At 71.7% G+C, this 55,753-nt stretch carries 50 protein-coding genes and 1 other RNA gene (1 of these 51 running past the window's edge); 20 read left to right on the forward strand and 31 right to left on the reverse strand.

The window, feature by feature from the left end:
• Positions 1–205: 205 nt before the first annotated feature.
• A complete protein-coding gene (locus ACQEU8_RS31580; protein ID WP_433107138.1) occupies positions 206–1,633 on the reverse strand; it encodes an NAD-dependent malic enzyme in 1,428 nt (475 codons plus the stop codon).
• A gap of 295 nt (positions 1,634–1,928) precedes the next feature.
• On the opposite strand from ACQEU8_RS31580, the gene ACQEU8_RS31585 reads away from it, so the two are divergent.
• Complete coding sequence (locus ACQEU8_RS31585; RefSeq protein ID WP_019354305.1) at positions 1,929–2,135, forward strand: cold-shock protein; 207 nt, start codon at positions 1,929–1,931, stop codon at positions 2,133–2,135.
• A 260-nt stretch (positions 2,136–2,395) separates the two neighbouring features.
• On the opposite strand, the gene ACQEU8_RS31590 is transcribed toward ACQEU8_RS31585, so the two are convergent.
• From ACQEU8_RS31590 to ACQEU8_RS31600, 3 genes are all read right to left on the reverse strand, one after another.
• A complete protein-coding gene (locus ACQEU8_RS31590) occupies positions 2,396–4,732 on the reverse strand; it encodes a HelD family protein (RefSeq protein ID WP_433107141.1) in 2,337 nt (778 codons plus the stop codon).
• A gap of 100 nt (positions 4,733–4,832) precedes the next feature.
• The gene (locus ACQEU8_RS31595) at positions 4,833–5,597 is read right to left on the reverse strand and encodes a hypothetical protein (RefSeq protein WP_433107143.1); all 765 of its coding nucleotides are present in this window, start codon (positions 5,595–5,597) and stop codon (positions 4,833–4,835) included.
• A gap of 71 nt (positions 5,598–5,668) precedes the next feature.
• Complete coding sequence (locus ACQEU8_RS31600) at positions 5,669–6,862, reverse strand: macrolide family glycosyltransferase (RefSeq protein WP_433107146.1); 1,194 nt, start codon at positions 6,860–6,862, stop codon at positions 5,669–5,671.
• A gap of 52 nt (positions 6,863–6,914) precedes the next feature.
• Here ACQEU8_RS31600 and ACQEU8_RS31605 point away from each other — a divergent pair, with 52 nt between their 5' ends.
• Positions 6,915–7,355 carry a hypothetical protein gene (locus tag ACQEU8_RS31605; RefSeq protein WP_433107148.1) on the forward strand — a complete coding sequence of 147 codons (441 nt, stop codon included), beginning with the start codon at positions 6,915–6,917 and terminating at the stop codon, positions 7,353–7,355.
• A gap of 21 nt (positions 7,356–7,376) precedes the next feature.
• Here the strand turns inward: ACQEU8_RS31605 and ACQEU8_RS31610 are convergent, their stop codons facing one another.
• Entirely contained in the window at positions 7,377–8,276 is a 900-nt protein-coding gene (locus ACQEU8_RS31610) for a sulfotransferase domain-containing protein (protein ID WP_433107150.1), read from the reverse strand.
• Positions 8,277–8,440: 164 nt separating this feature from the next.
• Here ACQEU8_RS31610 and ACQEU8_RS31615 point away from each other — a divergent pair, with 164 nt between their 5' ends.
• Positions 8,441–8,950, forward strand: a complete 510-nt coding sequence (locus ACQEU8_RS31615; RefSeq protein WP_433107152.1) for an SMI1/KNR4 family protein — start codon at positions 8,441–8,443, stop codon at positions 8,948–8,950.
• Between the two features lie 11 nt (positions 8,951–8,961).
• Here the strand turns inward: ACQEU8_RS31615 and ACQEU8_RS31620 are convergent, their stop codons facing one another.
• Together ACQEU8_RS31620 and ACQEU8_RS31625 are read right to left on the reverse strand one after the other, a co-directional pair.
• A complete protein-coding gene (locus ACQEU8_RS31620) occupies positions 8,962–9,588 on the reverse strand; it encodes a hypothetical protein (protein ID WP_433107154.1) in 627 nt (208 codons plus the stop codon).
• Positions 9,585–10,046: an ATP-binding protein gene (locus ACQEU8_RS31625; protein WP_433107156.1), complete on the reverse strand. Its 462-nt coding sequence runs from the start codon at positions 10,044–10,046 to the stop codon at positions 9,585–9,587. The genes ACQEU8_RS31620 and ACQEU8_RS31625 overlap by 4 nt, the downstream gene beginning before the upstream one ends.
• Positions 10,047–10,158: 112 nt before the next feature.
• On the opposite strand from ACQEU8_RS31625, the gene ACQEU8_RS31630 reads away from it, so the two are divergent.
• The 3 genes from ACQEU8_RS31630 to ACQEU8_RS31640 all read left to right on the forward strand — a co-directional run bounded on the left by ACQEU8_RS31630 (position 10,159) and on the right by ACQEU8_RS31640 (position 11,659).
• On the forward strand, positions 10,159–10,980 hold the full coding sequence (locus tag ACQEU8_RS31630) for a helix-turn-helix domain-containing protein (RefSeq protein ID WP_433107158.1): 822 nt from the start codon (positions 10,159–10,161) through the stop codon (positions 10,978–10,980).
• Entirely contained in the window at positions 10,977–11,189 is a 213-nt protein-coding gene (locus tag ACQEU8_RS31635) for a DUF397 domain-containing protein (RefSeq protein ID WP_433107160.1), read from the forward strand. The genes ACQEU8_RS31630 and ACQEU8_RS31635 overlap by 4 nt, the downstream gene beginning before the upstream one ends.
• A 257-nt stretch (positions 11,190–11,446) precedes the next feature.
• The gene (locus ACQEU8_RS31640) at positions 11,447–11,659 is read left to right on the forward strand and encodes a hypothetical protein (RefSeq protein WP_433107162.1); all 213 of its coding nucleotides are present in this window, start codon (positions 11,447–11,449) and stop codon (positions 11,657–11,659) included.
• 22 nt (positions 11,660–11,681) lie between these two features.
• Here the strand turns inward: ACQEU8_RS31640 and ACQEU8_RS31645 are convergent, their stop codons facing one another.
• Complete coding sequence (locus tag ACQEU8_RS31645) at positions 11,682–12,236, reverse strand: hypothetical protein (RefSeq protein WP_433107164.1); 555 nt, start codon at positions 12,234–12,236, stop codon at positions 11,682–11,684.
• 70 nt (positions 12,237–12,306) lie between these two features.
• Positions 12,307–12,639 carry an ArsR/SmtB family transcription factor gene (locus ACQEU8_RS31650; protein WP_433107166.1) on the reverse strand — a complete coding sequence of 111 codons (333 nt, stop codon included), beginning with the start codon at positions 12,637–12,639 and terminating at the stop codon, positions 12,307–12,309.
• Positions 12,640–12,763: 124 nt separating this feature from the next.
• Here ACQEU8_RS31650 and ACQEU8_RS31655 point away from each other — a divergent pair, with 124 nt between their 5' ends.
• Positions 12,764–13,981 (forward strand): MFS transporter, encoded by a 1,218-nt coding sequence (locus tag ACQEU8_RS31655; protein WP_433107168.1) that lies wholly within the window; start codon positions 12,764–12,766, stop codon positions 13,979–13,981.
• A 4-nt stretch (positions 13,982–13,985) separates the two neighbouring features.
• Here ACQEU8_RS31655 and ACQEU8_RS31660 read toward each other — a convergent pair whose 3' ends face one another.
• Positions 13,986–14,972 carry a hypothetical protein gene (locus ACQEU8_RS31660; protein WP_433107170.1) on the reverse strand — a complete coding sequence of 329 codons (987 nt, stop codon included), beginning with the start codon at positions 14,970–14,972 and terminating at the stop codon, positions 13,986–13,988.
• A 182-nt stretch (positions 14,973–15,154) separates the two neighbouring features.
• Here ACQEU8_RS31660 and ACQEU8_RS31665 point away from each other — a divergent pair, with 182 nt between their 5' ends.
• Together ACQEU8_RS31665 and ACQEU8_RS31670 are read left to right on the forward strand one after the other, a co-directional pair.
• Positions 15,155–15,703, forward strand: coding sequence for an RNA 2'-phosphotransferase (locus tag ACQEU8_RS31665; RefSeq protein WP_433108866.1), 549 nt, complete (start codon positions 15,155–15,157; stop codon positions 15,701–15,703).
• A gap of 114 nt (positions 15,704–15,817) precedes the next feature.
• The gene (locus ACQEU8_RS31670) at positions 15,818–17,020 is read left to right on the forward strand and encodes an MFS transporter (RefSeq protein ID WP_433107172.1); all 1,203 of its coding nucleotides are present in this window, start codon (positions 15,818–15,820) and stop codon (positions 17,018–17,020) included.
• 22 nt (positions 17,021–17,042) lie between these two features.
• On the opposite strand, the gene ACQEU8_RS31675 is transcribed toward ACQEU8_RS31670, so the two are convergent.
• A complete protein-coding gene (locus ACQEU8_RS31675) occupies positions 17,043–17,228 on the reverse strand; it encodes a hypothetical protein (protein ID WP_433107174.1) in 186 nt (61 codons plus the stop codon).
• A 237-nt stretch (positions 17,229–17,465) separates the two neighbouring features.
• On the opposite strand from ACQEU8_RS31675, the gene ACQEU8_RS31680 reads away from it, so the two are divergent.
• Positions 17,466–17,918, forward strand: coding sequence for a YbhB/YbcL family Raf kinase inhibitor-like protein (locus tag ACQEU8_RS31680; RefSeq protein ID WP_433107176.1), 453 nt, complete (start codon positions 17,466–17,468; stop codon positions 17,916–17,918).
• A 219-nt stretch (positions 17,919–18,137) separates the two neighbouring features.
• Here the strand turns inward: ACQEU8_RS31680 and ACQEU8_RS31685 are convergent, their stop codons facing one another.
• Positions 18,138–18,749, reverse strand: a complete 612-nt coding sequence (locus ACQEU8_RS31685; protein WP_433107178.1) for a TetR/AcrR family transcriptional regulator — start codon at positions 18,747–18,749, stop codon at positions 18,138–18,140.
• Between the two features lie 151 nt (positions 18,750–18,900).
• On the opposite strand from ACQEU8_RS31685, the gene ACQEU8_RS31690 reads away from it, so the two are divergent.
• Positions 18,901–19,659 carry an SDR family oxidoreductase gene (locus tag ACQEU8_RS31690; protein ID WP_433107180.1) on the forward strand — a complete coding sequence of 253 codons (759 nt, stop codon included), beginning with the start codon at positions 18,901–18,903 and terminating at the stop codon, positions 19,657–19,659.
• A 164-nt stretch (positions 19,660–19,823) separates the two neighbouring features.
• Here the strand turns inward: ACQEU8_RS31690 and ACQEU8_RS31695 are convergent, their stop codons facing one another.
• Together ACQEU8_RS31695 and ACQEU8_RS31700 are read right to left on the reverse strand one after the other, a co-directional pair.
• Positions 19,824–20,120 (reverse strand): hypothetical protein, encoded by a 297-nt coding sequence (locus ACQEU8_RS31695; protein ID WP_433107182.1) that lies wholly within the window; start codon positions 20,118–20,120, stop codon positions 19,824–19,826.
• 317 nt (positions 20,121–20,437) lie between these two features.
• Positions 20,438–21,460: a LysR family transcriptional regulator gene (locus ACQEU8_RS31700; protein WP_433107184.1), complete on the reverse strand. Its 1,023-nt coding sequence runs from the start codon at positions 21,458–21,460 to the stop codon at positions 20,438–20,440.
• Positions 21,461–21,588: 128 nt separating this feature from the next.
• Between ACQEU8_RS31700 and ACQEU8_RS31705 the strand changes: the two genes are divergently transcribed.
• Complete coding sequence (locus ACQEU8_RS31705; protein ID WP_433107186.1) at positions 21,589–22,902, forward strand: MFS transporter; 1,314 nt, start codon at positions 21,589–21,591, stop codon at positions 22,900–22,902.
• 27 nt (positions 22,903–22,929) lie between these two features.
• Here the strand turns inward: ACQEU8_RS31705 and ACQEU8_RS31710 are convergent, their stop codons facing one another.
• The 7 genes from ACQEU8_RS31710 to ftsE form a co-directional block, all read right to left on the reverse strand.
• Positions 22,930–23,889: an oxygenase MpaB family protein gene (locus tag ACQEU8_RS31710; protein WP_433107188.1), complete on the reverse strand. Its 960-nt coding sequence runs from the start codon at positions 23,887–23,889 to the stop codon at positions 22,930–22,932.
• An 81-nt stretch (positions 23,890–23,970) separates the two neighbouring features.
• Positions 23,971–24,579 (reverse strand): GOLPH3/VPS74 family protein, encoded by a 609-nt coding sequence (locus ACQEU8_RS31715; protein ID WP_433107190.1) that lies wholly within the window; start codon positions 24,577–24,579, stop codon positions 23,971–23,973.
• A gap of 290 nt (positions 24,580–24,869) precedes the next feature.
• Positions 24,870–25,241: a transfer-messenger RNA gene (gene ssrA / locus ACQEU8_RS31720) on the reverse strand.
• Positions 25,242–25,400: 159 nt separating this feature from the next.
• Positions 25,401–25,922 (reverse strand): SsrA-binding protein SmpB, encoded by a 522-nt coding sequence (gene smpB, locus ACQEU8_RS31725; protein WP_433107192.1) that lies wholly within the window; start codon positions 25,920–25,922, stop codon positions 25,401–25,403.
• 27 nt (positions 25,923–25,949) lie between these two features.
• Positions 25,950–27,284, reverse strand: coding sequence for a S41 family peptidase (locus ACQEU8_RS31730; RefSeq protein ID WP_433107194.1), 1,335 nt, complete (start codon positions 27,282–27,284; stop codon positions 25,950–25,952).
• A gap of 68 nt (positions 27,285–27,352) precedes the next feature.
• A complete protein-coding gene (ftsX, locus tag ACQEU8_RS31735; protein WP_433107196.1) occupies positions 27,353–28,264 on the reverse strand; it encodes a permease-like cell division protein FtsX in 912 nt (303 codons plus the stop codon).
• A 43-nt stretch (positions 28,265–28,307) separates the two neighbouring features.
• Positions 28,308–28,997 (reverse strand): cell division ATP-binding protein FtsE, encoded by a 690-nt coding sequence (ftsE, locus tag ACQEU8_RS31740; RefSeq protein ID WP_433107198.1) that lies wholly within the window; start codon positions 28,995–28,997, stop codon positions 28,308–28,310.
• Between the two features lie 297 nt (positions 28,998–29,294).
• Between ftsE and ACQEU8_RS31745 the strand changes: the two genes are divergently transcribed.
• A complete protein-coding gene (locus tag ACQEU8_RS31745) occupies positions 29,295–29,489 on the forward strand; it encodes a hypothetical protein (protein WP_433107200.1) in 195 nt (64 codons plus the stop codon).
• Between the two features lie 100 nt (positions 29,490–29,589).
• On the opposite strand, the gene ACQEU8_RS31750 is transcribed toward ACQEU8_RS31745, so the two are convergent.
• From ACQEU8_RS31750 to ACQEU8_RS31775, 6 genes are all read right to left on the reverse strand, one after another.
• Entirely contained in the window at positions 29,590–30,402 is an 813-nt protein-coding gene (locus ACQEU8_RS31750) for a collagen-like protein (protein WP_433107202.1), read from the reverse strand.
• 248 nt (positions 30,403–30,650) lie between these two features.
• Positions 30,651–31,766, reverse strand: coding sequence for a peptide chain release factor 2 (gene prfB / locus ACQEU8_RS31755; RefSeq protein ID WP_433107204.1), 1,116 nt, complete (start codon positions 31,764–31,766; stop codon positions 30,651–30,653).
• A 35-nt stretch (positions 31,767–31,801) separates the two neighbouring features.
• A complete protein-coding gene (locus ACQEU8_RS31760; RefSeq protein WP_433107206.1) occupies positions 31,802–32,575 on the reverse strand; it encodes a 2OG-Fe dioxygenase family protein in 774 nt (257 codons plus the stop codon).
• A 12-nt stretch (positions 32,576–32,587) separates the two neighbouring features.
• On the reverse strand, positions 32,588–33,703 hold the full coding sequence (locus ACQEU8_RS31765) for an iron-containing redox enzyme family protein (protein ID WP_433107208.1): 1,116 nt from the start codon (positions 33,701–33,703) through the stop codon (positions 32,588–32,590).
• A gap of 73 nt (positions 33,704–33,776) precedes the next feature.
• Complete coding sequence (locus ACQEU8_RS31770) at positions 33,777–35,063, reverse strand: serine/threonine-protein kinase (protein ID WP_433107210.1); 1,287 nt, start codon at positions 35,061–35,063, stop codon at positions 33,777–33,779.
• 177 nt (positions 35,064–35,240) lie between these two features.
• Positions 35,241–36,965: a serine/threonine-protein kinase gene (locus ACQEU8_RS31775; RefSeq protein WP_433107212.1), complete on the reverse strand. Its 1,725-nt coding sequence runs from the start codon at positions 36,963–36,965 to the stop codon at positions 35,241–35,243.
• A 498-nt stretch (positions 36,966–37,463) separates the two neighbouring features.
• On the opposite strand from ACQEU8_RS31775, the gene ACQEU8_RS31780 reads away from it, so the two are divergent.
• The 4 genes from ACQEU8_RS31780 (at position 37,464) to ACQEU8_RS31795 (ending at position 46,030) form a co-directional block, all read left to right on the forward strand.
• The gene (locus tag ACQEU8_RS31780; protein WP_433107214.1) at positions 37,464–41,444 is read left to right on the forward strand and encodes an FHA domain-containing protein; all 3,981 of its coding nucleotides are present in this window, start codon (positions 37,464–37,466) and stop codon (positions 41,442–41,444) included.
• A 638-nt stretch (positions 41,445–42,082) separates the two neighbouring features.
• Positions 42,083–43,432 (forward strand): ABC transporter substrate-binding protein, encoded by a 1,350-nt coding sequence (locus ACQEU8_RS31785; protein ID WP_433107216.1) that lies wholly within the window; start codon positions 42,083–42,085, stop codon positions 43,430–43,432.
• 124 nt (positions 43,433–43,556) lie between these two features.
• Entirely contained in the window at positions 43,557–45,086 is a 1,530-nt protein-coding gene (locus tag ACQEU8_RS31790; RefSeq protein ID WP_433107218.1) for a carbohydrate ABC transporter permease, read from the forward strand.
• Complete coding sequence (locus tag ACQEU8_RS31795; RefSeq protein WP_433107220.1) at positions 45,083–46,030, forward strand: carbohydrate ABC transporter permease; 948 nt, start codon at positions 45,083–45,085, stop codon at positions 46,028–46,030. Before ACQEU8_RS31790 ends, ACQEU8_RS31795 begins: the two co-directional genes overlap by 4 nt.
• Positions 46,031–46,033: 3 nt before the next feature.
• Here the strand turns inward: ACQEU8_RS31795 and ACQEU8_RS31800 are convergent, their stop codons facing one another.
• The 3 genes from ACQEU8_RS31800 to ACQEU8_RS31810 form a co-directional block, all read right to left on the reverse strand.
• On the reverse strand, positions 46,034–46,507 hold the full coding sequence (locus ACQEU8_RS31800; RefSeq protein ID WP_433107223.1) for a GtrA family protein: 474 nt from the start codon (positions 46,505–46,507) through the stop codon (positions 46,034–46,036).
• Between the two features lie 200 nt (positions 46,508–46,707).
• Positions 46,708–47,709 carry a decaprenyl-phosphate phosphoribosyltransferase gene (locus ACQEU8_RS31805; protein ID WP_433107225.1) on the reverse strand — a complete coding sequence of 334 codons (1,002 nt, stop codon included), beginning with the start codon at positions 47,707–47,709 and terminating at the stop codon, positions 46,708–46,710.
• On the reverse strand, positions 47,702–48,289 hold the full coding sequence (locus tag ACQEU8_RS31810) for a phosphatase PAP2 family protein (RefSeq protein ID WP_433107227.1): 588 nt from the start codon (positions 48,287–48,289) through the stop codon (positions 47,702–47,704). The genes ACQEU8_RS31805 and ACQEU8_RS31810 overlap by 8 nt, the downstream gene beginning before the upstream one ends.
• A 131-nt stretch (positions 48,290–48,420) precedes the next feature.
• On the opposite strand from ACQEU8_RS31810, the gene ACQEU8_RS31815 reads away from it, so the two are divergent.
• The 3 genes from ACQEU8_RS31815 to ACQEU8_RS31825 all read left to right on the forward strand — a co-directional run bounded on the left by ACQEU8_RS31815 (position 48,421) and on the right by ACQEU8_RS31825 (position 55,332).
• The gene (locus ACQEU8_RS31815; RefSeq protein ID WP_433107229.1) at positions 48,421–49,839 is read left to right on the forward strand and encodes an FAD-binding protein; all 1,419 of its coding nucleotides are present in this window, start codon (positions 48,421–48,423) and stop codon (positions 49,837–49,839) included.
• A gap of 28 nt (positions 49,840–49,867) precedes the next feature.
• Positions 49,868–50,641 (forward strand): decaprenylphospho-beta-D-erythro-pentofuranosid-2-ulose 2-reductase, encoded by a 774-nt coding sequence (locus tag ACQEU8_RS31820; protein WP_433107231.1) that lies wholly within the window; start codon positions 49,868–49,870, stop codon positions 50,639–50,641.
• Between the two features lie 122 nt (positions 50,642–50,763).
• Positions 50,764–55,332 carry a CDP-glycerol glycerophosphotransferase family protein gene (locus ACQEU8_RS31825; protein ID WP_433107233.1) on the forward strand — a complete coding sequence of 1,523 codons (4,569 nt, stop codon included), beginning with the start codon at positions 50,764–50,766 and terminating at the stop codon, positions 55,330–55,332.
• 130 nt (positions 55,333–55,462) lie between these two features.
• On the opposite strand, the gene ACQEU8_RS31830 is transcribed toward ACQEU8_RS31825, so the two are convergent.
• Positions 55,463–55,753 carry the 3' portion of a glycosyltransferase family 2 protein gene (locus ACQEU8_RS31830; RefSeq protein WP_433107235.1) on the reverse strand. 825 nt of this gene lie beyond the right edge of the window, so 291 of the gene's 1,116 nt are visible here — the last part of the coding sequence; its start codon lies off the right edge, out of view; its stop codon occupies positions 55,463–55,465.

Consider the following 55,753-nt stretch of genomic DNA (forward strand, 5'->3'; position numbering starts at 1 on the left):
TCTGTTCCGCCAAGGGCGGAACGGGTGGGCACAAGCGGCCGCACCCGCGCGACGGTCGCACCCCGCACCTGCAGTGGGCGCCCTTCGGGTGCGGCCCGGTGGCCGGTGCTGCGCTTGCCCACCCTGCGCCCCTGGCGCAGACTGCCCAAGCGCAGCAGCATCGGCGCCGCCCACAAGCGGGCATGCAGGGCACAGGGCGCAGCCCTCACGTGCGGGAGGGCTCGCGGGTGGTTTCGCCCTCGGCGACGGCGGCGTTGCGGACGGCCCCGGCAACCGCGCCGGAAACCCTCTCGTTGAAGACGCTGGGAACGATGTAGTTCGGATTCAACTCGTCCTCGCCGACCACATCGGCCAGCGCCCGCGCAGCGGCCAGCATCATCGTGTCGTCCACGGTCCGCGACTGGGCGTCGAGCAGTCCGCGGAAGACACCCGGGAAGACCAGCACGTTGTTGATCTGGTTCGGGAAGTCGGACCGCCCGGTGGCGACGACGGCCGCCGTCTCGCGGGCAGCCGCCGGGTCGACCTCGGGGTCGGGATTGGCGAGCGCGAACACAATCGCACCGTCCGCCATCTTCGCGATGTCGGACCCGTCCAGCACATTGGGCGCGGAGACGCCGATGAAGACGTCGGCGCCGACCACGACCTCCTTGAGGGTGCCGGTGTGCCCCTCGGGGTTGGTGTTGTCGGCGACCCACCGCATCGGCGAGCCCTCCTCCGCGTCCGCGAGGTCCTTGCGGCCCGCGTGCACGACGCCGTGGATGTCGGCGACGACGGCGTGCTTGACGCCCGCCTCCAGCAGCAGCTTCAGAATGGCCGTACCGGCGGCGCCGGCCCCGGACATCACGACCCGGACGTCCTCGATCCGCTTGTCCACCACCCGCAGCGCGTTGTAGAGCGCGGAGAGCACGACGATGGCGGTTCCGTGCTGGTCGTCGTGGAAGACGGGGATGTCGACGGCCTCCCGCAGCCGCGCCTCGATCTCGAAGCAGCGGGGGGCGGAGATGTCCTCCAGGTTGATGCCGGCGAAGCCGGGCGCCAGCGCCTTGACGACCTCCACGATCGTGTCGGTGTCCTGGGTGTCCAGGCAGATCGGCCAGGCGTCGATCCCGGCGAAGCGCTTGAAGAGAGCCGCCTTGCCCTCCATGACCGGCAGCGCCGCCTGCGGGCCGATGTTGCCCAGGCCCAGCACGGCGGAGCCGTCGGTGACGACGGCGACGCTGTTCCGCTTGATCGTCAGGCGCCGCGCGTCCTCGGGGTGTTCGGCGATCTGCGTACAGACCCGGGCCACGCCGGGGGTGTAGATCATCGACAGATCGTCGCGGTTGCGAATGGGGTGTTTGGCGGACATCTCGATCTTGCCGCCGAGGTGCATCAGGAAGGTACGGTCCGAGACCTTGCCGATGGTGACGCCCTCGATGGCGCGCAGCTCGGCGACGATCTCGTCGGCGTGCGCGGTGGAGCTGGCCGCGATCGTCACGTCGATCCGCAGCCGTTCGTGGCCCGACGCCGTCACGTCGAGGCCCGTGACCGAGCCGCCAGACGACTCCACGACCGTGGTGAGCTGACTGACCGCCGTCCCGCCCGCGGGGACCTCCAGACGGACCGTCATCGAGTAGGAGACGCTTGGCGCCATTGCCGACTTCCCTCTGCTTTCCCTTGTCACGTTGTGCACGTACGCACGCGTGGCCGCAGTTCTTCCGGCCCGCAACGTGCCACGTCAACAGATCGTCCCACCTACCCCCCGGTACGTGGTAACGCGTCCGTGGTTTCGGAAATCGTATTCCACTATCCGAGAGAATGTCACCCGCGAGAGCCTCGCTTCTCCCTCACTCGCCTGTAAGAAAAACGGCTCCAATTACCCTGAAACGGAACGAAAGCGACTTAAGATCGGCCCGCACACTGCCTCTGCATCACAGGAGACCAGCAACATGGCTCAGGGCACGGTCAAGTGGTTCAACGCCGAGAAGGGCTACGGCTTCATCGCACAGGAAGGCGGCGGGCCGGACGTCTTCGTGCACTACAGCTCGATCGACAGTGAGGGATACCGCAGCCTGGAGGACGCGCAGCGCGTCGAGTTCGAGATCACCCAGGGCCGCAAGGGCCCGCAGGCCGACGGGGTCCGGGTGGTCGGCTGACCACCCGGAACCGCACGAGTAAGGGCTCCCGCCGACGCCGGCGGGAGCCCTCTCGTATCCGTATTGGTGACACCGACCCGCCAGCTCGCCTCGCGGCAAGTGGGCGCTCGAAGCGCCAATGGTTGGGCCCGGGGGCATGGATCGGGCCGGTGCCACACCCAGGCTAACAAACCACCCCTGCTTGCGATTCCCGCTCACAGAACCGCTGGTGAGCGCTCACGGAACCGCCGCCCGGCGCACACGGAACCACCCGTCGGCGCTCAGTCCCGCAGCAGATCGGGCACCCCCTCCGGGTCCGGCAGGTCCGCCGGGGCACTCAGCACCTCCAGGCGCTGCGTCGCCCTGGTGAGGGCGACGTACAGCACGCGCAGCCCAGCCGGGGACTCGTCCGCGATCTCCGCGGGCGAGACGACGAGCGCGGCGTCGTACTCCAGCCCCTTGGCCTCCAGGCTGCCGAGCGCGACCACCCGCTCCCCCAGCCCCGCGAGCCACTCCCGCACCTCGTCCCGGCGCCGCATGGCGACCACCACCCCCACGGTGCCCTCGACCTCGGCCAGCAGCCGCTCGGCCGTCTCCCGCACCGAGGCCCCCAGATCGCCGCCCGCGACGGTGAAGCCCGGGTCGATGCCGGTGGAGCGTACGGCGCGGGGCGGCGCGACGCCGGGCATGGCCAGCGCCAGCACCCGGTCGGCGAGGACGGCGAGCTCGGCGGGGTTGCGGTAGTTGACGGTCAGTTCGAAGCGGCGCCTGGGGCGTTTGCCCAGTGCCTCGTCGCGCGCCGCCGCGGCCTCGTCAGGGTCGGTCCAGGAGGACTGGGCCGGGTCGCCGACGACGGTCCAGGTGGCGTGCCGGCCGCGCCGGCCGACCATGCGCCACTGCATGGGCGTGAGGTCCTGCGCCTCGTCGACGATGACGTGCGCGTACTCGGTACGCTCTCGCGCCTGCCGCTCGGCGGCCCGCTCCCGCCGGCCCCAGCCCTCCCGGTCGGCGGCGGTGGTCAGCTCCTCCAGCCCGGTGAGCTGGTCCAGTGGATCGACCTCCCGCGTCTTGGGGCGGGCCGGTGCGCCCAGCAGGGTGCGCAGCTCGTCCAGCAGCGCGATGTCGTGCACCGACAGCGGGCCCTCGCCCTGCGGGGTGAGGCGCGCGGCGAGGGATCGCGCCAGCGTGCGCGCTTCGCCGGGCCGCAGGACGCGCCGCGACCAGCGGGCCAGCTTCCCCTCGTCCGTCATGGCGCCCAGCACCTGGCGCGGGCTGAGCTCGGGCAACCAGGCGTCGAGGAAGGCGACGAACTCGTCCTCGCCCGCGATGTCCTCGTCGAAGCCCTGCCGTGCCTCGGCGGCCAACTCCGGGTCCTCGTACCGGCGCCGCGCCCCGGACTTCTCCCACAGCGCGTCCAGCAGCAGTTTCCGGGCGCGGGGGCGCATCAGGTTGACCGGCGCCGTCCCGCCGAGGACCTGCTGGCGTACGGCGGCCAGCTCGTCGGCCGCCAGCTCGACACGGCCGCCGAAGGCGACGACCCGCAGCAGTTGCGGTACCGGCGTACGCAGCCCCAGGTCCAGGGCCCCGCGGGCGGCCTTGCGCAGCACCTTCACCATGCGCGCCGAGCCCTTGACGCGGGCGACGCTCTGCTCGTCGTACGTCGTCGCCTCGGCACCCGTCGTCTCCTCTGCCAGCGAGCCGAGCGCCCGGATGGCGACCTGGCCCTCCTCGCCGAGGGACGGCAGCACGCCTTCCGTGTACGAGACGAGCAGCGGGGTCGGCGAGACGATCAGGATGCCGCCCGCGTAGCGGCGCCGGTCCTGGTAGAGAAGATAGGCGGCGCGGTGCAGGGCCACGGCCGTCTTGCCGGTGCCCGGGCCGCCCTCGACCTCGGTGACGGAGGCGGCGGGAGCACGGATGACCTCGTCCTGCTCGGCCTGGATGGAGGCGACGATGTCCCGCATGGTGTGGCTGCGGGCCTGACCGAGCGCGGCCATCAGCGCGCCGTCGCCGACCACGGCCAGCTCTTCCCCGTCCAGCCGGGCCTTCAGCTCGGGGCGCAGCAGATCGTCCTCGACGCTGGTCACCCTGCGGCCCTTGCTGCGGATGACCCGGCGGCGTACGACACGGCCGGGGGCCACGGGGGTGGAGCGGTAGAAGGGCGCGGCGGCGGGGGCCCGCCAGTCGATGACCAGCGGCGAGTAGTCGGCGTCCAGCACGCCGAGCCGCCCGATGTGCAGCGTCTCGGCGACATCGGCACGCTGCTCGCCGTCCTCTTCACGGACGGCCCCGTCGGCGGGCTCCACGGAGGTGTAGGCGCCGTCGGGACCGCGCTCGCCGGTCTTGCCCTCCAGCAGATCGATCCGGCCGAAGAGGAAGTCCTCGAACTCGCTGTTGAGCCGATTGAGATGGATCCCGGCCCGGAACACCTGCGCGTCACGCTCGGCGAGGGCACCCGGGGTGCCGACCTGGGCCCGCTTGGAGGCGTCGTCCATGAGGAACTCGGCCTCGTGGATCTTCTCCTCCAGCCTCCGGTACACCCGTTCGAGGTGCTGTTGCTCCGCGTCGATCTCGCGGTCACGGATGGTCTCTGGCTCCGCTCTGTGCTGCGCGTTCAACGCGGCGGCCCCCTTCTGCGTTCCTTAGGGCAGCCGTCAACCGTACGCGATTCCGCTTCGCGGAGGTCCCCCGACGGGCGCTGCGCGCATGGGTCGGGTCTCAGCGAGCGAGAGCCAGCGGGTGGGCGCGCAGGGTGACGCCGTGGTGCCGGCGCAGTCGGTGGGTCTCCAGGACGCTCAGTGCGGTCACCGTCAGTGGCGCGCCGAGGATGAAGACGACCCCCATCGTCAGCCCCAGTCCGTGCAGGTCGCCGGTGACCAGGTCGGGGATGGCAGTGAGCCAGGAGGTCACCGACGCCAGCACCGGCGGCAGGCACCGGTGTACCGCCGCCGTCCCGAAGAAGTTGGCGTTCAGCCGTACCGCCGCGCACCCGACGAACGCCAGGAGCCAGCACGCGACCGGCCCCAGCACCAGCAGGAACAGCCCCGTCTGCGGCGCCAGTGTCATCAGCGAGAACGTACCGACGACGCTCGCCACGAAGAGCAGCAGCAGTCCCGACGATCGCAGCAGCGGGCGCCGCAGCGGCCGGATCGGCCCCCGGCGACGCCACACCAGCAGCAGCACCCCGACGGTCAGCGGCGTGATGACCAGCAGCACGAGGGACGCCGTCACCACATTCTCCAGCGCCTCCGTCAGCGAGAATCCGCCCGCCACGAACGTGTACACGCCGACCGCCGTCACCATGCCGGCAACGACCCGTATCCGCTTGAGTCCCTCGGCCAACGGATCGACCGGCTCCGGTATCCACGACGGGTGGAAGACCAACTGCGCCGCCTGATTCGGCCGCGACGGTCTGAGCCTGCGCTGACCGCCACCGTAGCCGTCCCGGTAACCGCCGCCGCCTGCCATGGAATCCGCCCCCACCAGTCGCTTCTCGCTGATCAACTGCTCGTGATCGACGGGTGATTCTACGGATGGTCAGTTCTACGGAAGCGTCAGACCAGGTGGCTCTCGATCAGGGTGGCGGCGCGTGGGGCTCCACCTGCGGTACGGAGGGTGTCGCGCATGGTGCGCAAACCGGCGCGCGTCTCGGGGTCCACAGCCACGTGGTCGACCGCCTCCAGCAGAGCGGAGGGGGTGACCGTCTCGCGGTCCAGGCGGGTGCCCAGGCGCAGGTCTACGACGCGGTCGGCGTTGAGGGACTGTTCCGGGGTGTGGGGCAGGGTGACCAGGCCGACGCCGAAGTGGAGGGATTCCAGTACGGAGTTCATGCCCGCGTGGGAGACGAACGCGGAGGCCTGCCGCAGTACGGCGAGCTGCGGGAAGGACCGCCGGGCTTCGACGGTGGGCGGCAGCGGGCCCAGCGCGGCGGGATCCGTGTCGCCCACCGTCATCGCCACCTGCCACGGGCTGTCGGCGAAGGCGTCGACGCAGCGGCGGTAGAAGTCGGGGCTGCCCGTCGCGACGGACCCCAGCGAGATGTAGACCAGCGGGGCCTCCGGGTCCCGCGGCTGCCACTGCTCGGTCCGCTCCCGGGCGCCCATCGAGGGGCCGACGAAGTGGTGGCGGGCGTCGAAGGTGTCGCCGTACGGCTGGAACGCGCGCGGTACGAAGACCAGGTTGAGCTCGGTGGCCGGTTCGGTCAGCGGGTCGGCGCGGTCGGCGGACACGCCGTACGTACGGGAGAACCGCTCGCGGTCGGCCGTGAGGGCTTCCATCGCCGGGTGATCCGCCCCCAGGGCGCCCGCCAAGTGATCGTCCAGCGAGAACTTCTCGTTCGAGGCGAAGTGCGGGACGAGCCGTACCGCCGGGATGCCCAGATCCTCGGCCACCACGCGCGCGGGCCAGTTGGTGGTGTCGAAGCAGACCGCGTCCGGCGGCTCGGCGGCCGTGCATCGGTCCCGCAGCACGGGATACGTCTTCGTCATCGCCGCGAAGTAGTGGCGCAGCCAGGCGCCCATGACCTCCGGACCGATGTACGACGGCGGCGTGAACGGCTCAAGCGCGGGCAGTTCCAGCCAGCGCGCTCCCGCTCCGGTGACCGCGGCGGCGTGCTCGGCCCCGGTCGCGTACTCCACCCGGTGCCCACGCCGCACCAGCTCCTCCACCAGCGGCAACGTCGGATTGACGTGACCGCTCCCGGCCAGCGCGACGAACAGCAGACACTTCGGCTTCGACATGTTCGGCATGGCCGGTGACCGTACGGCAGAACGCGGAGCGGCTTCCAACGAGAATTGCCGCATGTTCGAGGTACTGCCCGGCGTCGGCCTGCGGCTGCCCGGCCGCGCGGGCACGCTGCGGTTCGGCATGGACGAGCGTGCCGCCCAGTGGGCCGTCGCCACGCTCGCCGACGTACGGGAGGGCTGGGCCTGCGGGGCGGGGTGGGCCTTCAGCGCCCGGTACGAGGGGGTGCTTCTGGAGGCGCACGGCGACACCCGGGACCGCTACGGCGGGTACGCGGACGCGGCCGGCCTTGCGGCCCTCGCCCTGACCGCCGAGTGGCGCCCCGCCGCGCAGCCCGTCGTACTCGGCGACCTCGACCTGTTCGGCCACCCCGCCGACGAGATCCGGGCCGCGCTGCCCGACCCTCTCCCGCCCGGCCTCCGGCTCCAAGCCGCTCCCGACGGCGCATACATCGCCGCCGTGCACCTGGACGCCGGACCTCCGCCCCGCCCGGCGTAGGCCACGCTACATACCGACCGGTCAGTCAAGCGGACCAGCATGCTCCAGCCAGTGGCGCAGATCGGAGGGAAGGGCCCCGGCCACTGCGCGGTCGTACAGCTCCAGGTCCTCCCCACCCACCGTCTCCCGCCACTGCCCGCTGGTGCCGCGATGGAAGAACCACGCCTCCTGCGGGCCCGGCCCGAGAGTGGGTGAGACGAGCTCGCTTTCGGCCCGCATGGTTTCGAAGCGGCAGGCCGCGACGAGTTCGGGCCAGAGCTGCTCCGGGATGTCCGTGCCCAGATGGGCGGCCACCCGACGCATCTCGCCCGGCAAGTCGTCCAACAGGTTCTGGTAGTGGAGCAGCAGCACACCGGGGTCGTGCCGCAGCGGCCACCAGGACCTCAGATGCCCGGTGAACCGCTCCAGACCGAGACCGCCGTCCCGGCCCATCGGCTCCCCGGAGAAGAACGCCCGCCAGAAGACGCGCGGATCCTCCGGCAGCGGCCCGTGCACCCCCGTCGTGGCCATGTGGTGGTAGAAGGACAGCGCGACATCCCGCAGATCCCGGAAGACCACCAGATACGACACCGTGCACGGCAACGGCGGCAGCCCGTCCGCGGGCAGATGAGTCTTGAGAAACCGCCGGTGCTCCTGCGCCTCCAACTCCACCAGAACGGTGTCCACATCGACGTGCCGGGCCTCCAGCCACGGCGACACCTTCCGCAACGGCCCGGGCAGCGCCGCACTCCCGAACACCAGGCACCCCGTAATGCGTTGCACCCACGTCGTACCGCTCTTCGGCGGCGTACTGATGACGATGTCATCCGACCGCGGCCCAAACCGGTCCCACCGAGTGCTGTCGTAAACCGAGGTCCGATACGTCCGCCGGGGCAGCGAGTACTCCATGTCCCAACAGTGCCCCACCCCACAGTTCCCCATCGCATTCCCACCGGCACTGCGAATGCCGGCCACCCGGGCGCCGCCGAGCGCCCGCCCCTGCCAACGGCTCTACGCGGAGGCGGCAGGCTCCGGTTCCACACGGCGCCGAAAGCGGATTCCGCACGCCGAGGCGGCAAAGCCAGGGCCCGTGTCAGGATCACCTGGTGAGCATTGAGAAGTTGACTTCCCTGGTGCCTCCCCCCACCGCACCCGTACGCGCGGACGTCGACTGGACGGAAACCGAAGCCGCCCTCGGCCTTTCACTGCCCGCCGAATTCAAGGAGTTGGTGCGGCTCTACGGCGAAGGTCAGTTCTGCGACGAGTTCGACACCTGCTCCCCGGGGCGGCTCCGTATACACAACCAGGAACTGACGGCGCAGTGGAGGTCCTTTCGGGAGGAGCACCCGGGAAGGTTCCGGCTCCCCCTGTACCCCGAACCCTCGGGGCTGCTGGTCTGGGGATTCGACAACAACGGCGGTGCTCTGTGCTGGCGTACGGAGGGCGAGCCGGACGCCTGGCAGGTGGTGAGGTGGCTGCGGCGGGACATCGCCTTCCACGAATGGGACGGTGGTGCCGTCGAGTACCTCACGGCACAGATCGGAAGCCTCCTCGAAGAATTCGAAGAAGAGGGAGAACCCGTCGAGGCCCCCTGGTTCACGCCCGCGTGCCCCTGAACGTGTCCGGGTCAGCATCCGACGGAGAGCGTGGCATCGGGCCTGCCAGTGCGAGCATCCAGCTGCATCACGTGCTGATGGCCGCCCGCGTCCGTGAGGAGCAGACGCGACGGGGTGGCCCAGGTGATCCGCTTCAATTCGCGCCTCGGGTCGTCGCCGTTGAAGCAGGCCGCCTCCCACTCCCGGGCGCCGAGTCCTGTGCCGTGGATGACTGTGACCTGGAAGACCGGGTCGATTGCTGACGATCCTCGCCACGACACAGCCCGACGGTCGGCTCCGCCCGGCGCCTCGACCGTCTCCCCTTCCGCCCAGCCGTCGCTGTCCCAGCCCAGAACGAGAGCACTGAGCGCGAGACAGCCCAGCAGGGCGAGCACACCGAAGATCACAACAGGTATTCGCAGGAGAGGCCGGAGCGGGCGCAGCGTCGCCCCGGCAATGAGCAGTGCGGCTGCTGCGGCGACGTGCGGAACGGGGCCGTCGAAAACCCTGCGCAGGACAACCAGATGGGTGGTCTCCGCGTAATGGCTGCCCAGCGGGTGGCCGAGCAGCAGAAGCAGCCCGGCTACCAGCATCGCCGACGCCACCCCACGCCGGTTCCGCTGCCACCAGTGCCTGTCGGTGTTCGCCGTCACCGTCACGCTGCCCCCGTTCCCGTCGGACCGTGCAGCGTACCGGCCTGCCTCAACCGGGCACAGCACCCCGCGAATTCCGCCCACACCACCTTTCCGGGGCTCCGTTCCCCCACCCCCCATTTGTCCGCCAGCATTTCGATGAGCAGTAGCCCCCGGCCGCATTCCGCGTCGTCGTCGGCGCACGACATACGTGGCGTTCCCTCTCCGCTGTCGTGCACCTCAATTCGCAACACTCCGTCATGCTCCAGCCAAAGCATCACCCGGAATCCACGCCCCGGCGGCACCCCGTGCAGCAGTGCGTTCGTCGTCATCTCGCTGACGCAGAGCAGTACGTCGTCGCAGCGTGCCGCCGCACCCCAGTCGCCGAGCGCTGCCCGGACGAACGCCCGCGCGCGGGGAATTGAACGCCGCTCGCGACGGTAGAAGTGCTCCCGGAAATGAGGCAGCTGAGTTTCGCGGTTCATATGAGAACCGTCGCGCCCTCTGGTTACGCTCAACACCGTTCCGGGCCGTACGGATGAGTTGTACGGCCTCAATGCCGGTCAGCCACATGCCGGTTGGGGGAGAGACATGGCTATGCCTCCGAAGAAGCGTAAGAAGAACGCGTCCGCGATGAGGATGGTCGGCCAAATGTTGGCCAACTATCGCCGCAGCGCGGGCCTCACTCAGCAAGCCCTCGCCGAACGTATGTGCCTCGACGAGGAAACCATCGCCTCCATCGAACAGGGCCGCCGCCCCTTGAAGAGCGATCTCGCTGCGCGGTTGGACGAAGTACTCGACACCAAGGGCACGTTGGCCGTCGCCGTCGAACACCTCCCGGAGATGGACAAGTACCCGCTCTGGGCTGAGGAATTCATCGACCGCGAGCAGGAGGCCGTCGCCATCGACTGGTTCGAGAACCAGGTACTGCCCGGCCTGTTGCAGACCGAGGAGTACGCCCGCGCGGTCTTCCGCAGCAAGGAGCCGCCGCTGGACGTAGACGAACTGGAAGTCCAGGTCGCCGGTCGCCTCGATCGACAGGACATCCTCCAGCGCAGGTGCCCGCCGTCCGCGAGCTTCGTCATCTCCGAGGCCGTACTGCTGGACCGCCTCGGTGGCGACCTGGTGCGGCGGGAGCAACTGAGGCGCCTTCGGCAGGATGCCGATCTACCCGGGCTGTCGATCCAAATCATGCCGCTCGGACGCGAAACCCATGCAGGGCTCAACGGACCCTTCATTGTTCTGGAGACCCCGGACAACGAGAGCCTGGGCTACATGGAGACACAGCGCGGCAGCATGCTCGTCTCCGAGGCGCATGAGGTCAGCATTCTCTCACGGCAGTATGCAATGCTGCGGACCCAGGCTCTCAACATCGAAGAGTCGCGGAGCCTGCTGGATCGACTGCTAGGAGAGGCATGACGAACGTACAGCCCACCCCCGGCACAGAAGACCTGGCGTGGTTCAAGTCCAGCTACAGCGGCGACCAGGGAGGCGCCTGCCTCGAAGTGGCCACCTGCACCGACGCCCAAATCCACGTCCGGGACTCGAAGGTGCCCACCGGCCCCACCCTCACCCTCTCCCCCGCCGCCTGGGCGTCGTTCACGGCGTACGCCGCAGCGCGGTCCTGACCCGCTCGCCGGGTCCCTGCGCAGGCGCGCCATGGATCTGGAGACGTACACGGCCCGCGCCCGCAGCGGGCCGTGCTTCGTGTGTGCCTTTCTGGCCGGGGCCCCGGACTACCGGCACGAGACGGTCTACGAGAACGACGACCACGTAGCGTTCCTCGACAGGGCACACGTGGAGCATGTGGTGCGGGATCTGGGCGAGGCGGCGTACTTCCGGCTGATGCGCGTCGTACGCGACGTGGCGCTGGCGGGGCGAGCGGGTGTGCGGGGCCGAGCGGACGTACCTGTACTCGCTCGGCAGCCAGCAGGGCAACGCCCACCTGCACTGGCACATCGCGGCGCTGCCGCCAGGTGTGCCGTACGAACGGCAGCAGTTCCACGCCCTTATGACCGAGAACGGGGTGCTGGACGTCCGGCCGGAGGAAGCCGCGGACATGGCGCGGCGCGTCCGGGATGCTTTGGCTTCCGGCTGAGGCGTTGTCGTGGTTGGCCGCTCTACGGGTCCTGGTCGGTGACGCCGAGGTCGACGCGCATGAGGTGGCGCATTCTCCACAGGGGGTCCCACAGCTTGTCCATGCTCTCCCGGGCGGCTGCCAGGTTCTCTCCCTGCTGGGCGGTGCCACCGTCTAGACGCATCAACAGGCCATAAAGGCCGCCGAGATGGCGGTTCGCCGTGCTGGCCGCCTCCGCCACGCTGTCGGGCAGCACCATCTGGGCTTCGGCGTGACGCATGCGGTGCTCACGGCGTGCTCGGTCCAGATCTGATCGCAGTTCGTCGGTCACCTCGCGCCTCTCCAGGGCGTGGAGGAACTTGCTCATCACGTTGGCCAAGTCCCGGGTACCGGCGCTGAGAGTGGCGTAGCACGTGCGCCGTGCCTCGAGCTGGGCCTGGCGGGTGGCGTATTCGCGTTCGTCTTGCTGGAGTTGCCTGGCGTGCTCCAGCTCGCGGGCTCTGGCGCGGTCGGCGCCGCGCTGGGTGATCACGGCGGCTGCGAGCGTGCCGCCGATACCCAGGACCGCGATCACGATTTGGCTGATTGCGCTGTTCAAGCTGCCCCCCGGCTCAAGCTGCCCCGGCTCCGATCGGCTCGCCGGGACCTTACCCGGCGAGCCGCGGACGTCAGCTGTCGGCGGGTGGGTGCGGGTGGCGGGCTCCGTTCAGTACGGAGTCGAGCAGGCCGGGGAAGAGTGCGTCCAGGTCGTCGCGGCGCAGCCGGACCAGCCGGGAGCGGCCCTGGATGGTGGTCCAGGTGACGCCTGCCTCGCGGAGGACCCGGTAGTGGTGGGAGAGCGTCGTCTGGTGAACGTCCAGGTCGCCGCCGATGGCGTTGCAGCTCTCCTCACCGGTTACGGCGAGCCGTTGGACGATTTCCAGCCGTACCGGATCGGCCAGCGCACGCAGCACCTCCACCATCCGGATCGCCTCGGTCGCCGGCTGGGACACCTCGCGCATCGCTTCCTCCGTCCGTACCGAGGCCGAAGTCTACTCACCCATTGATACATGGACAAGCATCCATGCATCGCTCTACAGTGCCGATCACCCACCTCCGCGGTGCTCCGGAAAGGCGGCACGATCCATGCTGAAACGCCTACTCCCGCTGGCTTTGGCGACGTTCGCCGTCGGCACCGACAGCTATGTCATCGCGGGGCTGCTCCCCTCCATCGCCGCCGATCTGGAGGTGTCCACGCCGGCAGCCGGCCAGTTGGTGACGGTCTTCGCCTTGACGATGGCGTTGTCGGCGCCGGTGATGGGGGCGGTCACCAGCGGCCTGGACCGGCGGTCGGCGCTGCTGATCGCGTTGGGGGTGTTCGTGATCGGCAACGCCGTCACCGCGTTGGGCACCAGCTACGAGGTGGTGATGGCCGCCCGCATCGCTACCGCCGTGGGAGCGGGCACCATCAACTCCGCTGCCTCCAGTACGGCGGCGGCCATCGCTCCGCCGGAACGCCGTGGCCGGGCCCTGGCGTTCGTGCTGGGTGGCCTGACGTTGGCGACCGCGCTGGGGCTGCCGCTCGGTACGCTGATCGGCCGCGCCGACTGGCACCTCACCCTGTGGGCTGTCGCCGGGATCGGCCTGTTGGCGGCCATAGGCATCGCCGTCGGGCTCACGAAGGTGACGCTCCCCGCCGCCTCGCTGCCCGACCGGCTGCGTCCACTCACGCAGGGCCACATAGGGGCTCTGCTGGCGGTCACTTCACTGGCCTTTCTGGGTGCCTACACCCTCTACACGTACATCGCCCCGGCTCTACGGGATGCCACTGGCGGCAACGAGTCGCTGCTGATCCTGATCCTGCTGGCCTGGGGGGTCGGCACCCTGGCGGGGAACATCGCCGCCGGCCGCCTGGTCGACCGTCACGACTCCGCCCGCGTCCTCACCGGCACCCTCGCCTGCGCCGCGCTCGCCCTGGCACTGACTCCACTGGCAACCCGCGCCCTCGCTCCCGCCCTGGTCTGGGCGGTGGTCTGGGGTGTGACCGTCGGCGTCATCGTCGTCCCCCAGCAGCACCGGCTCATCGCCCTCAACCCCGCCGCAGCACCGGTCCTGCTCGGGCTCAACTCCTCCGCGCTCTACGTCGGGATCGCCCTGGGCGGCGGCCTCGGCGGACTGGCGCAGGAGTGGTTCGGGCTTGCCCCGGCCGAACTGGGACCGGTGGCCGCCGGCGTCACCGCCCTCACCCTCCTGTGGCACCTGGGCACCACACGTCACCCCGCGCCCCGAAAGGGGCGCGGGGAACTGCGCGCCCAGCCACAGCTCACCCGCAGCCGACGGACATCGCGCAGGGGCACCCCCTGAGACGTCAGGAAACAGGTGTCCGGCCCGGGTACGCCCGCTCCGCCGCCCGGATGACGGCGGCGGCGTCCCGCGCCGGGGCGAGTCCGAAGTGCTCGTCCAGCCAGTCGAGGTACTCGGCGTGGGCGGGATTCGGCTCGCAGTCGCGGAGGGCGACACCGTCGTCGGTCACATGGATCTCGAGGCCGTCGAGGGCGCCGAGGAACTCGCGTATGTTCCGGGCGACCACATGGTGTTCGTCGTCGTCACCGACCACCACGACTGGTTGGCCGGCGCTGTCGGCCCGCTCGTCGTGCGGCATCAGGGCGTAGGTGTCGTAGTCCTCGTTGGCGTCCGCGAAGGGCAGCAGGCCGGGGTCGCCGTCCCAGTCCTCGCGGTCCTCGGCGGAGAGCAGCGAGAAGCCGCCCGCGTAGCTGCCTTCGGTGCTGTCCTGGAACCGCTTGAGGAGGTTCAGCTCGTGTACGGGGGAGAAGACGGCGTCCGGCAGCAGCGGATGGATCCACTCGGCCCACTCCTTGCCGAGCTCCTCCTCGGCCGCTTCGATGATGTCCCAGGCGTCCTCGGGCGGGGTCAGCCCGAAGTTGTCCACCAGCCAGGCGTGGTAGTCGGCGCGCCCGGGAAGCTCCTCCTCGTCCCGCTCGTAGACGTCGTCCCAGTCGCAGGCGAGGCCGGCTTCGAGCCCCGCCAACAGCCGGAAGAACTCCCGCAGATCGCGGGCGACCAGGTGCAGGCCGCCCTCGTCCCCGAGCAGCACGACCGGCAGGGTGGCGAGGTCGTCGCGGTCGTCGCGCTTCCAGAGGGCGTACAGCGAGCCGCTGAGATTGGCGGACGCGAACCCGATCAGGCCCCGCATCAGCTCCGGGGTGTCGCGCAGGAACGGGAGTTCACGGAAGTCGTCCAGCCACGCCCAGGGTGCGTAGGACTCTTCGCAGCGGTCGTCGAACTCCTTGAGGAGGTTCAGTTCGGGGATCGGTGAGTAGGCGTCGTCCGGCATGGGAGCTCCGAGCAGTCAGGTCGTCGTGGCGGTCTCGGCTGCCCGAGTGCAGCGTGGCGGGAATCCTACGGAAGATCGCCACGCGTACGCCCCGCCAGGGCGGCCGCTCCGGTCGATAACCCGATGCGATCGATGGGCCGTACGCGCCATCCTCGTCGCATATGAACGAGAACTCGTCCCCTATGAACGAGAAGCGGAACGTCCGCATTTCCAAGTACCTGGCGCGCCACCTGCGTCATGATCCCGCGCGCATCGGGCTCACCCTCGACGCGCAGGGCTGGGCCGACATCGACGAGCTGCTGGCCGCCGCCGCGGCGCACGGGTTCCCCCTCACGCGGGCCGAGCTCGAAGAGGTGGTGGCCACCAATGACAAGCAGCGCTACGCCCTCTCCGCCGACGGCACCCGTATCCGCGCCAACCAAGGGCACACCGTCGCGGTCGAGTTGGACCTCCCCGAGCTGGCGCCCCCACCCGTGCTCTTCCATGGCACCGTGCCCCGCTTCCTCGCGGCGATCCGCGCGGAGGGGCTGCGCCCCATGGCACGGCACGCCGTCCACCTCTCCCCGGACCGCGAGACGGCGACCCGGGTGGGAGCCCGCCGGGGCCGCGCCGTCGTGCTGACGGTCGCCGCGGCGCATATGCACGAGCAGGGGCACATCTTCCGCAGGAGCGAGAACGGCGTATGGCTCACCGCCGCCGTGCCGCCTCGCTACCTGAGCTTCCACGGCTGAGGCCACACGTCCTGGTCCGCGTCCTGAAGGGCGCGCGTCCAGCTGAGGCCACGCCTCCTGTTGAGGGCGCGATCCCGCCAGCCTCCGAGCCACGCGCTTGCTGGACTCGTGGGCATGGAAACAGTGTTCACAAAGGAGCGCCCGGCGCAGCGTTCGCCGGCGAAGTCGTGGTTGGCCGTGGTCTCGCTGATGGCAGGCCTGTTCTCCCTCGTCACAACGGAGATCCTGCCCATCGGCCTGCTCACGTCGATCGGCGCGGACTTCACCGTCTCGGACGGGATGGCCGGGCTGATGATGACGATGCCGGGCTTTCTGGCAGCCCTCTCCGCGCCGCTGGTGACGGTGGCGACGGGGCGCGTGGACCGGCGGCGGATGCTGTGCGCGTTCATGCTGCTGCTGGCGCTCGCCAACGTCGTCGCCGCGACGGCTGACGACTACGGCTGGATCCTGGCCTCGCGGGCGATGGTGGGCGTCACGATCGGCGGGTTCTGGTCGATCGGCGCCGGGCTGGCGCCACGGCTGGTTCCGGCGGCCTCGGTGGGGCGGGCGACAGCGGTGATCTTCGCGGCGGTACCGCTCGGCTCGGTGCTCGGGGTGCCGCTGGGCACGTTCGTGGGGGAGGTGGCGGGCTGGCGGACGGCGTTCGCCGCGATGGGGGTGCTGTCGCTGGCGGTCTTCGCGGCGCTGCTGTCGGTGGTGCCGCCGCTCCCGCCGGAGCAGATCACCCGGCTTCGTACGCTGGGCCGGCAACTCGGCGGGAACGGTACGCGGTTCGCGCTGCTGGTCACCTTCCTGATCGTGCTGGCGCACTTCGGCGCGTACACATACGTCACGCCCTTCCTGGAGCAGGTCACCCGGGCGGACCCCGGGGCGATCACCGTGGCGCTGCTGGCCTACGGCGCCGCGGGGATGGTCGGCAACTTCGTGGGCGGTCCCGCCGCCGCCCGTCGGCCGTACGGGACGTTCGCGGCGGGAGCGGCACTGATTGCCGTCGCGACGCTGCTGCTGCCGGTGCTCGGGTCCTCGCAGCCGGGTGCGTTCGTGCTGCTGGTGGTGTGGGGGGTGGGGTACGGAGCCGTGCCGGTCTGCTCCCAGACCCTGTTCGCCAAGGCGGCGCCGGAGGCCGTGGAGGCGTCCTCGACCCTGTTCACCGCCTCGTTCCAGGCCACCCTCTCCACCGGAGCGCTGGCGGGCGGCGCGCTGCTGGACCGTTCCTCGCCCTCGGTGGTGCTGGCGGTGGGTGGCGCGGTGGCGCTGCTCGTGGTGCCGATTGTCAGCAGCGGACAGCATGTACCGGGGCTGCTGCGGCGACCGTAGCAAACGTCACATTCGTGAACGCTCATGCTGCGAATCCGTCACAGACGCCGCCACGCCATGGCCACCGCAGCGCCCGGGTCGCCAACGTGGCTGACATGGACGCGATGTTCTGGATCATTCCGCCGGTCTTCATGTGCGTGGCGGTGTACATGACGGTGCGGCGGCTGGTGCTGCTGGTGCGGCTGGTCACCATCTGGCGACGCGGCATCCACGCGGAGGGGCGCTGCCTGCGCACATGGGTCAGCCGCCACACCCTGTCCGACGGCGCAGGCTGCGGGAACGTAGTGGCTGGGCGCGCAGTTCCCCGCGCCCCTTCGGGGCGCACCCCCTGCGCCTGGGGGACAGACCCAGCCCCTTCCGCCAGGCCCCCGGCCCGGTGGTTCTTCGTCGGCTACCTGGCCCACGGCGCGGTATCCGGGGCCGCGCCCGGGTTACCCGTCAGTGCATGGCAGGCATCGAACTCAGCAGCTCCGCGTTCACCGACCACGCGATCATCCCGCGCCGCTACACCCGCGACGGCGACGACACCTCCCCTCCGCTGGAGTGGTCCGGCGTACCGGGCGGCACCAGAGAACTTCTCCTGCTGTGCGAGGACCCCGACGCACCGTCGGGCACCTTCGTGCACTGGCTGGTCACCGGGATCGACCCGGAAGCGCGCTCCGTGGGCGCCGGCGAGACACCCCGGGGCGGCACCCCCCTCACCAACGGCTTCGGCGGGTCCGGCTGGGGCGGCCCGATGCCACCGGCCGGGGACGAGGCCCACCGCTACTTCTTCCGGCTGTACGCCCTCCCCGAGCCGGTGCAGATCCCCGACAACGCCTCCGCCGAGGACGTGCACCGCGCTGTGGACGGTGCGGCCCTCGCCAGCGGCAACATCGTCGGCCTCTACCAACGCTGAACGCCCCCGAAGGGGCGCGGGGAACGGCTCCCCTGGGGGCACCTCCCGGCCGGAGGCTGGGGGACTCCGGCCGGGTGGGGGTACCCCCGGCCGAAGGCTGGGGGAGTGCCCCCACAAGCCACAAACGACCCGCAGCCTGCGGACGGCGGCCAGGGGCACCCCCTGGCCGGCACACAGGAGGGCCGGGGCGGCGGCCCGTCACATGGCCCGGCCGGGCGGCTACCGTCCCGGCGCCGTAAGGGTGTCCCAGGCGGCCATCGAAGCGTCCACGACGGCGAGCAGTTCGGGGCACGGAACGCCGTCCTTCGCCTGGACGGAGAGGCCGAACAGTACGGTCGCGTAGAAGGCGGCCATGGCGCCACTGTCGGCGCCGGCCGGTACGTCGCCCTCCGCGATCCCGCGGTCCACGCGCTCGCGGAACATCCGCTCCGTCGCCCGGCGGTCCTCGGCGAGCAGGGCGCGGACGCCCTCGTTCTCCGGGGTGCAGTTGGTCGCGGCAAGGACGATCATGCAGCCGCGCGGCTTGTCGGGATCGGTGTAGTTGACGACGTTGGTGCGCAGCGCCTCGCGCACCCCCTCGCGCGCCGTGGGCGCCTCAGTCAGCGCGACGCGGCTGACCGTGCCGTCGGTCCGCCCGTACAGCTCCACCGCCTCGCGGAAGAGGTCTTCCTTGGAGCCGAAGGCGGCGTACAGGCTCGGCGGTCTGATGCCCATGGCCGCGGTGAGTTCGGCCATCGTGGTCGCCTCGTATCCGCGCTCCCAGAAGACGCGCATCGCCTGTTCGAGCGCGGCGTCCCGGTCGAAGGCGCGTGGCCGTCCGCGTGTCGCCATCGTCGGCCCCTTCCTGCCGCTGGCCCCTGTCGGCCTTTGTTTAACGCTCGCTACTGAAAGCCCTTGACGCCCGAGGATACTCGCTGGCTTAATTATTGAGTGCTCGCTACAGAAATGGCGGGCGCTCCACACCGTATGAAACGAGGACAGCATGACGTCGACATCGACACTCCCGCTCAGCGGCAAGGCAGCGCTGGTCACCGGCGGGAGCAGGGGGATAGGCGCGGCCGTCGCCCGGCGGCTCGCGGCCGACGGCGCAGACGTCGCGCTCACGTACGTCAGCGCGGAGGGCCGCGCCAAGGAGGTCGCCGAGGACATCCGCGCCACCGGCCGCCGGGCGCTGGCCATCAAGGCGGACAGCGCGTCGGCCGCCGACCCGGTGGACGCGGTGCAGCGTACGGCGCAGGAGTTCGGCCGCTTCGACATCCTCGTCAACAACGCGGGCATCTTCCCCAACGGCCCGCTGGAGGACGTCACCGTGGCGGAGATCGACCGCACTCTGGCGATCCATGTGCGCGCCGCGCTGCTCGGCGCACAGGCGGCGGCCGGTCATATGACGGAGGGCGGACGCATCGTGACGATCGGCAGCAACCTCGCCGACCGCGTCCCGGGCCCCGGCGTCACGCTCTACGCCGCCTCCAAGTCCGCGCTCAGCGGCCTCACTCGAGGGCTGGCCCGCGACCTGGGTGCCCGCGGCATCACCGCCAACCTCGTCCAGCCCGGCTCGACGGACACGGATATGAACCCCGCCGACAGCGGCACACGGGCCGACTCCCAGCGGGCCCTGACCGCCCTCGGCCGCTACGGCACCCCCGAGGGCATCGCCGCCATCGTTGCCCACCTGGCCGGCCCCGACGGCTCAGGCACCACGGGCTCCACCTTCACCGTTGACGCGGGCACCAACGCCTGACGCGCCCCTCCTCCGGGAGGGCTCTCACGCGGACGGGCCCGTCGCCCCTGGCCGAAGGGGCAACGGGCCCATGCCGCTTCAGATGCCATCCGCTTCAGGTGCCATGCCGGTTCAGGTATCCATGTCGCTTCAGGTGCCATGCCGGTTCAGGTGCCCATGCCGCTTCAGGTCATGAGCGATGAGCGGCGTGCCTCCCGCCGACCCGCGTAGCGCTCCTTGCGGTTTTCCTCCCTGATCATGCCCTGCCGCTCCTTGACGCAGCCGCGCCTGTGGCAGCCCGCGCAGCAGGTGTGGCCGAGCAGCAGCACACCCGGGTCCTCCCAGCGGCAGCGGGTGTCGCTCGGCACCCGCGTCGGGCGCGGCGGCAGATCACAGGGCCCGAAACGGTGATCGTGGACCGGCCGAGGAGCGTGTTCCGCGTGGCGCACCCACAGCGGCTTGGTCTTGTCCGTGCGGGACATCTCGTTCCTTCCGGAACCGCCGCCCGGACTCCCGGACCTTCCGGGCGGGCGGCCAGGTTCGGATCCGCACGCGACCACGCTCCTTCCTCGGCCCGCCGCAGCCCGTTTCCTTCCGCTACGGCTCGAACACCAGCCTAGGGCTCGCTTTCCCGACGAGCACGGGGATTCCGAGCACGCCGATTCCGAGCATGGGATGCCGAGCACGGGGCTTCCCGAGACGGCGAGTCCGAGCACGGGATGCCGAGTACGGGGATGCCGAACACAGCGAGTCCCGGCCACGGAAGGCCAGGAGCCCGGCAGGTCAGAGGCGCGGAAGGTCAGGAGCCCGGGAGAAACGCCTCGTCCTCGTCCGGCAGCCAGCTGCCGACGGGGCGGGTGAGCCAGCCGGCCGCCCCGCCCAACTCCCGCGCGGCCTCCCGCAGCGCGGTGAGGCCGGGGTGCCGCAGGCCCCGGCGCCACACCATCGAGACCGGCGACAGCGGCACCGGATCGGCCAGCAGGCGCAGCACCATGCCCTCGACGCCGATGAAGACCTCGGTCGCCAGCACCGACCACCCCTTCCCCCGCACCACCCGGGCGAACTCCCGCTCCCCCTCGATCTTCGGGAAGGGCGCCGCCAGTTGGATGCCGCGCCCCTCGAACAGGGCGCGGGCGTAGGAGGTCCACTCGGCGGTGCCCGGGTTCCCGGCACCGGCGTACAACGTCTCCCCCTCCAACGCCGCCAACGGCACCTCGCCCATCCCGGCTGGGGGCGCCTCGCCCAGCCACGCCAGCGGCACCTCGCCCAGCCCCGCCAGTCTGTGCTGCTCCGGCACCAGTACGGCAACCCGCTCGTACCGCACCAACTGGTGCTCCAGCCCCGCCAGCGTCTCGCGCGGCAGTCCGGCAGCGCGGCCGAAGGCGATGTCCAGGCGGCCCGCGAGGATGTCGGCGGCGGCCGCTGTCAGACCGCTGTAGTAACGGGCGACGAACTCGACGCCCGGCGCCGTCTCCCGCGCCGTCTCCAGCACCCGCTGCCCGGTGGAGACGGGTGCCGCCACATCGACGGCCAGCGGCCGCTCCCCCACCGCTTCGCCCCGCCCGAACGCGGCGGCCAGTTCGCCGTGTGCCGCCAACACCCGCCGCGCGTACGGGAGCAGCCGCTCGCCCTCCGGGGTGAGCGCCACCTGCCGGGTGCTGCGGACGAACAGCACGGCCCCCAACTCCCGCTCCAGCGAGCGGATGTCCCGGCTCAGCGCCTGCTGTGCCACGTACAGCCGGGCGGCGGCACGCGTGAAGTGCAGCTCCTCAGCGACCGCCACGAAGGCCCGCAGCAGTCGTGGGGAGAGATCGTTGGACACCGGGAGACGGTAAGCGGGCGGCCCTCCGCTCCACAACGGGAAAGCTCCCCCATTTACAACACAGCTGTGTGAAAGGGCCGCCAACAGGTGTTGGACCCCGCCTCCCACCTGCGGCAACGCTGTCCGGCATGCCCGTCTACCACCGCCCTGTCAGCGCCGCCCGACCTCGGTACGCCTTCCACGGCAGCACCCTCGTCATGGCACCGCCCGCACCGCCCGCATCACCGCAGCGCCGTGAGCGCCGACCCCGGAACCCGTACGTCCGGCTGTTCGCCCGCCCCGGCACCGTCGGCTTCACGCTCGGCAGCCTGCTCGCGCGGCTGCCCATGGGCATGTTCACCGTCAGCGCCGTGCTGATGATCGCGGGCGAGCGCGGCTCGTACGCGCTGGCCGGGGCCGTCACCGCGACCGGGCTGGCGGCGACCGCGCTGGCCGGACCGCTGGTGGCGCGCCTCGTCGACCGGTACGGGCAGGCACGTACGGCGCTGCCCGCCACCCTGCTCGCGCTGCTCGGCTCCCTCACGCTCGTGGTGTGCGTACGCACGCACGCGCCGGACTGGACACTGTTCGCCGCCTACGCGGCCACCGCGACCACCCCCAACACGGGCGGCATGGCGCGCGCCCGCTGGGCGTATCTGCTCCGCGACGACGCGGCCGCCCGGCACACCGCCAACTCCTTCGAACAGTCAGCGGACGAACTGTGCTTCATGCTCGGCCCCGTCCTCGCCACCCTGTTGTGCACCGCGCTCTTCCCGGAGGCCGGAACGCTGGCCGGGTGCGGGCTGTTGCTGGCCGGAACGCTGCTGTTCCACGCACAGCGCTCGACGGAACCGCCGCCCGCCCCACGGCGTGGCCATGCCGGACCCGCGCCGCTGCGGCGGCCCGGCATGCCCGCGCTGCTGTTGGTCTTCCTCGCCACCGGGGCGGTGTTCGGCGCGCTGGAGGTGGTCACCCTGGCCTACGCGGACGGGGCGGGTCACCGCGCGGCGGCCGGTGTCGTCCTCGCCTGCCAGGCGGCTGGTTCGGCCCTCGCCGGGCTCGCGTTCGGCGCCCTGCCGCCCGCTCGTTCCGACCGGCGCCGGATGGCCGGATGTGTGGCTGCCATGGCCGCCTTGATGACCCTGCCGCTGCTCGTCTCGCTGACGGCGCCGCTGCCGCTGCTGGCGGGGGCGCTGCTGGTGGCGGGCATGGCGACGGCCCCGACGATGGTCACCGGCATGGCCCTCGTCCAACGGCTCACCCCGGCCGGGCGGCTCAACGAGGGCATGACGCTGGCCGTCACCGCGCTGCTCGCCGGCATCGCCGCCGGATCGGCGAGCGGCGGCTGGGCCACGGAAGCGCTGGGCTCCGCCGGGTGGGCGTACACCGTCCCCCTCGCGGCGGCGGCATCAGCGGCCGTCCTCGCCACCCTCTTGGCCGCCCGGCCCGTCGCACCCGGGTGACGCCCGGCCGCCGCGGTCGGGCCGCCCCTACCCGCGGGGCGAGTAGTGCTGTGGCCAGTCGCGCTCCTCGGGCAGCGGCAGGTTACGGGCCGGCGTCTCCACCACCGGCGCGTCCCGGTCCCGCACGCCCCGTTCGCGCTCCCAGCCCGCCCGCGCCCTCGGGTGGTAGCGGCGCGAGGGCGGGACCAGCTGCCAGCCCCGGTGGACGAGCCGACCGATCCTGCGCAGCCGACGCTCGTCGCGGACGGTCCACGTATAGCCGAGGCGGCGCCGTACGGCGGGCGGGAAGAGCCCGACCGTGAGCCACACGGAAGCGCGCCCCAGCGGGCCCCGCACCAGCCGCCACACCACGTCCGGCAACAGCCGCAGCGCGGGCGGCTTCGCGATCAGCGTCAGATCGAGCACGTCACGAGTGGGCTGGTTGTCCTCCAGCACGTTCTCGGCCATGTGCGTCCAGTACCGCTGGAACGCCTCCCAGTCGGCCGGTACGGGACGCATGCTCATCCCGTACAGCCGCCACCACCGCACATGCTCGTCGAACAGCTGCCGCTTCTCCACCTCCGTCAGCCCGGGACCGAGCCGGTCGGCGACCAGCAGGGTGAGGACGAAGAAGGTGGCGTGCGCCCAGTAGAACGTGTCGGGATCCAGCGCGTGGTACGGACGGCCCGCGCGGTCGGTGCCCTGGATGGTGCGGTGGTATCCGCGCACCTGGCGCGCCGTCTCGGCGGCACGGGGCCCGTCGTAGACGACGCCGCCGATCGGATAGAGCGAACGGAACAGCCGCTGCCAGCGCTCCTCGAAGAACCGGGAGTGCTCGGCGACGCCCGCGCCGAGCTGCGGATGCATGTTCTGCATCGCACCCGCCCACGGCGCCAGCAGCACACCGCGCCAGTCCCCGAAGTACCGCCACGTCAGCGAGTCGGGCCCAAGGGGCTCCGGCCCGCCGCCGCAGTCGATGCCGGTGTCGCTCGCCTCGTCCGGGACCATGCGGCGCTCCTTCCGGCTGCGTGCTCCGTGGTTCCGCGCTCCCGGCTCCGTCTCGCAGGGTAAGGGCCACGAGCGGCGAATTCAGCCCCCGTCGCCGCCCGCCCCCCGCACATCCAGCGCCTTCTTCAACGCGGGACCGGCCACCCCGGCGCGTGCCGTCAACTCCTTGAGACGGTGCCGGTTCCGGTGCCGCACCCGCCAGCCCAGCTCCGGACAGAGCCGGGCCAGCGCCGCGAACGAGGCCAGCGCGGCGCGCGCCGGGTCGATCTGCGCCACCGGCTCCGTGCCGGTCAGCGTGGCGACGGCCTCCGCCCGCAGCTGCCCCGGCAGACTCCGGTCACGCACGGTGATGTGTTTACGGCGCAGCGTCCTGCTCTCCACGGAGATGATCCCCGCCTCGGTCAGCTGCTCCTCCACCGCCAGACAGGTCTGCCGGCGCTTCCACTGCACCAGCGTGTGCCAGCGCCGGGCCCGTGGATACTCGGCGATGCTGTGCAGCGCCCCGTCGAGCACGGGGTCACCCGTGCGGTGGCCTCCGGCCGGCCGGGCCTTGCCCTTGTCGTCCTTGAGGCAGCCCCGCGCCTCCAGCTCGGCCAGCGTGCCCGCCCGTATCGCGTAGCCCAGCTCGTCGCCCCACTTGAGCTGTTCCTTGCCGACATCACACGCCAGCAGAAACAACCGCGCCGGCAAACTATCCGTCTCCCTCTCCCGTCCCATCCCCCCATGACAGCACGCATGTACGGATCCGCCGAGGGTGAGGGCCGACGCTCGTCGCACAACCGCCGAACCCTCGCCGCCGCAGTCCTCGCCCTCCCGACGGACAGAGCCCCCACGCGGCCAAAGCGGGCACGAGCCGCGCACCCCCACGCGGCCAAAGGGGGTGCGGGTGGCAAAGCCCCCGCCACGCGCGGCGAAGCCGCGCAAAAACAACGAAGGCGAGGCGGCCCACGCTTTCCGTGGGCACACCTCGCCTATCGCGTTCGTGGAGATGGCGGGAATCGAACCCGCGTCCAACGAAGTGGAAACAGGGCTTCTCCGAGCGCAGTCCGCTGCGATTTTCTCGGCCCCGGAGATCACGCGGACAAGTCTCCGACGGGCCCAGTCACTGTGTGATGTCCCGGTAGGTCCCGTGACCGGACCTACGCGGTGAGTTCCCTTAGCTGATGCCAGGAACCGGGGCGGGAACTACCCCGGGCTGACACTTCGCAGTCGCTACTTAGGCAGCGAGGGCGAAGGAATCGCGCTTGGTGTTGGCGATTATTTTTTTGCGGCACATGGTTTACGAGATCATTGCCGCGTTCCTCGGCTCGCTTCCCCTGCTTCGACGTTCGCTGTCGAAACCGATCATCCCCGTGTTGAGTTGACAATCTGCACACGAACCCTCGCGGGCAGTGCTGCACCCATGATACGTGACCATGTCGTACCCGTGCCAACCATTTGGCTTCCCCCTTTGTTCCCCGGCCGGCAACCGCCCGGCACCCCGCCGGGTCCGCCCGCGCCGGCCGGAGGGGTCAGGCGTTGGCGCGCTGGCGGCGGCGGACGGCCGAGATGGCGCGCTCCGCCTCGCGGCGGTCCTGCTTCTCGCGGAGGGTCTGCCGCTTGTCGTACTCCTTCTTCCCCCTGGCCAGGGCGATCTCGACCTTCGCGCGGCCCCGGTAGAAGTAGAGCTGGAGGGGGACGAGGGTGTAGCCCGTCTCCTGGAGCTTGCCGGTCAGCTTGTCGATCTCGGCCCGATGGAGCAGCAGCTTCCGCTTCCGCCGGGCCGCATGGTTGGTCCAGGTGCCCTGCGCGTACTCGGGAATGTGCACGTTGTGCAGCCACACCTCGCCGCCGTCGATCTGGGCGAAGCCGTCGACGAGCGAGGCCCGGCCCTGGCGCAGCGACTTGACCTCGGTTCCCGTCAGCGCGATGCCGCACTCGTACGTGTCCAGCACGAGATAGTCGTGGCGCGCCTTCTTGTTCTGCGCGACGAGTTTCCGGGCGTCCTTGTCGTCCTTGGCCTTGGACTTGGCCTTGGTCCGTGTCGTCTTCATCTTCGCCATAGCCAGGCCATTCTCCCACTACGACCGGGCTTCGAGGCCACTCAATACTGTTCTCGCCCGGTCCATGGACTCGCCCCTGCTGCGCACCGGGAGGTCGGGCGCGATACCGCGCCCCTCCACATCGCCACCCGATGGAGTCGTGTAGTGACCGACCGTCAGCTCGGCGACGGAGCCGTCCGACTGGGGGCGGGGCATCTGCACCGAGCCCTTGCCGAAGGTGCGGGAGCCGACCACCACCGCGCGCCCCCGGTCCTGCAGGGCGCCGGTCAGCATTTCGGCGGCGCTCATCGTCCCGCCGTCCACGACGACCACCAGGGGCCGCCGCTCGACGTCGTCGGAGCCGCCTTCCGCGCCGTGGTCGTCCTCGGCGTAGAGCGCGTGTTCGGTGCCGTCGTCGTCGTATGTGGCGACCAGACCGCCGTCGAGGAAGGCCCCGGCCGCGGTGACCGCCTCGTCGACCAGTCCGCCGGAGTTGCCCCGCAGGTCGAGCAGGACGGGACCGTCGGTGGGCACCCGCTCGCGGACCGCCTTGCGCACCTGCTCGCCGGAGCCCCGGGTGAAGGAGCCGATCCTGATCCGGGTGACGCCGTCGCCGATCCGGTCCACCCGCACCGACTCGGTCGTCAGCCGCTCGCGGCGCAGGGTGCGGTGCAGATCGGTGCCGCCGCGGGTGAGGTGCAGCCGGACCTCGGTGCCGGGCTTCGCGGCGCCGGTCGGGGACTCGGGGTCGGAGCCGCGCAGCAGCGCCACGACGTCGGTGACCGGCCTGCCGGTCACCTGCCGGCCGGATACGGAACGCAGCCGGTCACCGGCGCGGATACCGGCGCGGTCCGCGGGGCTGCCGGGCTGCACCCGGTGCACCTCGACGGCGGTACGGCGCGCGGCCCGGCGCCCTGTGGTGTCGTGGCGGTCGGTTGCGGTCTCGTGGTCCGTGGCCGTGGCGTCCCCCTGGGCCGCCCCGCCCGTACGGGCCTGGCGTACGGAGATGCCGACGCCCACGTACGAGCCGTCGAGGGCCTGCCGCAGCCCCTCGTACTCGCGGGCCGAGTAGGCCGCGGACCAGCGGTCGCCACTGCGGCTGACGACGGCGTCGGCGTCCCCGGCACGCTCGCGGGCCTCCCGGGAGCCGGCCGGTGCGCCCTTGGCGTCGGCTGAGCCGTGCGGCGGGCCGCCCAGTGCGCCGCGGCCCGCGCCGTGCGCCGCGCTGTCGGGTGCCACCGAGCCGAACGCGGCCAGCTCTCCGCCGAAGGCTCCAGTGGCCGCGCCGGTCGCCAGCACGCCGGCGAAGACCAATGTCAGGGTCCCGCGCCGCGGCCGGCGCGGGCGCGTGTCGAGGAACCACGAGCCTGGCATGGTCCGGAGTGTAGGCCAGTGCGGGGCGCCGTACGGGGCGTTGGGACCACGGCGCCCCGCGTCCTGCGTCACACCTTCAGGTACTTGCGCAACGTGAAGAACGCTGCCACCGCGGGCATCAGCACCCCTACGGCGACGATCAGCGGCAGCACCTTGATCACCGCGTCCCAGCCGATGAAGTTGATCAGCACGATCTTCTGCTGGAGCCAGTTGTTGATCAGGAAGTACTTGCCGAGGACGAGCAGCACGCAGGCGAACCCGGCGCCGATCAGCCCCGCGATGGCGGCCTCCAGGATGAACGGCATCTGGATATAGAAGCTGGAGGCACCGACCAGCCGCATGATCCCGGTCTCCCGGCGCCTGCTGAACGCCGACACCCGCACGGTGTTGACGATCAGCAGCAGCGCGACGACCAGCATCAGCGCCATCACACACAGGGCCGCGATGTTCATGCCGTTGAGGAGGTTGAAGAGGTTCTCCAGCAGACTGCGCTGGTCCTGCACTTCCTGGACGCCCTGTCTGCCGGAGAACGCCGTTTGCAGGACCTGGTACTTGGTCGGGTCCTTGAGCTTGACCCGGTAGGACTCCTGCATCTGGTCCGGCGTCAACGAGTCCGCCAGCGGCGAGTCCTTGAACTGCTCCTTGTAGTGCTTGTACGCCTCGTCGGCCGACTCGTGGTAGACCCGGTCGACGACATCGAGCTTCTTGAGGTCCGCCTTGATCTCGCTCTTCTGCTGCGGAGTGACGGCGCCCTTGGCGCAGTTGGGGTCCGAGGAGGCGTCGTTCTTGTTGCACAGATAGATGGAGACCTGGACCTTGTCGTACCAGTACCCCTTCATCGTGCTCACCTGCTCGCGCGCGAGCAGCGAACCCCCCGCGAGCGCGAGCGACAGGGCGACGGAAACGATCACCGCGAAGGTCATCGTGAGATTGCGACGGAGACCGACGCCGATCTCCGACAGGACGAACTGGGCGCGCATGGCGTCCCTTCTTCAGTGCTAATGCTGCCTCAGTGCTGGTGCCTCAGTGCTGGTATCCGTAGACGCCGCGCGACTGGTCGCGCACGAGGCGGCCCATCTCGAGTTCGACGACGCGCTTACGCATCTGGTCGACGATCTGCTGGTCGTGGGTGGCCATCACAACGGTGGTGCCCGTGCGGTTGATGCGGTCGAGCAACTTCATGATGCCGACGGAGGTCTGCGGGTCGAGGTTGCCGGTCGGCTCGTCGGCGATCAGCAGCATGGGCCGGTTGGCGAAGGCGCGGGCAATGGCCACGCGCTGCTGCTCACCACCGGACAACTCGCCGGGCATCCGGTCCTCCTTGCCGCCCAGACCGACGAGGTCGAGGACTTCCGGCACCGTCTTGCGGATCTGGCCGCGGGACTTGCCGATCACCTCCAGCGCGAAGGCGACGTTCTCACCGACGGTCTTGTTGCCCAGCAGCCGGAAGTCCTGGAAGACAGTGCCGAGCTGGCGCCGCATGTGCGGCACCTTCCAGTTCGACAACCGGGCCAGATCCTTGCCGAGCACATGCACCTGCCCGGAGCTGGCGCGCTCCTCGCGCAGGATCAGCCGCAGGAAGGTGGATTTGCCGGAACCGGAGGAGCCCACCAGGAACACGAACTCGCCGCGCTCGATCTCCAGCGAGACATCGCGGAGCGCGGGACGGTTCTGCTTGGGATAGGACTTGGAGACGCTGTCGAATCGGATCACGGATACACCACGTCGACCTGGGTAGGGACAACGGAAGCCACGGTGCGGCCCCCTGGGACGCCTCCCAGCGGCTGCTGGGGAGCGGTGTGGGCGACCATACGCGAAGCGTGGTGTGCCGCGCACGCGGCACCGGCGCACACGCTGCGTACCTGTGTTCTGCCTGGCTGTTTCCACCTGCCTGTTCCCGTGAACTGCTGGTTTCTGCGGAAGGCCGCCTCACCTGGCAGAGTGGTGAGAAGCACCCCTGGGGAACGAATCACTCACGGGTGGCGTTGGCGCAGCAGAGGAGGAGTTCGCATGACATGCGACCGACTGGTGTGTGCCAACTGCGCGGGGCCCGTGAGCGAGGGCCGCTGCGCCGTGTGCCGTGCCCACCGGGAGCGGCTGCACCGGGAAGCCCCGCTGGCGCACCTGTCCCCCACGGCGCTGATCGCCTTGTTGGTGACACTGATAGCAGTAACCCTGGTAGCACAGCGCGTAGCGACGGCTTGAGGGCCACCTGAGCGGCACCGCGTAGGGCAGCACCACAACGCGCCGGGTCCGGCGGTCGTGAGACCACCGCGACCCGGCGCGCTGTTATGAGACCTGACCGTCAGGCTGCGGTACGCCGAGAGGCGAGCCGCGGCATCAGGCGGAACCCGATACCACCGGCGATCATCGTCGCCGCGCCGACCAGCAGGAAGGTCGTCTCGGACGAACCGGTCTCGGCCAGCTCGTCCTGCTTCTTGCCCGGAGCCGCCGGCTTGCTGTCCTCGACCGGCTGGCTGCCCGCGCTGTCCGGGTTGGTGCCGCCGCCCTCGCAGTTCACCTTGTCGCCGTCGAGGTCGCAGGTGTCGTCGCCACCGCCGGAACCGCCGGTGGTCGCGGGCTCCTCGCCGCCACCCCCGCTGTTCCCGCCGTTGCCACCATTGCCGTTGCCGCCGTTGTTGGCCGCACCGCCGTCGTTGCCACCGTTGTTGGCAGCGCCACCGTCGTTACCGCCATTGTTGGCAGCGCCACCGTCGTTGCCACCGTTGTTGGCCGCACCGCCGTCGTTGCCACCGTTGTTGGCAGCGCCACCGTCGTTACCGCCATTGTTGGCCGCACCGCCGTCGTTGCCACCGTTGTTGGCGGCACCACCGTCGTTACCGCCGTTGTCCTCGCCGCCGATGGTGACGGTGCCGCTGATGCCGCCGTCGTCACCACCGGAGCTGCCGCCGTCGTCACCGCCGGAACTGCCGCTGTCACCGCCGCCGATGATGCCGCCGATCAGGCCACCGTCGTCGTTGGCGGCCTTGGTCGAGGTGTCGGTGTCGCCCAGGCCCGCGGCCTGCGCGGCCCCCGCGGCGGTCAGCGAGGCACCGGCGGCGAACACCGCAGCAGCGGCTATTCGCGCGACCCGCAGCCGCGTCTTCGATTTGCTCATCTTCCAACTACCCCCAGTAGCTGTACTCGTGGATGGGGCAGCTGCGCGCGGAGCGCGACCCGCACCGGGCTTCCCGTCGAGGCGATGTACCCCCACCCCGGACTGCCGCCGTTTGCTCACCGGGGCTCTCTCCACCCCGTCCGTGCGCCCCTGACACATGCATGCCGAGCGAACAGCTTTCCCCAGCTCTCACATGCCCGTCAAGCGAAGACCCGTTGAACGGAGCCGGACACCGGGCTGATCCGGCGTCAGCTCTCCACCTGCTCCTGCTGCTTGCGCCAGCGAATGCCGGCTTCCAGGAAGCTGTCGATGTCACCGTCGAGTACGCCCTGCGGGTTGCCCACCTCGTACTCGGTGCGCAAATCCTTGACCATCTGGTACGGGTGCAGCACATACGAACGCATCTGGCTGCCCCAGGAGTTGCCGCCGTCGCCCTTGAGGGCGTCCATCTTGGCCTGCTCCTCCTGGCGGCGGTACGCCAGCAGCCGGGCCTGCATGACGCGCATGGCGGCGGCGCGGTTCTGGATCTGCGACTTCTCGTTCTGGCAGGAGACGACGATGCCGGTCGGCAGGTGCGTCATCCGGACCGCGGAGTCGGTGGTGTTCACCGACTGGCCGCCGGGGCCCGAGGAGCGGAAGACGTCGATCCGCAGCTCGTTCTCGGGGATGTCGATGTGGTCGACCTGCTCGACGACGGGCAGCACCTCGACCCCGGCGAACGAGGTCTGCCGGCGGCCCTGGTTGTCGAACGGCGAGATGCGCACCATCCGGTGCGTGCCCTGCTCGACGGAGAGCGTCCCGTAGGCGTACGGAGCCTTCACGGTGAAGGTCGCGGACTTGATGCCCGCCTCCTCCGCGTAGGAGATGTCGAACACTTCGGTGGGGTAGCCGCGGCGCTCGGCCCAGCGCAGATACATCCGCATCAGCTGCTCGGCGAAGTCCGCGGCGTCCACCCCGCCCGCCTCGGCCCGGACGCTGACGACCGCCTCGCGCGGGTCGTACTCGCCCGACAGCAGCGTACGGACCTCCAGCTCGTCCACCGTCTTGCGGACGGCCGCGAGCTCGTTCTCCGCCTCGGCGCGGGCGTCCGCGTCGTCCTCGCTCTCGGCCAGCTCGAAGAGCACCCCGACGTCATCGATCCGCCCGCGCAGCTCCTCGACCTTCCGCAGCTGCCCCTGGAGGTAGGAGAGCCGACTGGTCACCTTCTGCGCGTTCTCGACGTCGTCCCACAGGTCCGGGGCCGCCGCCTGCTCCTCGAGCGCGGCGATGTCCGACCGCATTTTGCCCAGGTCAAGGACGGCCTCGATCGACTCCATGGTGGAGGAGAGGGACTTCAGCTCTTCGGATACATCGACGACTGCCACGCTCCCCACCCTAACCGCAAGCCGCCACCCCAGCCCTAGCCCACTTGGGCGTCACGCTCCGCGCTGTGGTGTGCCGTCAGCGTGGTCACCAGTACGTCGCGGCGAGCCGGCCTGGTGGCGTCCGCCGGGCTGATGGGGGCCACCTCGTGCAGGGTGGCGCGGTCGTCGCCGAGCAGCAGGGTGCCCGGCTCGTGCAGCGTGGTGGCCAGGACGGTGGTGCCGTCGGGCGTGTAGACGGTGCTCTGCCCGCCGACGGCGTTCTCCCGGCTGATCATCAGCGAGGTCACCAGGGTGACGCCGTCGCGGTGCCGGCCCTCGGGGGTGGGCAGCCCGGCTCTGTCGGTCGAGGCGACGACCCGGAACGGGTGCACCTTGACGCTCCACACGTCGGCGTCCCGCAGACAGCTCGCGATCCGGCCCAGCAGCCGCAGCAGCGACTTGAACAGCGGGTCGGCGACGAAGGCGTCGGTCAGCGGCTCGAAGTGGCGCTCCTCACCGACGTAGAGGGGGTTGGTGTCCTCCGGCTGCGCGAAGGCCAGATGCGGCATCGGCCGCAGCGCCCCGGTGCGGTCCAGCGAGAAGTGCCCGTATCTGCGCAGCCTGTGGGTGCCCTCCCGGGCCGCGTACTCGTCGTGGGACAGGTCCTCCCAGTGGAGGGCGAACCGGCGCCAGTCCGCCGCGTCCACGCCCAGGCACCGGGAGACGGCGGCGGGCTCCATCACATGGGCGTGCCGGGAGAGCAGCGCCTGCCGGGCCTCGGCCACCTCACCCGCGCTCCGCAGTGTGGAATCGCCCGCGATGTCCTCCATGCGGCAATCCTCCTACGCCCCGTCGGGGTCCGCATCCGGGCTGTCGGCCCAGGCCGCGGAGGGCTCGGGCGGCGGGGGCGGCTGGAGGGGGATGCGCAGCGCCGAGGCGCCGACCCGCCAGGACTCCAGCAGCGCCGCGCCCAGCCGGTCCTCCAGAAAGACCGTGGCATCCGCGCCGAAGGCCACATCCGGCTCCAGCGCGGGCTCGTCCTCCAGCAGTCCGCCGATCACCTCCCGGCGCACCACCTGCTCGTGCACGGCGTCGGCCTCCACATGCTCGTCGTAGAAGCGCTGGGCCGCCTCTCCCACCCCCAGGCGCCGCAGCGCGGCGGCCAGCCGTCGGGCGCCGGGCGAGGAGGTGATCTCCACACAGGCGAAGTGGCCGACCAGGGCGCCGCGCAACGACCGGTGCAGCCCGAAGAGCGACATCAGATTGACGGGCGGGAGCGCGGGGCCAGGTGCCGCGTCCAGGTAGTGCCCGTACGTGGCGTCCAGGTCCAGATCGCGCATCAGGTCGGCGAAGAGCCGGGCGTGGACGTCCTCGGCCCGGCCGGCACCGAACTCGTCGTACTCGACGGCGACCATCGCGGCCTTGGCCCGGCCCGCGAGGCGCGGAATCACCCAGGCGTGCGGGTCGGCCTCCTTCAGGTGGTAGAGGGAGCGCAGGGCCGCGTACTCGCGCAGCTGCCACAGCTCCCCGCGGTGCTGGAGGTGGTGGGCCACGCCGCCCTCGCCGGACGGCTCCAGCAGCAGCTCGCCGAACGCGTCGGCCACCGTACGGCCCGCCGGGACGTCCCTGCGCAGGGCCGCCAGGAAGCGGTCCTCCAGCGCCCGGCGCACCCGCAGCAGGTCTGGATCCCATTCACAGCCCTCCGGCACCCCTGCGAACCCCCGGTAGTGCAGTTCGTAGAGCACGTACAGGGCCAGATGCAGATCCTCGCCGTACGGGTCGGCGGCCGCGACCGCGGGTCCGGGTCCCGACCCGGCCTCCGTACCGGTCTCCAGGGCCAGCGCCGCGGACCCTGCGCGCCCGCCGGTCAGCGCGGTGAGCACGGCGGCCGAGAGCGGGCCCCGGGCGGTGGGCAGGGCGGGGCTGCTGGCGCGTACAAGGTCCGGGATCGCCGTCATGGGGTGCTCCCGTGGGGTCGGCTCTCGGGCGGGCACCGGAGCTGACCGGGCCCGCCACCGCCGTATGTGGCGGTCAGTCGCCCGAGTACCCGGATGCGGGCGCGGGCAACGAGCCGGTCTCCTCGTCCCCGGACGTGGCCAGCCAGCCGCCGACCGCGAGCGCCACGGCCACCAGCGCGGCGGCGACGCCCATCTTGATCCGCCGCCGGCGTACGGCGATCCGGTGCCGCGCGGATCCGGCCCGCGCCTCCCCCGCCGCGCGCGGCGCGCGTGCGGTGCCGTGCGCTCCCCCAGCCAGCTCGTCCTCGCCGGGCACGCGCATGCTCGTGTGGGTGTCCCGGTTCGCGTCGGGCCCGACCCGGGAGTGGACGAGCGGCACGGCGCCCCCGCCGGCGGCCGGAACCGCGCCGGTGCCGTGCAGGGCGTGCTCGGGTGCCTGGCCCTCGGCGCCTGCGGGGCTCTCGCCGTCCTGGGGGTCGTCGGCGTAGTCGCCGTAGCCCTCCTCGCCCTGCTCGTCGATGTCGAGCGGCGGCAGACCCTCCAGCGTGGGCAGCAGCTCGCGCAGCCGGGCCGCCAGTTCGACGGCGCGCAGCCGGGAGGCGGGCGCCTTGGCGAGGCACTGGTGGATGAGCTGCCACAGCTCGTCCGGGATGCCGGGCAGCGGCGCGACGGTCTCGGTCACATGCCGGCGCAGCACCGCGCCGGGGTGGCCGCCGCCGAACGGGGTGAAGCCGGCGAGCAGTTCGTAGACCACGGTGGCCAGCGCGTAGATGTCCACGGCGGCGCGCGGCGGCAGCCCCTCGACGATCTCGGGCGCCAGATAGTCCGGGGTGCCGATGATCGAGGTGGCGCGGGTGCGGCTGGGCGAGTCGATGAGCTTGGCGACCCCGAAGTCGGTCAGCAGCGCGGGCGGCGCCCCACCGGGACCCTCCAGGGCGAGGGCGTCCAGCAGCACGTTCTCCGGCTTCACATCGCGGTGCACCAGCCCGGCGGCGTGCGCGGCGGCCAGCGCGTCGGCGACATCGGCCGCGATGGCGACGGCCGCGGCGGGCGCCAGGCGGCGGTCCCGCTCCAGCCGGGTACGCAGATCGGTACCGCGCACCAGATCCATCACCAGGGCCAGCTCGTTGCCGTCCACCACCAGGTCGCGGACGCCGACGACGCGCGGGTGGTCGAGGCAGAGCAGGGCGCTGCGCTCCTGCACGAACCGCTCGACCAGATCCTGGTCGGAAGCGAGGTCCTCACGCAGCAGCTTGATGGCGACGGGACCCTCGGGTCCGTCGCCGAGCCACACCGTTCCGGCACTGCCGCGCCCCAGGATCCGGTGTGCCGTGTAGCGACTGCCGATCTTCCGTGCCATGGCGACAAAACTACGCGGCGGGGCCCGGGTTGGGAGCCCCGGATGCCGGTAACTGTCACTTCTGTGGGGGAAATCCCCTCTCACAAGTCGACAAATCACCGTAGTCGCCGGTGACTCGGCCGCCGGTGACTCGACGGGATGTCACCGGCGACACGTCAGCTGCCGCACGGCAGCCGGTCACTTGTTGAACTGGCCGAAGAAGTCCCCTATCTGCCTGAAGACGTCCTTCGTCGTCTCCCAGGCACTCTGACCCTCGGCCCACCACTTCGGCGCGTCCGTGAGGTTCCAGACCAGCACGCCCGCCACCACCAGGATGACGATGAGGAACAGGCAGCCCTTGAGGCAGCCCAGCCCCGGGATGCGCATCGGGTTGGCGCTGCGCTGCCGGGGTTCACGGCGCTGCCGCGGCTCGCGCTGCGGCCTCGGCTCCCGTGGCGGCCGCGGCTCCCGGCCCCGGGGCGGCTGCGGCTCGTAGCGCTGCGGCGGCGGCTGCGCGGGGCGCTGCTGTCCGTACTGCCCGCCGTACTGCTGCTGCCCGTAGGACTGGTTGCCCTGCGGAGGCGGCGGCGGGGCCACCCGGCGCTGGGGACGGCGGCGCAGCGGATCCAGGCTCGGGTCGAGCGGCTGGACCTGGGTCTGCTCGTTGCGGTCCCGGGCCGCGCGCAGCTGGCTCTCCCACGGGTGGGGGCCGTCCTGCTGCGGAGGGCCGCCCTGCCCGCCGTCCGGGGGGTTGCCCGGGACGGGCGGCATCACCTGAGTGGGCTCGGAGTTGGCGCCGCCCTGACCGCCGTAACCGCCCTGCGGGCCGCCGGTCTGCGGGAGGACGTTGGTCTCGGCCGACGGGTCATACTGACCGCCCGCGGCCGCACCGGCAGCGGCACCCGCGGCCCCGGCAGCCGCCGCGCCGCTGTGCGGCAGCACCTGCGTCGGCTCGGAGTCGGGCGCGCCCGGCGCGTTTCCACCGGTTCCGGTGCTCGGAACCGGCGCGGGCGCCGGGTCGGGTGCCAGCAGCGCGGCCACCCCGAGCGCCGCGCCCGCGGCCTCCGGCGTGGCCTGGGCGCCGATCCCGTCGGCGACCGTACGCAGGCCGCGCGCCAGGTTGACGGCGCTGGGCCGCTCGTCGGGGTTCTTGCGCAGACAGCGCTCGATGACCGTCCACAGCGGGTCGGGGATGTTCCCGGGGCGCTCGGGCTCCTGCGCCAAGTGCTGGTGCAGTACGGCCAGCGCGGTGTCGCCGCTGAACGGCGGATAGCCGCTGACCAGCTCGTACAGCAGGATGCCCGCGCCGTAGATGTCCACAGCCGAGGTCTGCGGGCGGCCCTCGGCCGACTCGGGCGCGACATAGGCCGGGGTGCCGACGAACTCCTGGGTACGGGTCAGCCCGGGCGAATCGGCGAGGCGGGCGATGCCGAAGTCGGTGAGCATCGGGCGCATGCCGTTCTCGTCCTCGGTGAGCAGGACGTTCGCGGGCTTCAGATCCCGGTGCACGACGCCGTCCGCGTGGCTGGCCGCCAGCGCGTCGGCCACCTGCGCGGTGACCAGGCAGGCGGCGATGGGCGAGAACGGGCCGTTCTCCCGCAGATAGCGATGCAGGTCCGGGCCCTCGATGAGATCCATCACGAGCGCCAGCAGATCGCCCTCGACCACCAGATCGCGGGTTCTGACGATGTTGTGATGCGTCAGCCGCAGCAGCACGGAGCGCTCCCGCAGGAAGCGCATCACCACGTCGGGGTCGTTCGCCAGCTCCTCCTTGAGGACCTTGATCGCGACGGTCTCGCCGGGCTGCCCGGCCACCGCCGCTTCGGAGCCCGCCGTCTCACGCTGGCGGGCCCGCCAGACGGTGCCCGTGGCGCCGCGCCCCAGCGGCTCTTCGAGCAGGTACTTGCTGCCTACCGGCCGCACGTCATGCGCTCCCTGGTCTCGTACTGCAATCCCGCCCACAATAGTGCCGCCACGCAAGGCGGTGCCGGGCTCTCCGCACACGTGCTCTTGGGCACGTGAGCGCTTTTGTGCACCGCATGTGCTTCTGTGCACCGCATGTGCAGTTGAGCACATGCCCTGTGCGGCCGAGTACACGCTCGTACTCTCGGCCCACATTGGTGCACACTCTCGGCACACGTTCGGGTACGTGGCGCACGCTTTTGTACATGAGCATGCCGGAGCTGGACGGTTCCCCGTTGCCCCGGTCCCCGGGTAGACGCACACCGGGTGGGGATGGTTGCGGCGGCGCCGCTGCCCGGACAAGATCATTCCGCGCGGCAAGATCGTGCGGATGGCCAGGACGGGCCCCGTTGTCAGTCGCGGGTGCGAGTATGCATGCAGTGGTACGGACGATGTGCCGGCGCGTGGTGGGCGGGCAGCCTGCCTGGCACACGGCGCGGACGGGACCTGGAGGCGCAGATGCAGATCCGGCTGACTGTCGCCCTGGCGCCGCGCGGCGCACGCGGCGCGGCGGACGCGGGCGAGGCCGGCGGCGCGGGACAGGCAGCGCGCTCCACCCCCCGGCAGCAGTCGGCAGCACCCCGCGCGGGCTCTCCCGGTCAACCCGTCGGACAGGCGAACGTGCTGGTCACGGCACCCGCCGGCACCGTGCTCTCGGCGGTGACGAACGCCCTGGCGACCTCGGCAGCGGCCGCGCTGGCGGCGGCCTCCCCCGGGAGCGAGGCGACCGGCCAGGAGGAGGCCACCCAGGAGCCCGTCGTCGTCTACGCCGGAACGCGGCGGCTCGATCCGCACCGCCAGATCATCGGCGAACCCCCGCTGCTGGACGGCGCCCTCATCTCGCTGTACGCCCCGGTCGCCCCCGCCGCGCTGCCCGCACACGGCGCCGCGGTCACGGCGCTGACGGCGTACGGCTCGGCCAAGGCCAGACTGCATGTCACCGGCGGCCCCGACGCGGGCGGAATCCATCTCCTCCAGGGCGGCAAGGTCCACCTCGGGCGCTCCGCCGAGGCCGACGTCCCGCTCGACGACCCGGATGTCTCCCGGCTGCACTGCGCCGTGACGGTGACCGACGGGGGCACGGTCACCGTGACCGACCTCGGCTCCACGAACGGCACCACCCTCGACGGCACCCCGGTCGGCGCGCAGCCCGTCCTCTTCCGCCCCGGCGCGACGCTGCGCATCGGTGAGACGACCGTACGGCTGGAGGCCGCGGGCGCCCATACGGACGCTGACGCGGCTGGTGGACCGGGTGGTGAACCCGCCGTCGCGGCAGCCCCGCTGTCCCTGCCCACGGCGCCGGACGGCGAGGGGCGGCTGCGCCTCGTCCGGGAGGGCTCCGCGGGGGACGGCACCCCGTCGGCTGCCCGCCCCGGCCGCTCCGGGGAGGCCCCCACCGCCGAGGGCGCGGTCCCCGCCCCGCGAGCCGAGCACTGGGGCACCGGAGAGCGCCCGGACAGCGACGGCCACTCCTACGCACCGGCGCCGGGCGGGCCCTTCCCCGGGACCGACGTGACGCACAGCGCAGGCCTGGTGCCGCCCACCGAGCCGGGCGCCGTACCGCCGGCGGACGACGGGGAAGCGGCGCAGCGCAAAGGGCGAGGGCTGGGCGCCTGGGCACGCCGCTTCGCCGGCAACCGCGCGGAACCGGCGGACGGCCCCGCCGCCGGGCCGGGCGCGGCGCCCGGCAGCGCGCCGCCGCATCCGACGCCCGGCCCGCACGGCCCGACGCGGTACGGCTCCGGCACGGCGGGCGGCTACACCGAGGGTTACGCCGCACATCCCGCCGAGACCTTCGGAAACCTCCCCCCGGCTCCCGGGGCACGCTCCGCGGCAGGGGGTGCCGGTGCCGGGCCGCTGCCCGGGGGGCGCGGCGGGGAGCAGCGCTGGCCGAACCCGGCCGCCGTGCTGCTGAGCGCCCTCGGTCCCGGGCCCCGGCTGTGGGAGCGCGATCCGGGCCATCCGGACGCGCTGACCGTACGGCTGGGTGTGGCGCACCGCAGCGGCGGGCACGGCGATCCGGTCACGGTGGATCTGCGCCGGGCCGGTTCGCTCGGGCTGGCGGGGCCGCGCGCGCGGCTGGCCGGGCTGGCACGGTCCGTGCTCGCCCAACTGACGGCGCTGCACGGGCCGAGCGCGCTGGAGGTCGTCCTGCTGTCGGCGGACCGGGCGCGCAGCGTCCAGGCGCGGCAGCAGGAGTGGTCGTGGCTCGGCTGGCTGCCTCATCTGCGTCCGGCACACGGCCAGGACTGCGCCCTGCTGACGGCGTACGACCACGAGCAGGCCGCCGCGCGTACGGCGGAGCTGGTGCGGCGGCTGGAGGCGCAGGGCACGGCGCCCCGCCGGGCGGGTCAGTCCGGCCCCGCCGTGGTCGTGGTGGTGGACGGCGACCCGGGTTCGGCGCTGCGGGCCGGGGTGGCCCGGCTGGCGCGGGAGGGCGCGGCGGCCGGCATCCATCTGCTCTGCCTGGCCGAGACGCCGCCCGCCAGCCCCTCCTCCCCGGTCGCCGCGACCCTGGAGACGGCGAACGCGGCCTGCGCCGGCTTTCCCGACTGCGGGGCAATCGCCCTGCTCAGCGGTGACGTGGCCACAGCGGTGCGGGTCCTCGACCCCGCGCCCGGCGCTGGGCACGGGGCTCCGGGGCCGCACGGTGGCCCGAGCGCTCAGGACGCGTCTGTCGGTCCTGTCAGTCCTGTCGGTGCCGGAGGTCCGTACGGCGGATCCGGTCCTGCAGGGGCGGCGGGGAGCGGTGCTCTGCGGCTGGCGAACGGGCCGGTGGCGACCGTGGACGCGGTCTCGGCGGCCTGGGCGGAGCGGTTCGCGCGGGCGCTGGCGCCGTTGCGGGAGCCGGAGGGCGCGGGTACGGACACGTCGGCGGCCCCGACGGTGACACTGCCGGACCAGTGCCGGTTGCTGGACGAACTGGGCCTGGCGCGGGCGACGCCCGCCGCGCTGCTCGCCCGCTGGTCGGAGCGGGCGGCCGCCGCGATCGGCCGGGTGCCAGTCGTCTTCGGCGCGGGCCCGCACGGCCCGCTGGAGGCGGACCTCGCCGATCCGTCGGGGCCGGCGGGGCTGTCGGCCCGGATGGCGCCGACGGCCGCGGAGGGCGAGGGCGACGGGCCGGGCCGCGCCCTGCCGGGGCACACCTTCGTCAGCGGCGGTCCCGGTTCCGGCAAGACCGAGCTGCTCCGCTCGCTGGCGGCCTCCCTCGCCGCCGGGGAGCGTCCGGACCGGCTGGCCCTGGTGCTGGTGGACGGCGCGGGCGCCGACGCGGGCGACGGGCTGCGGGTGTGTGCGGAGCTGCCGCATGTCACCGGGCAGCTGACGGCGGGCGACCCGGTGCGGATGCGGCAGTTCGCGCAGGCGCTGAGTGCGGAGCTGAAGCGGCGCGCCGAGCTGATCGGCGACGAGAGCAGCTACGAGGAGTACGCACAGCCGGCCGCCCGCTCCGGCGGGCGGGTGGTGGCACCCCGGCAGGCTCCCGAGCGGGCACCGGTGCGGGAGCAGGCCATGGGGGCGCGGGCCGAGGGAGTGCAGGTTCCGGCCCCTGCCCCGGCGCCCGACGAGCGGGCAGCTGTTGCCGCCCACCAGTCCGGGCGGCGCGGCGGCACGCCCGCCGAGGACTGCCCGGCGGGCGAGAGCGGCACCGGGAGCGGGGGTGGCGCCGGGAACGGCGCCGGGGCCGGGCTGGGCACGCTGCCCTCGCAGGCCGCGCCCGCAGCAGGCGGCCGGCTCGGTGACAGCGGCGGCAGCGGCGAGGCCGCGGCCTGCGAACCGGACCGCACCCAGCGCACGCTGCGGCTGCGCCGTACCGACGAGTCGGTCCGCGGCGACGCACAGGACACCGACCCCGCGGAGGCCGGGCTGACGTCGCCATCCGCTGCGGGCCCCGGCGGGTTGCCGCCCCGGCTCGTGGTGCTGGTGGACGACTTCGACACGCTGGTCGACCCGGCGCTGGGCAACCCCGGCCGGCCCGCGGCCGGTTCGGTCGTACGGGCGCTGGAGGCGGTGGCCAGGACCGGCGCGCGGCTGGGTGTGCATGTGATCGCGGCGACGGGCCGCGCGGACCGTACGGTGCACACGGTGCTGGCCCGCACGGCGGCGCTGCACGTGGAACTGACCGGCGGCGAGCGCGGCGCGGACGGTACGCCGCGTGGCCGGGGCACCCTCACCCTGCGACAGCGCCGCGGTCCTGAGGGCGCCGTCGTCGGCGGGGTGCCGGTCCCCTTCCAGGCGGGCCGCGTCACGGGCCGTATCCCCCGCACGGCGACGCTCCGACCCACCGTCGTGCCCCTGGACTGGGCCCGCGCGGGCGATCCGCCCGCCCGACGCCAGGTCCGGGAGCTGGGCAACGGCCCCACGGACCTGGCCCTTCTGGCCAGCGCGATGGAGCGCGCGGCGCAGCAGGTGGCGCCTGCCGCGCCGCGGAGCTCGTCGTAGCCGCCGCACCCTGCGGGCTCCGGCCGACTCACCAGTAGCTGTGTGATCCGCGCCACTGGGCGGGTACGCGGTGGCGATCGCCGCTGCGGTGGAGTGGCCGGCCTTCTTCAGCCTTTCGACGCTGCCTTTCCACGGGCCGCGTCTTCATGGGTTCTCTCGCGAGTGCCCGTTCAGATATGTGGCCCCGCGTTCAGAAGTTGTAAGAACACTGCTGGTTGGGGCCGGTTCAGGGGTGGCGGAACGTCCGATTCATGGGCGATGCATGTAACAGTCGTGTGAAGATTTCGTGCAACCTTCCGGCGGCTCGCACGGTGCTCGAGGGGTGCTCGCGGGAGGGTTCAGCGCTGTGCCGGGCGGCGCGTGGACCGCCGTCCGCGAGCCCCTTCCTGGTGACCTCAACTCCCCCTCGTTACCCATGAGTTCGCAGCTGAGGGCGCATGGGGGCGGCTGATCAGGTCACGGACTGATCAAGATACCGGCGGCGGGCCGAACACTGTTGCCAGAGGGCATCCTCCGGGCGTACAAACTTGCGCACAGAAAGGTACGACGCGGTGCCGCCCCTGGGCATGCCGCGTCTGCTCATCTCCCGTTCATCCGATGGAAACGGGAGTACACGGGGAAAGGGACGGCACTCAACCATGCGTATCTCGCGTGCTCCACGCACGGCTCTCGCGCTCGCCTCCGCAGCCGCCCTGACGCTCAGCGCCGCGGGATGCGCCGCCGAGGACGAGGGGAGCGAGTGGGCGGCTTCGCACAAGCCGACCGTGGACCTTCCCAAGCTCAACGGGCAGAAGCTCCAGGTCGCTGCGGTGTGGACGGGCGACGAGCAGAAGAACTTCCGTAAGGTGCTCGACGAGTTCGAGAAACGAACCGGCGCGAAGGTCGAGTTCGTGCCCACCGGTGACAACGTGGCCACCTACATAGGCTCCAAGGTCGAGGGCGGTGCGCCGCCGGACGTGGCGATGCTGCCGCAGGTGGGTGTGTTGCGGGAGTTCGCCAAGAAGGGCTGGCTCAAGCCGCTGGGCAAACAGGCACTTGCCGAGTCCAAGAAGAACTTCGCCAAGGGCTGGCGGGATCTGGGCAGCTACGAGGGCAAGCAGTACGGCATCTACTACAAGGCCGCCAACAAGTCCCTCATCTGGTACAACTCCCAGGCGTTCCGGGACGCGGGCGTCAAGGAGGCGAAGGACTGGAAGTCCTTCGTCAAGGACGCGGAGACGCTCTCCGACTCGGGTGTCGACCCGGTGTCGGTCGGCGGCGCCGACGGCTGGACGCTCACCGACTGGTTCGAGAACATCTACCTCTCGCAGGCCGGTCCGGAGAAGTACGACCAGCTCTCGGAGCACAAGATCAAGTGGACCGACGAGTCGGTCACCAAGGCGCTGAAGACCCTGGCGCAGCTGTGGGGCCAGAAGCATCTGCTGGCGGGCGGCAACCAGGGCGCGCTCCAGACGGACTTCCCGAAGTCCGTGACCCAGACCTTCGGCAACCTCGCCTCACCCGAGGCCGCGCTCGTCTTCGAGGCCGACTTCGTCGGCGTCAACATCGAGGGCGACACCAAGGCCCGGATCGGCAAGGACGCGCAGGTCTACCCGTTCCCGAAGGTCGGCGCCGAGCCTCCGGTGGTCACCGGCGGTGACGCGGCGGCCGTGCTGAAGAACAGCAAGGGCGCACAGGCACTGGCCACCTTCCTCGCCTCGCAGGACGCGGCGGGGATCTGGGCGGCCGAGGGCGGTTACGTCTCCCCCAACAAGGAGCTGGACCTGTCCGCCTACCCGAACCAGCCGCAGCGCGAGATCGCCAAGGCGCTGGTCGACGCCGGGAACGACTTCCGCTTCGACATGTCCGACCAGGCGCCCGCCGCGTTCGGTGGCACCAAGGGTGAGGGCGAGTGGAAGGCCCTCCAGGACTTCCTGAAGAACCCCGAGGACATCAAGGGCACTCAGCAGGCGCTGGAGAAGGCCGCCGCCAAGGCGTACAAGAAGTGAACCGCGCCGTAACCACAACCGCCGCGACCCGTGCGACGCGTACGACACCAACGACGTATGCGCCCCGTACGGCTCTCGCGACCTCCACGCCTCACTGACGGATCAGACAGGGGAGACCACCGTCATGCCGACCCCGAGCCAGCCAGGAAGCGGCGCGACCGGAGGCATACCGGACGACGCCGGCGCGCCTGACGCGCCGGTCACCGGTGCCGCTACCAGCACCAGCTCCAGCACAAAAGCAAGCAGCACAGCACAGGCCGCGGGAACCGCCGCGGCAACCGCCGCCGCCGAGGCGGCGCCGGGCAGCACACCCGCCGAGCAGACCTCCGCCGAGCGCACCGGCGCCGGAAAAGCGACCGGGAAGGGAGCCTCGGCGCTGCGCCGGCGCCCCTGGATCGCCGCGCTCTTCCTGCTGCCCGCGCTGGTGGTCCTCGGCGCGCTGGTCGTCTACCCGATCGGGTACTCGATCTTCCGCAGCCTGATGAACGCCGACGGCTCCAGCTTCGTCGGGCTGGAGAACTTCACTGAAGTCTTCACCGACGACGGCACACTGATCGCCTTCCGCAACAACCTCATCTGGGTCATCGTCGCGCCCGCCGTGTGTACGGCGCTCGGCCTGATCTTCGCCGTACTGACCGAGAAGGTGCGCTGGGGAACGGCGTTCAAGCTGCTGGTCTTCATGCCGATGGCCATCTCCATGCTGGCCTCGGGCATCATCTTCCGGCTCGTCTACGAGCAGGACCCGGACCGCGGCGTGGCCAACGCGATGTGGACCACCGTCCACGACACGTTCGCCGAGACCTCGCCCTGGCCGGACGCGCGGCCGCGCACCGACGCGCCGCTGTCCATCTCCGGTGGCGCCTACACCACCAAGAAGACCGTCGACGCGAGCAGCCCCGCCTACCTTCCGCTGGTGGGCATCCCGCCGAAGGAGGCGAGCGACGCGGCAGTCGCCAAGAAGCCCGCAAAGGCCGAGAAGGGCCAGATCACCGGCGCCGTGTGGCTGGACTTCGTCAAGGGCGGGCGCAGCGAGCACGGCGTCATCGACCAGCAGGAGAAGGCGCTCGCCGGCATCAAGGTGGAGGCGGTCAAGGACGGCCGCAAGGTCGCCGAGGCCACCACGGCCGAGGACGGCACCTTCACCCTCCCGGCCGTCGCCGACGGCGCCAAGCTACGGCTGCCGGCCTCCAACTTCGCGGCGCCCTACAACGGCGTCGACTGGCTCGGCCCCACGCTGGTGACCCCGGCCATCATCGGCTCGTACGTGTGGATGTGGGCGGGCTTCGCGATGGTGCTGATCGCGGCGGGCCTGGCCGGTGTGCCCCGTGAACTGCTGGAGCAGGCGCGGGTCGACGGCTGCAACGAGTGGAAGGTCTTCCGCAAGGTCACGGTGCCGCTGCTGGCCCCGGTGCTCGGCGTCGTCACCGTCACCCTGATGATCAACGTTCTCAAGATCTTCGACCTCGTCTACGTCATCTCGCCCGGCGCTTCCCAACGGGAAGCCAACGTCCTCGCGCTCCAGCTGTACCTGAAGTCCTTCGGTGGCAGCCCGGACCAGGGCGCGGGCAGCGCGATCGCGGTGATCCTGCTGCTGCTCGTCGTGCCGGTCATGATCCTCAACATCCGCCGTCTGCGCAGGGAGTCCCGCCGATGACCACGCTGACCGCCACGGGCGCGTCCTCAGATCCGGCGGCTCCGGCACCGGAAGCCGCCACCCCCAAGACCTCGGTCGCCTCCCGGGTGGCCGCCGTCACCGGCCACTGGGCAGTGCGCTTCGCACTGGTCGTCATCGGGCTGTTCTGGCTGATGCCGACGGCTGGTCTGCTCAGTTCGTCGCTGCGCGACCCGGCGGAGGTCTCGATCTCCGGCTGGTGGAACATCTTCGACCTGAACGGCAGCTTCCCCTGGATCATCGACAAGAGTCAGCTGACCGTCTCGAACTACGATGCGCTGTTCGCCAACGACCAGGTGATGAGCTCGCTGTGGACCACGGTGCTGATCACCGTTCCGGCCACAGTGCTGGTCGTGGTGATCGGTGCGCTCGCCGGATACGCCTTCGCCTGGATGGACTTCCCGGGGCGTGACTGGTGGTTCCTGGTCGTGGTCGGGCTGCTGGTGGTGCCGATTCAGGTGGCACTGGTGCCGGTCGCCAAGCTGTTCAACACCCTGGGCATCTTCGAGACGACGCCGGGTGTGGTCCTCTTCCACACGGCCTTCGGTCTGCCGTTCGCCATCTTCCTGCTGCGCAACTTCTTCGCGGAGATCCCCCGGGAGCTGCTGGAGGCCGCGCGGCTGGACGGCGCCGGTGAGATCCGGCTCTTCGCGCGGGTGGTGCTGCCGCTGGGCGGCCCTGCCATCGCCTCGCTGGGCATCTTCCAGTTCCTGTGGGTGTGGAACGACATGCTGGTCGCGCTGATCTTCGCCGACTCGACGAACCCGCCGGTCACGGTGGCGCTCCAGCAGCAGATGCGGCAGTTCGGCAACAACATCGACGTGCTGGCGCCGGGCGCCTTCATCTCGATGCTGGTGCCGCTGGCGGTCTTCTTCGCCTTCCAGAAGCAGTTCGTCTCCGGCGTGATGGCGGGCTCCGTCAAGTAGCCGTCACATCGCCTCGCCGTCCACCTGCGGCTGCCCCCGGCCCTTCGGGTCGGGGGCAGTTGCCTGTGAGAACACCAGCGTCCGCGTCCCCCAGAAGCGCACCGCGGTGCCCAGCACCAGTCCCACGCCGGCGCCCGATACGACGTCGGCCAAGGTGGAGGTCAGCCCCAGCACATGCCGGGAGACGCCGAGACAGCCCAGCTGTACGGCCCCGCCCGCGGCGTTGACCAGCAGGAATACGGCGAACCTGCGCCACCCGCCGGACACCTTGCGGTCCCGCAGCCGGTAGGTGCCCAGCGCGTTGCCGGTGTACGCGACGGCGACACCGGCGATGAACGAGAGGGCTTTGGCGTACATCGGGTCCACCCCGACGGGACCACGCAGCCATAGGAAGCTGCCGACGTCGGCGAGGAAGGCGAAGACGCCGACGGTGGCGAACCCCGCGAACTCTGTGCGGAGGGCTTGCGCCTTGCTCATCGCTTGCCCCGCAATGGGGGCTGCGCTTGCCCACCCTGCGCCCTGGGAGCACCTCCCGGACGGAGTCTGGGGGAGCAGACTGCCCAAGCGCCAACGGGAGCCCGCGCCCCGTCAGGGGCGCGGGGAACTGCGCGAGCAACCACAACCGCACCCGCACCCCGCAAGCGACGGGCAGGGGCACCCCCTCGCCGGAACATGCCCTACAACCCCGCGACCGACAAGCCGTACAACAGCCCCCAGCACACCGCAGTAACCGCCAACGGACGGTCCCGCAGCAGCACATCCTCGGGCGACCCAGCCGTACCGCGGTCGATGAAAACCGCATACCGCAGCACGGCCAGAATCATCGGAACCATGGACAACTGCCGGCACAGCGAGGCATCAACACCGGCATCCGTCCCCAGGGCCCAAAGGCAGTACGCGAGTACTGCCGCCCCCGCGGCGAGCTGCCATACGAACCGCAGATAGCCGACGGTGTACTCGCGCAGCAGTGCCCGGGTGCCGCCCTTGCCCTCGCCCATCAGCAGTGCTTCCGAGTAGCGCTTGCCCGCGACCATGAACAGGGCGCCGAACCCCGCGGTGATCAGGAACCAGCGGGAGAGCGGAATCCCCAGCGCCAGCCCGCCGGACATGGCCCGCATCACGAACCCGGCGGTCACCACGGCCAGATCGACCACCAGCACCCGCTTGAGCCGCAGACAGTAGGCGATCTGCATGAGCAGGTAGGCAGCGAGCAGGGCCGCCGTCGCGGCGTTGCACAGCAGCGCGGCGGCCGCCGTGGAGACCAGGGCGAGCAGCGAGCCGAGGGTGTAGGCGAGCGGCACCGGAACGGTTCCGGCGGCGACGGGGCGGCGGCACTTGTCGGGGTGCGCCCGGTCGGCCTCCGCGTCACGGGCGTCGTTGAGCAGATAGACAGCCGATGCGGCGGCGGTGAACAGGACGAAGAGAAGGGCGAGTTCGAGCACCGTTTGCACCGCGGCGAGTTGGCCGGCGGCGGCGGGTGCGGCGACGACGAGCAGGTTCTTGACCCACTGGCGGGGCCGTACGGTCAGCAGCAGCCCGCCGGGCAGGGAGCCGGCGAATCCGGGCGGGCGCCCGGGGGCGGGGGCGGGCGGGGACGGGGGCGCGAGGGGGTGCGGCCCGGTGGCCGGATCGGGCTGCCCGCGGCCGGACGGGCCGGTCAGCGTGGAGCGTTCAGCCATCGCGGCGCCCCCTGCCCCCGAAGCCGGAGCCGAAGCCGGAGCCGGAGTCGGCGCGGGAGTCGGCGCCGGAGCCGCGGTTGCCCAGCCGTACCGTCAGCGCGCCCAGTGCCGCGCCCGCGCACACGTCCGAGGGGTAGTGGACGCCCACGACCAGCCGGGAGACGCACATCAGCGCGGCCAGCGCGGCCAGCGGCGTCCCGTGCCGCAGCCCACCCAGGGCCAGTGCCGCAGCACTCGCGGAGGCGGCGTGGGAGCTGGGGAAGGAGTGCCGTCCGGCCGTCCGTACCAGCGGGGCGCGGCCGGCCAGGCTGGGGCGCGGGCGGCGCACGACCCGCTTGATCCCCATGCTGGCCAGGTGCGCGGCGCCCACGAGCCCGGTGCCCTTGAGCCAGCGCTCCCGCTGCGTACGGTCGGTGGCGGCGCCCGTGAGTCCGACCAGGAGCCAGACGGCGGCGTGCTCCCCGCTCCAGGACAGGGCGCGGGCGGCGCCGGCCACCCGGGCGTCGGCCGCGCAGTCGCCCAGGGCGCACAACAGCCGCCGCTCCCACTGCCCCCATTGTCGGGCCCTTCTCGCTGCCACGGTCCGACTCTGCCGCGCCCCGCGCCGCCGTCGGCCCAGATGGGACCCGACACTCGGCCTTTCACCCTTTCAGCGACACCCGCGGCACGGCCTCCCCTCCCTCGCATTTCGGGGCACATACCGTCACGTTCATGCCCGCTCAGCACATCCAGCGCGACGCGACCGCACCGGAACCGGCACCGTACGACCGCACCGCCCGGCTGCTGACCGGCTGGGGCAGGACAGCGCCCACCGGCGCCCGGGTGCTGCGACCGCGCACCCGGCAGGAGGCGGTGGAGGCGGTACTGGCGTGCGGGGCACGCGGCAGCATTCCGCGCGGGCTGGGCCGGGCCTACGGGGACGCGGCGCAGAACGCGGGCGGCACCGTGCTGGACACCACCGCGCTGGACCGGGTGCTGGCGATCGACGCCGTCGGCGGGACGGTGACCTGCGAGGCGGGGGTCAGCCTGCACCGGCTGATGCAGGTGCTGCTGCCGCTGGGCTGGTTCGTACCGGTCACGCCGGGGACCCGCTATGTGACGGTCGGCGGCGCGATCGGCGCGGACATCCACGGCAAGAACCACCATGTCTCCGGCTCCTTCACCCGCCATGTGCGCTCCCTGGAGCTGCTGACGGCGGACGGGCAGGTGCGTGAGGTGACGCCCGGCAGTGAGCTGTTCGACGCGACAGCGGGCGGTATGGGGCTGACCGGGCTGGTGTTGACTGCGACGGTGCGGCTGCTGCCGGTGGAGACGTCGCTGATGACGGTGGACACCGAGCGGCTGCCCGACCTGGACTCGCTGCTGGCCACGCTGACCGCCACCGATCACCGCTACCGCTACTCGGTGGCCTGGATCGACCTGCTGGCACGCGGTACGGCTGCCGGGCGCGCCGTGCTGACGCGCGGTGACCACGCGCCGCTGGAGGCGCTGTCTCAGGGCTGCCGGTTGGCGCGCGCCGCGCGCCGGGACCCGCTGGCCTTCCGTCCGGGGCGGCTGCCGCCCGCGCCGCGCACCGTTCCCAACGGACTGCTGCGCGGCAGCACGGTGGGAGCGTTCAACAAGCTCTGGTACCACAAGGCGCCGCGCCGCCGCAGGGGCGAACTCCAGCGGCTGGCGTCGTTCTTCCATCCGCTGGACGGGCTGCCGCACTGGAACCGGGTCTACGGCAGCGCGGGCTTCGTGCAGTGGCAGTGCGTGGTGGGGCACGAGCACGACGACGCGCTGCGCCGCATCGTGCGGCTCATCTCGCGCCGCTGCTGCCCCTCCTTCCTCGCCGTGCTCAAGCGCTTCGGTGCCGGGGACCCGGGCTGGCTCTCCTTCCCCACCGAGGGCTGGACGCTGGCGCTGGACATCCCGGCGGGGCTGCCGGGGCTTGCGGACTTCCTCGATCTGCTGGACGAGGAGGTCGCCCTGGCCGGCGGACGGCTCTATCTGGCCAAGGACGCGCGGATGCGGCCCGAGCTGCTGCCCGCGATGTATCCGCGCCTGGCGGACTTCCGGGCGCTGCGTGCCCGGCTGGACCCGCGCGGCGTCTTCACCTCGGACCTGGCACGGCGGCTGGCGCTGTGAGCGAGGACTCAACTGACAAGGAGCACCCATGAAGGACGCTTTCGGTTCCCCGCAGTCGCTGCTGGTGCTGGGCGGTACGTCCGAGATCGCGCTGGCGACCGTGCGCCGCTTCATGGGCCGCCGCGCCCGTACGGTCTGGCTCGCCGGGCGGCCGGGGCCCGGGCTGGACTCGGCGGCGGCCGGGCTGCGCGAGGAGGCGGCGGCGCACGGCGCGGAGGTCACCGTGCGGACGGTGCCGTTCGACGCGCTCGCTCCCGAGACCCATGAGGAGGTGCTGGAGAAGGCCTTCGCGGAGGGCGACATCGATCTCGTACTGCTCGCCTTCGGTGTGCTGGGCGACCAGTACGCGGACGAGCAGGACCCGATGGCCGCCGTACGCGTCACCCGGACGAACTACACCGGCGCGGTGTCTTCCGGGCTGGTGTGTGCCGGTGCGCTGCGCGCCCAGGGGCACGGCTCGCTGGTGGTGCTCTCCTCGGTCGCGGGCGAGCGGGCCCGCCGTGCCAACTTCATCTACGGGTCCAGCAAGGCGGGCCTGGACGCCTTCGCGCAGGGTCTCGGGGATGCGCTGCACGGCAGCGGGGTGCATGTGCTGGTCGTACGGCCGGGGTTCGTGCACTCCCGGATGACGGCGGGCCGGGCCCCGGCGCCGCTGGCCACCACGCCGAGTGCCGTGGCGGAGGCGATCGAGCACGGGGTACGGCGCCGGGCGCGGACGGTGTGGGTGCCCGCCGCGCTGGGTCCGGTGATGAGTGTGCTGCGGCATCTGCCGCGGGCCGTATTTCGACGGTTGCCGGGCTGAGGGCTTGCCCCGGAGGGCCCGTGACGGAGCGGCGCCGGGATGTGGTCCCGCACCGCATATGGGATAAATCGAATTGTTCGCCCCGCAATTGCGGAGCCGGCCGTCGACCCCGCGGATCCGCCATGCCCCGTTTCAGCGTGATCGTCCCCGTCCACCAGGTGCAGGCATACCTGCACGAGTGCCTCGACTCCGTGCTCGGACAGTGCTTCGGCGACTTCGAACTGATCGCCGTGGACGACCACTCCCCCGACTCCAGCGGCGAGATCCTGGACGCCTACGCCGCCGCCGACTCCCGGGTGACCGTCATCCATCTGGCGCAGAACGGCGGACTGGGACCGGCCCGCAACACCGGCACCGCACACGCCCGCGGCGACTACGTCCTCTACCTCGACAGCGACGACACCATGGCGCCCGGCACGCTTCGGGCGCTGGCCGAACGGCTCTCGGCGACCAGCGACCCGGACGTGCTGGTGTTCGACTTCGCCCCCGCGCACTGGGACGGCTCGCTGGGCCCGCCCGCCCACCCCGGTCCGCTGGCGCCCGAGGCGGGGCCCGACGTGGGCACCATCGCCGACCGGCCCGAGCTGCTGCGGCTGCCCGTCTTCGCCTGGGCCAAGGCCTACCGCCGCGACTTCCTGCGCCGCGAGGGGTTCACCTTCCCGCCCGGTCTCTACGAGGACACCCCCTGGACGTACCCCGTACTGCTCAGCGCGCGCACCCTCGCCACGCTGGACCGGGTGTGTGTGCACTACCGGCAGCGGCGCGGCGGCAGCATCCTGACGACCACGGGGCGCCGCCACTTCGACGTCTTCGACCAGTACGACCGGCTGTTCGCCTTCCTCGACACCCGGCCCGAACTGGCGCGCTGGCGGCCCGCTCTCTACCGGCGGATGAGCGACCACTTCGCCGTCATCCACCGCAGTCCCGGCCGGCTGCCGCGCTCCACGCGCGCGGAGTTCCTGCGGCGGGCGAGCGCGTACTGCCGCCACTACCGGCCCACGCCCTGGCCCGGTGCGGACCGGCAGCTCGTACGGACCCGGCTGCGCCACTGGCTGGTGCGGGCCGGGGCGCATCGCGTACTGGATCTGCTGTGGCGCGCCGACCGGGCCGGCTCGGCCCTGCGCTCCCGGCTGGCCGGGCTGCGTCCGCTGCTGCGCAAGGCGGTGCTGCGCGGGCATTACCTCCTCCAGCGCCGCCGCCCCCTCGATCCGGGTCTGGCCGTCTTCTCCGCGTACTGGGGCCGCGGCTACTCCTGCAACCCGGCGGCAATCGAGGCGAAGGCCCGCGAACTGGTCCCGGACATCCGCACGGCGTGGATATGCGACCCCGCCCACGCCCACACCCTCCCGCCCGGCGTACGGCACATCGAGCCGGACTCGGCGGCGTACTGGACGGCGCTCGCGCGGGCCCGGTTCCTGGTCAGCAACGTCAATCTGCCGCACGGCTACCGCAAACGGCCCGGCCAGCTCCTCCTCCAGACCCACCACGGCACCCCGCTCAAGCACATGGGGCTGGACCTGATGGCCTATCCGGCCGCCGCGGACGGCATGGATTTCGACCGGCTGCTGGAGCACACCGACCGCTGGGACTACAGCCTCTCGGCCAACCCGCACTCCACGCTGGTGTGGGAGCGCGCCTACCCCTCGCCGTACACCACGCTGGAGTTCGGCTACCCGCGCAACGACGTCTTCCAGACCGCGACCGCGGCCGACGTCGCCCGGATCCGTGCCGAGCTGGGCATCCCGGACCGGGTGACGGCGGTGCTGTACGCGCCCACCCACCGCGACTACCAGCGCGGCCGGCAGCCCTGGCTCGATCTGGCGCGGCTGGTGGCCGCGCTGGGCCCGTCCTTCGTCGTACTGGCCCGCTCGCACTACTTCCACGCCGCCCAAGGGCTGCCGTGCGAGCCGCCCGGAGGGCTGATCGACGTATCGGCGCACCCCTCGGTCGAGGAGCTGTGCCTGGCCTCGGACGTGCTGGTCACCGACTATTCGTCGCTGATGTTCGACTACGCCAACCTCGACCGGCCGATGGTGATCCACGCACCCGACTGGGAGACCTACCGGGACGCGCGCGGCACCTATTTCGACGTGACGGCGATGGCGCCGGGCGCTGTGGCGCGCAGCGAGGACGAGCTGATCGACCTCCTCGCCACCGGCGGCTACGCCACCGAGCAGGCCCGCGCCCGGCGGGCCGCCTTCCGGCAGCGGTTCTGTCCCTGGGACGACGGACACGCGGCCGAGCGCGTGGTGCGGCACGTGTTCCTCGGCGCGGGTTCCGGTGCGACCGGCGGTCCGGTCGTCGCTGTGCCCCCGGTCGTGCCGCTGGCCGAGCGGCGGCCCGCGCCCGCGCCCGGCGGCCCGTCAGCGCCGGGATCCCCGCCCCTACCGACTCCCGACCCCCCTTGCAGCGAAGGACTGGTGGTCATGCCCCGCTTCAGCGTCGTCGTACCGGTGTTCAAGGTCCAGGGCTACCTGCGCGAGTGTCTCGACTCGGTACTCGGCCAGTCCTTCACCGACGTCGAGGTCATAGCCGTCGACGACAACTCCCCAGATCACAGCGGCGCGATACTCGACGAGTACGCCGCACGCGACCCGCGGGTGCGGGTGCTGCACCTGTCGGAGAACGTGGGCCTGGGGCGGGCCCGCAACACCGGTGTGGAGCAGGCGCGCGGCGAGTATCTGCTCTTCCTCGACAGCGACGACAGCTATCTGCCCGGCGCCCTGGCGGCCGTCGACCGGCAGCTGACCGCCTGCGGCTCCCCGGACGTGCTGATCTTCGACCACCAGCGCTCCTACTGGGACGGGCACACCGAGGCCAGCTCGTACGGCGCGCAGCTGGCCGCCGTCGGCACCCAGACCTTCACCGTGGCCGAGAACCCGGAACTGCTCACGCTGTTCCACGTCGCCTGGAACAAGGCGTACCGCCGGGCGTTCTATCTGCGCGAGGGATTCCGCTTCGAGCCCGGACTGTACGAGGACGCGCCGGTGTCGAACGAGGCGCTGGTGTGCGCCGAGTCGATCGGCTGTCTGTCGCGCATCTGCGTCGACTACCGGCAGCGGCACCAGGGCGCCATCACCCGCTCCCCGGGGCGCCGGCACTTCGACATCTTCCCGCAGTACGCCTCCCTCTTCACCTTCCTGGAGCGGCGGCCCGAGTTGGCCGAATACCGCCCGCTGCTGTTCGAACGGACGGTGGCGCATCTGATCTTCTGCATACGGCACCGGGAGCGGGTGCGCCCTGCCGACCGGCGCGCCTTCTTCCGGCAGGCGGCCCGGCTCTACCGCGAGCACATACCCCCCGGGTTCACCCCGCCGCGCGGCCGGGCGCGGGACTGCCGGCTGCTCGCCCACAACACCTACACGCTGTTCGCCGCGCGGGAGTCGGTACGCCGCGCAGCCGGGCTCGCCCGGCGCTTCGTCCGCGCGGCCCGGCCCGGCGCCGCCCGCGTCTGGCACCGCCTCTACTACGCCCTCCAGCGGCTGTTGCCGCTCCACCCGGACGTGGCCGTCTACTCCGCGTACTGGAACCGCGGGGTGGCCTGCAATCCGCAGGCGATCGAGACCAAGGCACGGGAGCTGGCGCCGCACCTGCACAGCGTGTGGGTGGTGCGGCCGGACGCCGTGCCCTCCCTGCCGCCGGGCACCGACCATGTGGTGCCCGGCTCGCGGCGCTACTGGCGGCTGATGGCGCGCGCCCGGTACTTCGTCAACAACGTCAACTTCCCCGACCACCTGGTGAAGCGGCCGGGCCAGGTGCATGTGATGACCCACCACGGCACCCCGCTCAAGACGATGGGCCTGGACCAGCAGCCGTATCCGGCCGCCGCGCAGATGGACTTCGGCAGACTGCTGCGCCGGGTGGCGCGGTGGGATGTGAGCGTCACCGCCAACCCGCACTCGGCCGAGGTGTGGGACCGGGTCTTCCCGTGCGGCTACGAGGACCTGCCGGCGGGCTATCCGCGCAACGACCGCTTCGCCACGGCCACCGCCGAGGAGATCACCGCCGTCCGCGCCCGCCTTGGCATTCCGCGCGGCCGGATCGCCCTGCTGTACGCGCCCACGGCGCGCGACTACCGCAAGGGTTTCGTCCCGCGCCTCGATCTGGAGCGGCTGAGCGCCGGGTTGGGCGAGGAGTACGTGCTGCTGGTGCGTACGCACTACTACTACGGGCGGGACAGCGTGCTCCGCGATCTGCACGCGCGCGGGCTGGTGCGGGACGTCTCCCGGTACCCCTCGGTGGAGGATCTGTGCCTGGCGGCGGACGCGCTGGTGACTGACTACTCGTCGCTGATGTTCGACTATGCGGTCCTGGACCGGCCGCTGGTGATTCACGCGCCCGACTGGGAGAGCTACCGCGATACCCGCGGGGTCTACTTCGATCTGCTCTCCGGCCGTCCCGGGGAGACGCCGGGGCCGGTCACCCGCACCGAGGACGAGTTGACGGCGGTCTTCCGCAGTGGCACTTGGCGTGGGCCGGAGGCGCGGGCGCTGCGGGCCGCCTTTCGCGAGCGGTTCTGCCCCTGGGACGACGGGCATGCCGCGGAGCGCGTCGTCCGCCGCGCGCTCTTGGGGGAGTCCGCCGATGCGCTCCCTCCCGTGATCCCGCCCACCGAACGGCGCCGGGCGCCCACCCCGCCCGAAGCGGAGGCCGCCCTCGGTGCTCCCCCCACCACAGCCCCCCTCAGCTAGCCCGCACCCGGCAATGAGGGCTGCGCCCCGAAGGGGCGCGGGGAACTGCGCGACAAGCCACAAGGCACCCGCAGCCTGCGGACAACGGGCAGGGGCACCCCCTCATCAGCAGGGCCGAAAGCAGACGCTTTCAGTTGTACCGGCTCACGCCGCTGCCGGGAGGGAGGGGCGTGAGGCCTCGCGTTGGTGCCCTCAGCCAGCGGGCCAGCGCGGAGGCGGCCGAGCCGGTCTTCCCTCGCCGGGTGCGGGCGGGGTCGGCGGCGATCTCCGTGCGGAGTGCGGCAACGTCGCCGCGCCAGGCGAGTTCGAGGGTGCGGCGGCGACGGGGGTCGAGCCGTTCGAGGACGCCGTCGCCGTGGGCGCCGATCAGCCGGGCCGCGCCCGTACAGACCGCCTGTTGGACCTCGTCCGGAAGCTGGGG

Origin of the sequence: Streptomyces sp. CA-250714 (assembly GCF_050936705.1) — a bacterium.
GTDB lineage: Bacteria > Actinomycetota > Actinomycetes > Streptomycetales > Streptomycetaceae > Streptomyces.

What these genes read in the sequence shown, in the direction of transcription:
- ACQEU8_RS31605 (WP_433107148.1), top strand. Translation starts at nt 6,915, where the DNA reads ATGTTCGAGGTACTGCCCGGCGTCGGCCTGCGGCTGCCCGGCCGCGCG.
- ACQEU8_RS31690 (WP_433107180.1), top strand. Translation starts at nt 18,901, where the DNA reads ATGACGTCGACATCGACACTCCCGCTCAGCGGCAAGGCAGCGCTGGTC.
- ACQEU8_RS31750 (WP_433107202.1), bottom strand. Translation starts at nt 30,402, where the DNA reads ATGAGCAAATCGAAGACGCGGCTGCGGGTCGCGCGAATAGCCGCTGCT.
- ACQEU8_RS31825 (WP_433107233.1), top strand. Translation starts at nt 50,764, where the DNA reads ATGCCCCGTTTCAGCGTGATCGTCCCCGTCCACCAGGTGCAGGCATAC.
- ACQEU8_RS31630 (WP_433107158.1), top strand. Translation starts at nt 10,159, where the DNA reads ATGCCTCCGAAGAAGCGTAAGAAGAACGCGTCCGCGATGAGGATGGTC.
- ACQEU8_RS31770 (WP_433107210.1), bottom strand. Translation starts at nt 35,063, where the DNA reads ATGGCACGGAAGATCGGCAGTCGCTACACGGCACACCGGATCCTGGGG.
- ACQEU8_RS31765 (WP_433107208.1), bottom strand. Translation starts at nt 33,703, where the DNA reads ATGACGGCGATCCCGGACCTTGTACGCGCCAGCAGCCCCGCCCTGCCC.
- ACQEU8_RS31610 (WP_433107150.1), bottom strand. Translation starts at nt 8,276, where the DNA reads ATGGGGAACTGTGGGGTGGGGCACTGTTGGGACATGGAGTACTCGCTG.
- ACQEU8_RS31625 (WP_433107156.1), bottom strand. Translation starts at nt 10,046, where the DNA reads ATGAACCGCGAAACTCAGCTGCCTCATTTCCGGGAGCACTTCTACCGT.
- ACQEU8_RS31600 (WP_433107146.1), bottom strand. Translation starts at nt 6,862, where the DNA reads ATGCCGAACATGTCGAAGCCGAAGTGTCTGCTGTTCGTCGCGCTGGCC.
- ACQEU8_RS31675 (WP_433107174.1), bottom strand. Translation starts at nt 17,228, where the DNA reads ATGCCGCGTCGCCAGATGGTGACCAGCCGCACCAGCAGCACCAGCCGC.
- ACQEU8_RS31705 (WP_433107186.1), top strand. Translation starts at nt 21,589, where the DNA reads ATGCCCGTCTACCACCGCCCTGTCAGCGCCGCCCGACCTCGGTACGCC.
- ACQEU8_RS31580 (WP_433107138.1), bottom strand. Translation starts at nt 1,633, where the DNA reads ATGGCGCCAAGCGTCTCCTACTCGATGACGGTCCGTCTGGAGGTCCCC.
- ACQEU8_RS31585 (WP_019354305.1), top strand. Translation starts at nt 1,929, where the DNA reads ATGGCTCAGGGCACGGTCAAGTGGTTCAACGCCGAGAAGGGCTACGGC.
- ACQEU8_RS31805 (WP_433107225.1), bottom strand. Translation starts at nt 47,709, where the DNA reads ATGGCTGAACGCTCCACGCTGACCGGCCCGTCCGGCCGCGGGCAGCCC.
- ACQEU8_RS31670 (WP_433107172.1), top strand. Translation starts at nt 15,818, where the DNA reads ATGGAAACAGTGTTCACAAAGGAGCGCCCGGCGCAGCGTTCGCCGGCG.
- ACQEU8_RS31785 (WP_433107216.1), top strand. Translation starts at nt 42,083, where the DNA reads ATGCGTATCTCGCGTGCTCCACGCACGGCTCTCGCGCTCGCCTCCGCA.
- ACQEU8_RS31780 (WP_433107214.1), top strand. Translation starts at nt 37,464, where the DNA reads ATGCAGATCCGGCTGACTGTCGCCCTGGCGCCGCGCGGCGCACGCGGC.
- ACQEU8_RS31695 (WP_433107182.1), bottom strand. Translation starts at nt 20,120, where the DNA reads ATGTCCCGCACGGACAAGACCAAGCCGCTGTGGGTGCGCCACGCGGAA.
- ftsX (WP_433107196.1), bottom strand. Translation starts at nt 28,264, where the DNA reads ATGCGCGCCCAGTTCGTCCTGTCGGAGATCGGCGTCGGTCTCCGTCGC.
- ACQEU8_RS31760 (WP_433107206.1), bottom strand. Translation starts at nt 32,575, where the DNA reads ATGGAGGACATCGCGGGCGATTCCACACTGCGGAGCGCGGGTGAGGTG.
- ACQEU8_RS31730 (WP_433107194.1), bottom strand. Translation starts at nt 27,284, where the DNA reads ATGCCAGGCTCGTGGTTCCTCGACACGCGCCCGCGCCGGCCGCGGCGC.
- ACQEU8_RS31800 (WP_433107223.1), bottom strand. Translation starts at nt 46,507, where the DNA reads ATGAGCAAGGCGCAAGCCCTCCGCACAGAGTTCGCGGGGTTCGCCACC.
- ACQEU8_RS31665 (WP_433108866.1), top strand. Translation starts at nt 15,155, where the DNA reads ATGAACGAGAAGCGGAACGTCCGCATTTCCAAGTACCTGGCGCGCCAC.
- ACQEU8_RS31815 (WP_433107229.1), top strand. Translation starts at nt 48,421, where the DNA reads ATGCCCGCTCAGCACATCCAGCGCGACGCGACCGCACCGGAACCGGCA.
- ACQEU8_RS31660 (WP_433107170.1), bottom strand. Translation starts at nt 14,972, where the DNA reads ATGCCGGACGACGCCTACTCACCGATCCCCGAACTGAACCTCCTCAAG.
- ACQEU8_RS31820 (WP_433107231.1), top strand. Translation starts at nt 49,868, where the DNA reads ATGAAGGACGCTTTCGGTTCCCCGCAGTCGCTGCTGGTGCTGGGCGGT.
- ACQEU8_RS31790 (WP_433107218.1), top strand. Translation starts at nt 43,557, where the DNA reads ATGCCGACCCCGAGCCAGCCAGGAAGCGGCGCGACCGGAGGCATACCG.
- ACQEU8_RS31635 (WP_433107160.1), top strand. Translation starts at nt 10,977, where the DNA reads ATGACGAACGTACAGCCCACCCCCGGCACAGAAGACCTGGCGTGGTTC.
- ACQEU8_RS31745 (WP_433107200.1), top strand. Translation starts at nt 29,295, where the DNA reads ATGACATGCGACCGACTGGTGTGTGCCAACTGCGCGGGGCCCGTGAGC.
- ACQEU8_RS31685 (WP_433107178.1), bottom strand. Translation starts at nt 18,749, where the DNA reads ATGGCGACACGCGGACGGCCACGCGCCTTCGACCGGGACGCCGCGCTC.
- ACQEU8_RS31795 (WP_433107220.1), top strand. Translation starts at nt 45,083, where the DNA reads ATGACCACGCTGACCGCCACGGGCGCGTCCTCAGATCCGGCGGCTCCG.
- ACQEU8_RS31680 (WP_433107176.1), top strand. Translation starts at nt 17,466, where the DNA reads ATGGCAGGCATCGAACTCAGCAGCTCCGCGTTCACCGACCACGCGATC.
- ACQEU8_RS31710 (WP_433107188.1), bottom strand. Translation starts at nt 23,889, where the DNA reads ATGGTCCCGGACGAGGCGAGCGACACCGGCATCGACTGCGGCGGCGGG.
- ACQEU8_RS31655 (WP_433107168.1), top strand. Translation starts at nt 12,764, where the DNA reads ATGCTGAAACGCCTACTCCCGCTGGCTTTGGCGACGTTCGCCGTCGGC.
- ACQEU8_RS31650 (WP_433107166.1), bottom strand. Translation starts at nt 12,639, where the DNA reads ATGCGCGAGGTGTCCCAGCCGGCGACCGAGGCGATCCGGATGGTGGAG.
- smpB (WP_433107192.1), bottom strand. Translation starts at nt 25,922, where the DNA reads ATGAAGACGACACGGACCAAGGCCAAGTCCAAGGCCAAGGACGACAAG.